At 62.7% G+C, this 56,916-nt stretch carries 52 protein-coding genes (1 of these 52 only partly in view); 37 read left to right on the top strand and 15 right to left on the bottom strand.

All coding sequences use genetic code 11. The annotated features are described in order from the left end of the window. The 5 genes in view from GO615_RS10180 to moaE are tightly spaced (at most 38 nt apart) and all read left to right on the top strand, a layout consistent with a single transcriptional unit that may run on beyond the window. Nucleotides 1-975: the 3' portion of a hypothetical protein gene (locus GO615_RS10180; RefSeq protein WP_169127567.1), read on the top strand. The gene continues 360 nt to the left of window position 1, outside the view; the window shows 975 of its 1,335 coding nt (coding positions 361-1,335); its start codon lies beyond the left edge, outside the window; it ends in the stop codon at nt 973-975. Between the two features lie 38 nt (nt 976-1,013). Continuing rightward, complete coding sequence (gene mobB / locus GO615_RS10175) at nt 1,014-1,514, top strand: molybdopterin-guanine dinucleotide biosynthesis protein B (RefSeq protein WP_169127565.1); 501 nt, start codon at nt 1,014-1,016, stop codon at nt 1,512-1,514. After that, a complete protein-coding gene (locus tag GO615_RS10170; RefSeq protein WP_169127563.1) occupies nt 1,504-2,709 on the top strand; it encodes a molybdopterin molybdotransferase MoeA in 1,206 nt (401 codons plus the stop codon). Before mobB ends, GO615_RS10170 begins: the two co-directional genes overlap by 11 nt. A 4-nt stretch (nt 2,710-2,713) precedes the next feature. After that, the gene (moaD, locus tag GO615_RS10165) at nt 2,714-2,968 is read left to right on the top strand and encodes a molybdopterin converting factor subunit 1 (RefSeq protein ID WP_169127561.1); all 255 of its coding nucleotides are present in this window, start codon (nt 2,714-2,716) and stop codon (nt 2,966-2,968) included. Between the two features lie 3 nt (nt 2,969-2,971). Further along, nucleotides 2,972-3,433, top strand: coding sequence for a molybdopterin synthase catalytic subunit MoaE (gene moaE / locus GO615_RS10160; protein ID WP_169127559.1), 462 nt, complete (start codon nt 2,972-2,974; stop codon nt 3,431-3,433). Between the two features lie 69 nt (nt 3,434-3,502). On the opposite strand, the gene GO615_RS10155 is transcribed toward moaE, so the two are convergent. Continuing rightward, the gene (locus GO615_RS10155) at nt 3,503-4,006 is read right to left on the bottom strand and encodes a phasin family protein (protein ID WP_169127557.1); all 504 of its coding nucleotides are present in this window, start codon (nt 4,004-4,006) and stop codon (nt 3,503-3,505) included. 279 nt (nt 4,007-4,285) lie between these two features. Here GO615_RS10155 and clpB point away from each other — a divergent pair, with 279 nt between their 5' ends. Continuing rightward, on the top strand, nt 4,286-6,865 hold the full coding sequence (clpB, locus tag GO615_RS10150) for an ATP-dependent chaperone ClpB (RefSeq protein WP_169127555.1): 2,580 nt from the start codon (nt 4,286-4,288) through the stop codon (nt 6,863-6,865). 64 nt (nt 6,866-6,929) lie between these two features. Here the strand turns inward: clpB and GO615_RS10145 are convergent, their stop codons facing one another. Beyond that, the gene (locus GO615_RS10145) at nt 6,930-8,411 is read right to left on the bottom strand and encodes an undecaprenyl-phosphate glucose phosphotransferase (protein ID WP_246262219.1); all 1,482 of its coding nucleotides are present in this window, start codon (nt 8,409-8,411) and stop codon (nt 6,930-6,932) included. A gap of 74 nt (nt 8,412-8,485) precedes the next feature. On the opposite strand from GO615_RS10145, the gene epsL reads away from it, so the two are divergent. The 18 genes from epsL to GO615_RS10055 all read left to right on the top strand — a co-directional run bounded on the left by epsL (nt 8,486) and on the right by GO615_RS10055 (nt 29,997). Next, nucleotides 8,486-9,664 carry an XrtB/PEP-CTERM-associated polysaccharide biosynthesis outer membrane protein EpsL gene (epsL, locus tag GO615_RS10140; protein WP_169127553.1) on the top strand — a complete coding sequence of 393 codons (1,179 nt, stop codon included), beginning with the start codon at nt 8,486-8,488 and terminating at the stop codon, nt 9,662-9,664. A 189-nt stretch (nt 9,665-9,853) separates the two neighbouring features. Continuing rightward, on the top strand, nt 9,854-10,537 hold the full coding sequence (locus GO615_RS10135; RefSeq protein WP_169127551.1) for a PEP-CTERM sorting domain-containing protein: 684 nt from the start codon (nt 9,854-9,856) through the stop codon (nt 10,535-10,537). A 239-nt stretch (nt 10,538-10,776) separates the two neighbouring features. After that, nucleotides 10,777-11,124 (top strand): PEP-CTERM sorting domain-containing protein, encoded by a 348-nt coding sequence (locus tag GO615_RS10130; protein ID WP_169127549.1) that lies wholly within the window; start codon nt 10,777-10,779, stop codon nt 11,122-11,124. A 179-nt stretch (nt 11,125-11,303) separates the two neighbouring features. Then, nucleotides 11,304-12,236, top strand: coding sequence for an EpsD family peptidyl-prolyl cis-trans isomerase (locus GO615_RS10125; protein ID WP_169127547.1), 933 nt, complete (start codon nt 11,304-11,306; stop codon nt 12,234-12,236). Between the two features lie 56 nt (nt 12,237-12,292). Next, complete coding sequence (gene epsE / locus GO615_RS10120; RefSeq protein ID WP_169127545.1) at nt 12,293-13,129, top strand: polysaccharide export protein EpsE; 837 nt, start codon at nt 12,293-12,295, stop codon at nt 13,127-13,129. Nucleotides 13,130-13,192: 63 nt separating this feature from the next. After that, nucleotides 13,193-14,536, top strand: coding sequence for a chain length determinant protein EpsF (gene epsF, locus GO615_RS10115; protein WP_169127543.1), 1,344 nt, complete (start codon nt 13,193-13,195; stop codon nt 14,534-14,536). Between the two features lie 11 nt (nt 14,537-14,547). Next, on the top strand, nt 14,548-15,420 hold the full coding sequence (gene epsG, locus GO615_RS10110; RefSeq protein WP_169127541.1) for a chain length determinant protein tyrosine kinase EpsG: 873 nt from the start codon (nt 14,548-14,550) through the stop codon (nt 15,418-15,420). A 10-nt stretch (nt 15,421-15,430) separates the two neighbouring features. After that, complete coding sequence (gene xrtB / locus GO615_RS10105; RefSeq protein ID WP_211167030.1) at nt 15,431-16,336, top strand: exosortase B; 906 nt, start codon at nt 15,431-15,433, stop codon at nt 16,334-16,336. Then, the gene (gene epsI, locus GO615_RS10100) at nt 16,333-17,067 is read left to right on the top strand and encodes an exosortase-associated protein EpsI, B-type (RefSeq protein WP_169127539.1); all 735 of its coding nucleotides are present in this window, start codon (nt 16,333-16,335) and stop codon (nt 17,065-17,067) included. Before xrtB ends, epsI begins: the two co-directional genes overlap by 4 nt. Continuing rightward, on the top strand, nt 17,064-18,065 hold the full coding sequence (locus tag GO615_RS10095) for a glycosyltransferase family 2 protein (RefSeq protein WP_169127537.1): 1,002 nt from the start codon (nt 17,064-17,066) through the stop codon (nt 18,063-18,065). Before epsI ends, GO615_RS10095 begins: the two co-directional genes overlap by 4 nt. 15 nt (nt 18,066-18,080) lie before the next feature. Then, on the top strand, nt 18,081-19,352 hold the full coding sequence (locus GO615_RS10090) for an O-antigen ligase family protein (RefSeq protein WP_169127535.1): 1,272 nt from the start codon (nt 18,081-18,083) through the stop codon (nt 19,350-19,352). Next, nucleotides 19,349-20,554, top strand: coding sequence for a glycosyltransferase (locus tag GO615_RS10085; RefSeq protein ID WP_169127533.1), 1,206 nt, complete (start codon nt 19,349-19,351; stop codon nt 20,552-20,554). Before GO615_RS10090 ends, GO615_RS10085 begins: the two co-directional genes overlap by 4 nt. Continuing rightward, complete coding sequence (locus GO615_RS10080; RefSeq protein ID WP_169127531.1) at nt 20,541-23,279, top strand: oligosaccharide flippase family protein; 2,739 nt, start codon at nt 20,541-20,543, stop codon at nt 23,277-23,279. Before GO615_RS10085 ends, GO615_RS10080 begins: the two co-directional genes overlap by 14 nt. After that, complete coding sequence (locus GO615_RS10075) at nt 23,276-24,370, top strand: glycoside hydrolase family 99-like domain-containing protein (protein WP_169127529.1); 1,095 nt, start codon at nt 23,276-23,278, stop codon at nt 24,368-24,370. Before GO615_RS10080 ends, GO615_RS10075 begins: the two co-directional genes overlap by 4 nt. Continuing rightward, complete coding sequence (locus tag GO615_RS10070) at nt 24,370-25,563, top strand: glycosyltransferase family 4 protein (RefSeq protein WP_169127527.1); 1,194 nt, start codon at nt 24,370-24,372, stop codon at nt 25,561-25,563. Before GO615_RS10075 ends, GO615_RS10070 begins: the two co-directional genes overlap by 1 nt. Further along, nucleotides 25,560-26,672, top strand: coding sequence for a glycosyltransferase (locus GO615_RS10065; RefSeq protein WP_169127525.1), 1,113 nt, complete (start codon nt 25,560-25,562; stop codon nt 26,670-26,672). Before GO615_RS10070 ends, GO615_RS10065 begins: the two co-directional genes overlap by 4 nt. A gap of 48 nt (nt 26,673-26,720) precedes the next feature. Next, nucleotides 26,721-27,917 carry a DUF1972 domain-containing protein gene (locus tag GO615_RS10060; RefSeq protein ID WP_246262218.1) on the top strand — a complete coding sequence of 399 codons (1,197 nt, stop codon included), beginning with the start codon at nt 26,721-26,723 and terminating at the stop codon, nt 27,915-27,917. Nucleotides 27,918-28,098: 181 nt separating this feature from the next. Then, nucleotides 28,099-29,997 (top strand): SurA N-terminal domain-containing protein, encoded by a 1,899-nt coding sequence (locus tag GO615_RS10055; RefSeq protein WP_169127523.1) that lies wholly within the window; start codon nt 28,099-28,101, stop codon nt 29,995-29,997. Between the two features lie 140 nt (nt 29,998-30,137). Here GO615_RS10055 and fabI read toward each other — a convergent pair whose 3' ends face one another. Next, entirely contained in the window at nt 30,138-30,929 is a 792-nt protein-coding gene (fabI, locus tag GO615_RS10050; protein WP_169127521.1) for an enoyl-ACP reductase FabI, read from the bottom strand. 128 nt (nt 30,930-31,057) lie between these two features. Between fabI and GO615_RS10045 the strand changes: the two genes are divergently transcribed. The 4 genes from GO615_RS10045 to GO615_RS10030 all read left to right on the top strand — a co-directional run bounded on the left by GO615_RS10045 (nt 31,058) and on the right by GO615_RS10030 (nt 37,267). Beyond that, entirely contained in the window at nt 31,058-33,229 is a 2,172-nt protein-coding gene (locus GO615_RS10045) for an ABC transporter substrate-binding protein (RefSeq protein ID WP_169127519.1), read from the top strand. Then, the gene (locus GO615_RS10040) at nt 33,229-34,206 is read left to right on the top strand and encodes an ABC transporter permease (protein WP_169127517.1); all 978 of its coding nucleotides are present in this window, start codon (nt 33,229-33,231) and stop codon (nt 34,204-34,206) included. Before GO615_RS10045 ends, GO615_RS10040 begins: the two co-directional genes overlap by 1 nt. A 3-nt stretch (nt 34,207-34,209) precedes the next feature. Next, nucleotides 34,210-35,625 (top strand): ABC transporter permease, encoded by a 1,416-nt coding sequence (locus GO615_RS10035; protein WP_169127515.1) that lies wholly within the window; start codon nt 34,210-34,212, stop codon nt 35,623-35,625. Nucleotides 35,626-35,707: 82 nt separating this feature from the next. Further along, nucleotides 35,708-37,267, top strand: coding sequence for a protein adenylyltransferase SelO (locus tag GO615_RS10030; RefSeq protein ID WP_169127513.1), 1,560 nt, complete (start codon nt 35,708-35,710; stop codon nt 37,265-37,267). 16 nt (nt 37,268-37,283) lie between these two features. On the opposite strand, the gene smpB is transcribed toward GO615_RS10030, so the two are convergent. Continuing rightward, nucleotides 37,284-37,730, bottom strand: coding sequence for an SsrA-binding protein SmpB (smpB, locus tag GO615_RS10025; RefSeq protein WP_169127511.1), 447 nt, complete (start codon nt 37,728-37,730; stop codon nt 37,284-37,286). Between the two features lie 114 nt (nt 37,731-37,844). Between smpB and GO615_RS10020 the strand changes: the two genes are divergently transcribed. Then, nucleotides 37,845-38,282 (top strand): type II toxin-antitoxin system RatA family toxin, encoded by a 438-nt coding sequence (locus tag GO615_RS10020; RefSeq protein ID WP_169127502.1) that lies wholly within the window; start codon nt 37,845-37,847, stop codon nt 38,280-38,282. Nucleotides 38,283-38,284: 2 nt separating this feature from the next. Further along, on the top strand, nt 38,285-38,605 hold the full coding sequence (locus GO615_RS10015; protein WP_169127500.1) for an RnfH family protein: 321 nt from the start codon (nt 38,285-38,287) through the stop codon (nt 38,603-38,605). Between the two features lie 39 nt (nt 38,606-38,644). Here the strand turns inward: GO615_RS10015 and GO615_RS10010 are convergent, their stop codons facing one another. Further along, complete coding sequence (locus GO615_RS10010; protein ID WP_169127498.1) at nt 38,645-39,193, bottom strand: DUF4124 domain-containing protein; 549 nt, start codon at nt 39,191-39,193, stop codon at nt 38,645-38,647. A gap of 83 nt (nt 39,194-39,276) precedes the next feature. On the opposite strand from GO615_RS10010, the gene guaB reads away from it, so the two are divergent. The 3 genes from guaB to GO615_RS09995 all read left to right on the top strand — a co-directional run bounded on the left by guaB (nt 39,277) and on the right by GO615_RS09995 (nt 43,815). Beyond that, nucleotides 39,277-40,737, top strand: a complete 1,461-nt coding sequence (gene guaB / locus GO615_RS10005) for an IMP dehydrogenase (RefSeq protein WP_169127496.1) — start codon at nt 39,277-39,279, stop codon at nt 40,735-40,737. 69 nt (nt 40,738-40,806) lie between these two features. After that, nucleotides 40,807-42,372, top strand: a complete 1,566-nt coding sequence (gene guaA / locus GO615_RS10000; protein ID WP_169127494.1) for a glutamine-hydrolyzing GMP synthase — start codon at nt 40,807-40,809, stop codon at nt 42,370-42,372. Nucleotides 42,373-42,714: 342 nt separating this feature from the next. Continuing rightward, nucleotides 42,715-43,815, top strand: a complete 1,101-nt coding sequence (locus GO615_RS09995) for an acyltransferase family protein (RefSeq protein WP_169127492.1) — start codon at nt 42,715-42,717, stop codon at nt 43,813-43,815. A 224-nt stretch (nt 43,816-44,039) separates the two neighbouring features. Here the strand turns inward: GO615_RS09995 and GO615_RS09990 are convergent, their stop codons facing one another. The 6 genes from GO615_RS09990 to GO615_RS09965 all read right to left on the bottom strand — a co-directional run bounded on the left by GO615_RS09990 (nt 44,040) and on the right by GO615_RS09965 (nt 51,581). After that, nucleotides 44,040-44,672, bottom strand: coding sequence for a LysE family translocator (locus tag GO615_RS09990; RefSeq protein WP_169127490.1), 633 nt, complete (start codon nt 44,670-44,672; stop codon nt 44,040-44,042). 139 nt (nt 44,673-44,811) lie between these two features. Then, nucleotides 44,812-47,604 (bottom strand): AAA family ATPase, encoded by a 2,793-nt coding sequence (locus GO615_RS09985; protein ID WP_169127488.1) that lies wholly within the window; start codon nt 47,602-47,604, stop codon nt 44,812-44,814. Continuing rightward, nucleotides 47,604-48,320 carry a hypothetical protein gene (locus GO615_RS09980; protein ID WP_169127486.1) on the bottom strand — a complete coding sequence of 239 codons (717 nt, stop codon included), beginning with the start codon at nt 48,318-48,320 and terminating at the stop codon, nt 47,604-47,606. The genes GO615_RS09985 and GO615_RS09980 overlap by 1 nt, the downstream gene beginning before the upstream one ends. Beyond that, nucleotides 48,320-49,627: a replication factor C small subunit gene (locus tag GO615_RS09975; RefSeq protein ID WP_169127484.1), complete on the bottom strand. Its 1,308-nt coding sequence runs from the start codon at nt 49,625-49,627 to the stop codon at nt 48,320-48,322. The genes GO615_RS09980 and GO615_RS09975 overlap by 1 nt, the downstream gene beginning before the upstream one ends. Nucleotides 49,628-49,648: 21 nt before the next feature. Next, nucleotides 49,649-50,753, bottom strand: a protein-coding gene (gene prfB, locus GO615_RS09970) for a peptide chain release factor 2 (protein ID WP_169127482.1) whose coding sequence is annotated in 2 segments (ribosomal slippage) — nt 49,649-50,671 and nt 50,673-50,753 — 1,104 coding nt in all. Because the reading frame shifts where the segments join, the coding sequence is not laid out codon by codon here. A gap of 150 nt (nt 50,754-50,903) precedes the next feature. Next, nucleotides 50,904-51,581: an OmpW/AlkL family protein gene (locus tag GO615_RS09965; protein WP_169127480.1), complete on the bottom strand. Its 678-nt coding sequence runs from the start codon at nt 51,579-51,581 to the stop codon at nt 50,904-50,906. Nucleotides 51,582-51,962: 381 nt separating this feature from the next. Here GO615_RS09965 and GO615_RS09960 point away from each other — a divergent pair, with 381 nt between their 5' ends. Continuing rightward, nucleotides 51,963-52,469, top strand: coding sequence for a GNAT family N-acetyltransferase (locus tag GO615_RS09960; protein ID WP_339379997.1), 507 nt, complete (start codon nt 51,963-51,965; stop codon nt 52,467-52,469). Between the two features lie 28 nt (nt 52,470-52,497). Here the strand turns inward: GO615_RS09960 and GO615_RS09955 are convergent, their stop codons facing one another. Next, entirely contained in the window at nt 52,498-53,193 is a 696-nt protein-coding gene (locus tag GO615_RS09955) for a phosphatase PAP2 family protein (RefSeq protein ID WP_246262217.1), read from the bottom strand. 93 nt (nt 53,194-53,286) lie between these two features. Between GO615_RS09955 and GO615_RS09950 the strand changes: the two genes are divergently transcribed. The 3 genes from GO615_RS09950 to GO615_RS09940 are packed head-to-tail and all read left to right on the top strand — an operon-like array spanning nt 53,287 to nt 55,365. Then, complete coding sequence (locus GO615_RS09950) at nt 53,287-53,529, top strand: acyl carrier protein (RefSeq protein ID WP_169127478.1); 243 nt, start codon at nt 53,287-53,289, stop codon at nt 53,527-53,529. 3 nt (nt 53,530-53,532) lie between these two features. Continuing rightward, complete coding sequence (locus tag GO615_RS09945) at nt 53,533-54,786, top strand: beta-ketoacyl-[acyl-carrier-protein] synthase family protein (protein ID WP_169127476.1); 1,254 nt, start codon at nt 53,533-53,535, stop codon at nt 54,784-54,786. 33 nt (nt 54,787-54,819) lie between these two features. Beyond that, the gene (locus GO615_RS09940; RefSeq protein WP_169127474.1) at nt 54,820-55,365 is read left to right on the top strand and encodes a methyltransferase family protein; all 546 of its coding nucleotides are present in this window, start codon (nt 54,820-54,822) and stop codon (nt 55,363-55,365) included. Nucleotides 55,366-55,407: 42 nt separating this feature from the next. Here the strand turns inward: GO615_RS09940 and map are convergent, their stop codons facing one another. The 3 genes from map to GO615_RS09925 all read right to left on the bottom strand — a co-directional run. Then, entirely contained in the window at nt 55,408-56,235 is an 828-nt protein-coding gene (map, locus tag GO615_RS09935; RefSeq protein ID WP_169127472.1) for a type I methionyl aminopeptidase, read from the bottom strand. Then, on the bottom strand, nt 56,235-56,468 hold the full coding sequence (locus GO615_RS09930) for a TA system antitoxin ParD family protein (protein WP_169127470.1): 234 nt from the start codon (nt 56,466-56,468) through the stop codon (nt 56,235-56,237). Before GO615_RS09930 ends, map begins: the two co-directional genes overlap by 1 nt. 81 nt (nt 56,469-56,549) lie before the next feature. Next, on the bottom strand, nt 56,550-56,916 hold a 367-nt coding region (locus tag GO615_RS09925; RefSeq protein WP_169127468.1), incomplete at its 5' end, for a hypothetical protein.

Raw genomic sequence — 56,916 nt, 5'->3', positions numbered from 1 at the left:
CTCGGCTTCGATTTCCACCTCGGCACAGACGGCCCGCGCCTCATCGAAATCAACACCAATGCCGGCGGCGGATTGCTCAACGTCGCGCTCGCGCGCGCCCAGCGCGCGTGCTGCGCGGAAGTAGCGCCCCTCGCGGTGCGCAGCCCGGGGGATCCCGAACGAGCCTTTTTCGAGATGTTCGTCTCCGAGTGGAGGTCCGTCCGCGGCGACGCGCCCCTGCGAACCGTCGCGATCGTCGATCGCGAGCCGCAGAGCCAGTATCTCCTGCCCGAGTTCCTGCTCTTCCAGCGATTGTTCGAGCGCCATGGATTGAAGGCGTGGATCTGCGATCCAGCCGCACTACAGTTCGTCGACGGGCGACTCCTGCTCGACGGCGAAGAAGTGGACCTCGTGTACAACCGACTCACCGACTTCAGCCTCGACGAACCCGAGTCGGCCGCCCTCGCAGCGGCCTGGAAGTCGCAGGCAGCGTTGATCACGCCGCACCCGCGTGCGCACGCCCTGTATGCCGACAAGGGCAATCTGGCGCTGCTGTGCGACGACCAGTTCCTGCAGACGCTGGGTGTCGACGCCGCCACGCGTGGCGTCCTCGTGCAAGGAATCCCGCGCACCGTGCGGGTACGGGCGGAGGATGGCGACTCCTTGTGGAAGAACCGGCGTGACCTGTTCTTCAAGCCGGCAACGGGATACGGGAGCAGGGCCGCATACCGCGGCGACAAGCTGACCCGCAGCGTTTTCGCGAACATCCTCGCAGGCGATTACATCGCCCAGGCGCTGGTTCCCCCGAGCGCACGTCGCCTCTCCGTCGAGGGCGTGGCCACTGACCTCAAGATGGACCTTCGGGTCTATGCCTATCGTGGCGCGGTCCAGTTGGCCGCAGCACGCCTGTACCGGGGGCAGACCACCAACTTCCGTACGCCCGGGGGCGGTTTTGCAACGGTCGTTGCCTTGCCGTGCGTTCAGCGCGACGCTTGAGTTATTCTTCCCGTTCCCCCATCGAAGACACCAACACGATGATCGTATTCGGTATCGCCGGCTGGTCCGGCTCCGGCAAGACCACCCTGATCGAAAAGCTGATTCCCGGCTTCAACGCACGGGGGCTGTCCGTGTCGGTGATCAAGCACGCCCATCACGGGTTCGATCTCGACAAGCCCGGCAAGGACTCGTATCGTCACCGGGAGGCAGGGGCGAGCCAGGTCCTGATGCTGTCGAACGACCGTTGGGTGTTGATGCATGAGCTCAGAGGGGCGCCAGAGCCGACGCTGGAAGAGCAGCTGCGCGTCTTGTCGCCGTGCGACGTAGTCCTGATAGAGGGCTTCAAGGCTGCGCCGGTGCCGAAGGTCGAGGTCCATCGTCCGGCGCATGGCAAGCCCCCCCTGTGGCAAGAGAATCCACACGTCGTCGCGGTCGCGGCAGACGTCCCGCTGGTTAGCCCCTTGCCCCTCCTGCCGCTCAACGAGCCGGACAAGATCGTCCAATTCATCCTCGACTACTCGTCCCGTCATGAATCCTGACATGCTGCCGTTCGACGAAGCGCGTTCGAGCCTGCTGGCCAAAGCCCGGCCAATCCGCGACCTGGAGATGGTCGACACGTTGGTGGCCCACGGGCGCGTGCTTGCGGCCGACGTTCGTTCACCGATCGCGGTGCCCGCGCTCGACACTTCGATGATGGACGGCTACGCGATGCGCACCTGCGACGTGACCGCCGCGGGAACGCGCCTTCCGATATCTCAACGCATACCCGCGGGCAGCGTAGGCACCACGCTGCAGCCCGGCACCGCCGCACGCATCTTTACCGGCGCGCCCTTGCCGCCCGGCGCGGACGCCGTGGTGATGCAGGAGCTGTGCGAGCATGCCGGCGACGAGGTGATCATCAACCATGTCCCGCGCGCCGCAGAGGCCATGCGCGCCGCGGGCAGCGAAATCGCGGCGGGTGACGTGGTCCTGCCTGCGGCGACCCGCATGCGCGCCCAGGAGATCGGACTTGCCGCATCGGTCGGCATCGCCCAGCTGGCCGTCTTGCGCCGGATGCGGGTTGCGCTGTTTTCCACCGGCGACGAGCTCGTCATGCCCGGCGAAGCCTTGCCCCCCGGCGGCGTTTACAACTCAAACCGCTTTCAGCTGCGGGTGCTGCTCGAACAGCTGGGTTGCGCCGTGACCGATTTCGGCATCGTTCCCGACCAGCTGGATGCAACGCGTGCCGTGCTGCGCCAGGCTGCGCAAGGGCACGACCTGATCCTCACCAGCGGCGGCGTATCGGTCGGCGAGGAGGATCACGTAAAACCTGCAGTCCAGGCCGAGGGGGCGCTGGAGCTTTGGAAGATTGCGATGAAGCCGGGCAAGCCGCTTGCCTACGGCCACGTGGGCGCCGCGGCCTTCATCGGCCTGCCGGGCAATCCCGTGTCCAGCTTCGTCACCTTCCTGTTGATGGTGCGCCCCTTCGTCCTCGCGACGCAGGGGGCTGCGTCGGTACTTCCCAAGGCACTCACACTGCGCGCCGACTTCGATTGGCCGCGCCCCGACCGGAGACGCGAATTCCTGCGCGCGCGCATCAACGATTCGGGTGGCGTGGAGATCCACGGCAACCAGGGCGCAGCAGCCTTGTCATCCATCGTGTGGGCCGAGGGGCTCGCAGACGTGCCTGCCGAAACGCCCGTCCGAAAAGGTGAGATGATCCGCTTCCTGCCCTACGGCGAACTCCTTTGCTGACACCATGACCGTCAAGATCCTGTATTTCGCATCGCTCAAGGAAGCACTCGGCTGCACCGAGGAGAGCTTCGTCCTCCCGTCCGGCGTATCGACCGTCGGCGAACTGCGCTCCTTTCTCGCCGAGCGCGGCGAAAAGTGGAAGGCCCTGGGCGAAGGGCGCAACGTCCGCGCCGCGCGCAATCAGCGCATGGCGGCACCGGCCGATCCCGTCTTGCCGGGCGACGAGATCGCCTTCTTTCCCCCGGTCACCGGAGGCTGAGTCATGACGGTGAGCGTGCAAGCGGAAGACTTCGACGTCGCGGCGGAGATCGCGGCCCTGTCGGCGGGGCGCAACGAGGTCGGTGCGGTAGCGACCTTCCTTGGCCTGGTGCGTGACGTGAGCGGTGGTTCCAACGTCGCCGCGATGACGCTCGAGCATTATCCGGGAATGACCGAGAAATCCCTGGAGGAGATCGTCGAGCAGGCGTCTGCGCGCTGGTCGCTGTATGGTGTCAGGGTGATCCATCGTTTCGGGCGACTGGAACCCGGCGACCGCATCGTCTTCGTCGGCGTCGCCGGCGCCCACCGCGGCGAGGCCTTCGCAGCATGCGAATTCATCATGGACTACCTGAAGACGCGCGCGCCGTTCTGGAAACTCGAAGAGACTCCAGAAGGGGCGCGCTGGGTCGACGCCCGTGACAGCGACGACTCCGCCGCCGCGCGCTGGGAGCAGGGCGGCCGCTAGGCGGTCGGCCTCGCCACCCTGAAATGAAAACGGCGCCCTCGGGCGCCGTTCTGCATCAAGCAGGCCGGATTACTTCTTGCCCTTGCCTTGCTGGGTGAACATCTGGAAGGCCTCGGCCGAGGCGCGGCTCATCTGTTCGAAGGCAGCGCGCGTCGTGTCCATCGCATTCTGGATCGCGGACATGGCGTTCTGGTCGGTGATCGGCATGCCCGTGAACATCTTCTGCATCGATTCGAACACATCCTTGCTGCCGGTCGACAGCTGCTCGCCCACCAGTTTGCCGACCTCGGCCTGGGTACGGCTGGCCAGTTCCGCCATTTCGCGGGCGCAGGCGAGCATCTTCTCGGTGGCGCTCTGGGTGTAGTGCGAACGCAGCTCCAGAACTTCCTTGGGATCCTTGGCGGAGGAGAGCGCCTTCGCGTTCTGCACGCCCTCTTCGAAGAGGCTCTTGGCGGTCGCAACCTGCAGCTCCATGATGCGCTGCGAGTTCTCGATCGACATCTGCGCGAGGCGCATGGCCGCTTCGAAGTTCTTCTTTTGGATTTCGTTGAACTGATCCTGCTTGGTCGCCATGTTCTTCCTCCACGTGCGCTGAAAAATTTTCGAGGCTTCGATGCCCCTCATGAATTCTTTCAACATAGCACGTTGGCGAAAGGCCGCAGTACCAGTGAAAGTTTATCGAAGCTATTTGAACATGGATGCTGCAATGCAGCAAGTGCAAGGTGCCGAATTTGGGTTCAGGCTCAGCGCCATCGCCCATAATGGGAACGTATCCCGATGGCTTGAAGGTTGAATTGCGTGGTGCGACCCCCATATCACAGGTCAACCCCAATCGGACAAAGGATGGTCGACATGCGCTTCGAAAAGCTCACCACAAAATTCCAGCAGGCCCTCTCCGACGCCCAGAGTATCGCGGTCGGAGGTGACCAGCAGTTCATCGAGCCCGTGCACCTGCTCCTCGCAATGCTGGGGCAGGACGATGGAAGCACCATTTCGCTCCTGCAGCGTGCAGGGGTGAATGTCCCGCCGCTCAAGACGGCGCTGGACAAGTTGCTGAGCCGCCTTCCGAAGGTCGAAGGACATGGAGGCGAGGTACAGATCGGCCGCGATCTTTCCAACCTGCTGAACGTCGCCGACCGCGAGGCGCAGAAGCGCGGCGATCAGTTCATCGCGAGCGAGATGTTCCTCCTCGCCCTGACCGAGGACAAGGGTGAAACGGGGCGCCTGCTCAAGGAGCACGGACTTTCGCGCAAGCCGCTGGAAGCTGCGATCGAGGCGGTACGCGGCGGCGCGTCCGTGGGCAGCCAGGATGCCGAAGGCCAGCGCGAGTCGCTGAAAAAATATTGCCTCGACCTTACCGAACGCGCGCGCGCCGGCAAGCTGGACCCGGTCATCGGCCGCGACGACGAGATCCGGCGCGCGATACAGATCCTGCAGCGGCGCACCAAGAACAACCCCGTGCTGATCGGCGAGCCGGGCGTGGGCAAGACTGCGATCGTCGAGGGGCTCGCCCAGCGCATCGTCAACGATGAGGTGCCGGAAACGCTCAAAGGCAAGCGCGTGCTCTCACTCGACATGGCCGCACTGCTCGCGGGAGCGAAGTACCGGGGCGAATTCGAAGAGCGCCTCAAGGCGGTACTCAAGGAGATCGCCCAGGAAGAGGGGCGCATCATCGTCTTCATCGACGAAATCCACACCATGGTGGGCGCGGGGAAGGCCGAGGGCGCCATCGATGCGGGCAATATGCTGAAACCGGCCCTCGCACGCGGCGAGCTGCACTGCATCGGCGCCACCACACTCGACGAGTACCGCAAGTACATCGAGAAGGATGCCGCACTCGAGCGCCGCTTCCAGAAGGTGCTCGTCGACGAACCTTCGGTCGAATCCACGATCGCCATCCTGCGCGGACTCCAGGAGAAGTACGAGCTCCACCACGGCGTCGACATCACCGACCCCGCGATCGTCGCGGCGGCCGAACTGTCGCATCGCTACATCACCGACCGCTTCCTGCCCGACAAGGCAATCGACCTTATCGACGAGGCTGCAGCGCGGATCAAGATGGAGATCGACTCCAAGCCGGAAGCGATGGACAAGCTCGAACGCCGTCTCATCCAGCTCAAGATCGAACAGGAGGCGGTCAAGAAAGAAACCGACGAGGCCTCGCAGAAGCGCCTCCTTCTCATCCGCGACGAGATCGAGAAACTCGAGCGCGAATTCGTCAGCCTCGACGAGATCTGGCGCGCGGAGAAGGCCAGCGTGCAGGGTAGCCAGCACATCAAGGAAGAGATCGAGAAGCTGCGTGCCCAGATGGCCGAGATGCAGCGCAAGGGCCAGTACGACAAGCTCGCCGAACTGCAGTACGGCAAACTGCCGCAACTGGAGGCACAGCTCAAGGCCGCAGAGACAGCGGGCAGCGGAGAGCGCAAGTTCAAGCTGCTGAGGACTCAGGTTGGATCCGAAGAGATCGCCGAGGTCGTATCGCGCGCAACCGGCATTCCGGTGAGCAAGATGATGCAGGGGGAACGCGAGAAGCTGCTGCAAATGGAATCGCGCCTGCACTCGCGGGTGGTCGGCCAGGACGAGGCCGTGCGGCTCGTGTCGGACGCGATCCGCCGTTCGCGTGCCGGCCTGTCGGACGAGAACCGCCCGTACGGCTCCTTCCTCTTCCTCGGCCCCACGGGCGTCGGCAAGACCGAACTCTGCAAAACGCTTGCCGAATTCCTGTTCGACTCGGAGGAGCACCTGATCCGCATCGACATGAGCGAATTCATGGAGAAGCACTCGGTTGCCCGCCTGATCGGCGCGCCTCCGGGCTACGTGGGTTACGAAGAAGGCGGCTACCTGACCGAGCAGGTGCGTCGCAAGCCCTACAGCGTCATTCTCTTCGACGAGGTCGAGAAGGCCCATCCGGACGTCTTCAACGTACTGCTGCAGGTGCTCGATGACGGGCGGATGACAGACGGTCAGGGACGCACGGTCGACTTCAAGAACACCGTGATCGTGATGACCTCCAACCTCGGCAGCCAGATGATCCAGCAGATGTCGGGGGATGACTACCAGGTCATCAAGCTCGCCGTTATGGCCGAGGTCAAGACCTTCTTCCGCCCCGAGTTCGTCAATCGCATTGACGAGGTGGTCGTCTTCCACGCGCTCGACGAAAAGCACATCGCGAGCATCGCCCGCATCCAGCTGCAGTACCTCGAGAAGCGCCTCGCGCGCCTGGATATGGCACTCGAGGTCAGCGACGACGCCCTCGAGGAACTGGCAACGGCCGGGTTCGATCCGATATTCGGAGCGCGACCGCTCAAGCGCGCCATTCAGGAGCAGATCGAGAACCCGCTGGCGCGAGCGATACTGGAAGGGCAGTTTGCCGCGAAGGACAAGATCAAGGTCGAGGGGTACGGCGGGAGCATCACTTTCGCGAAGGCCTGACTCCCTTCTGCATCATCGCTGCGGAAGGGGGGCCTCCTTCCGCAGCAACCCCGAACGCACGGCCTCAATACGCGTTGCGGTCACGCACCACCAGCAGCACCGTCTTCACGATGATCCACAGGTCGAGCGACAGCGACCAGGTGCGCAAGTACTCGAGATCGTACTCGATGCGTCCTTCCATCTTTTCGATCGTGTCCGTCTCGCCGCGGTAGCCGCACACCTGCGCCCACCCGGTGATCCCGGGCTTCACCTTGTGCCGCACCATGTAGCCCTTGATCAGCTTGCGGTAAGTCTCGTTGTGCGCCACTGCATGGGGCCGCGGCCCGACGATGCTCATCCGTCCCTGCAGCACATTGATGAATTGCGGCAGTTCATCGAGCGACGTCTTGCGAAGGATCGCGCCAACGCGCGTGATCCGCTGGTCACCGCGCGTGGCCTGCTTCACCTCACTGCCGTCGTCGCAGCTCGTCATCGAGCGAAACTTGTAAACGACAATCTCCTTGCCATCGAGTCCGTAACGCCGTTGCCTGAAGATGATCGGCCCGGGCGAGCTCAGTTTCACCGCGATGGCGACGGCTATCATCACCGGAGCGATCAACGCGAGGATCAGTAGTGACAGGAAAATGTCGGACACGCGCTTCGCGAAGCCGTCGAATCCCGTGAAAGGCGTCTCGCATACGGCCACCACCGGCATGCCGCCAACGTGATCGACACGCCCTTGGATCAGATCCGTCAGGAAGATGTCAGGCGCAAAGTAGATGGACGCTGTGGTGTCCTTCAGGTCATCCAGCAACCGCAGGATGCGCGGCTGGCTCGCCATCGGCAGTGCCACGTAGATATGGTCTACCGCATGCTGCTTCACGAACTGGGCCAGCTCACCGATCCGGCCAAGCAGCGGGCTATCGCCGATTCCATCGAGGCGTTCGCGGCCCCGGTCATCGAAGAAGCCCGCAAATGAAATTCCGTTGAACGGATCGTGCGCAAGCTCCCCTGCCAGACGTAAGCCCGTTTCGTTGCAACCGACAACCACCGCGCGCCGTTGGCGGAGCTCGCTCGACATCATCTGCGACAGCAACAGGCGTGCAGCGCAGCGAGTCACCAGCCACGCCAGCGGGAGGCTGGCCAGCCACACAAAGACGACCTCCTCGGCGAAGTAATGCACGTATCCGCTCGCGTGGCCGAATGCCAACAATACGGCAGCGATCAACAGCCATGAAGTCAAGGTTTTTCGGACCATCCTCCGCGTGGTATCGCGAAGGCAGAAATCGCCTGGGAAGGTCAGCGAGAAGGAAATAAGTCCCACGATCACGTAGGGGGGGCCGAATCGCTCTCCACACACGGTCGCGACGGCAAACAGCAGGGCTGTTGCTGCAACCGGATCGAGAAAGGACTCGATGGCGCGTGCAGCCGATAAACTGCCCCGCCAGAAGGTGCCCTGTTTGTAGCTTGATGCAAACATGATAAAAGGAGCGGCTAAAATTTTCGATAAGCATACCGCATTGACATTCACAAACCATGCATAACACATCGCGTAGCAGACGTACATGTCGCAACATACCGTCACAAACATGTCTTCAGCATGTTTACGCATCGGCGCAAGCGAATGCTTATGCGAGGATTTTGTTCAGCTTTCTGGTGATCGCGGGAACAGGAACACTTCCCGTTGCTGCGTCTGAAAATGACCCGCTAACGATCTCCGTCAGCCAGGATCTCGTCTGGGAGGACAACCTCTTCCGCGTGGCTGATGGTGCGCGCCCGGAGATCGAAGGATCGCGTCGTCCACGGGACGACCGGCTCAGCGTCACCACACTCGCGGCACAGCTGGGTCGCACCTACAGCCGGCAACGGCTGACAGCAGACTTTGCCCTGACCCGGAGCGACTATCTCGAGTTCGACCACCTCGATTTCACTGCACACAATTTCGGCGCCGCCTGGCAGTGGATTCTCGGCAACCAGTGGAGCGGCACAATTTCCGCCCGGCAGGACGAACGCTTGCGCAGCTTCTCCGATCGCATCGGCACCGTACGTAGCATCAACACCTTCCGCCAGTACCGCGCCGATGCGCGCTACCTGATGCATCCACAGTGGTCGTTCGGAGCCGGGTGGGCTCGGATGGACAGCCGATTCGACGACCGGGAATCCGCCGGATCCGAGTACATCGAAGATGCCGTCGAAGCCCTCGTGCAGTATCGATCCTTGGCCGGTAGCACGCTGGCGCTGGTAGGCCGCGATGCGGAGGGCCGCTATCCCGAACGCAATGAAACACTCACAACGGTCACAGGCTACACGCAGCGCGACCTGCTCCTGCGCGCCGACTGGGGCGTGACCGGCCATAGTCGGGTGAGCGGTCAAGTCGGCTACACCGCGCGCCAATACCCTCATGCGGGCGACAAGGACTTCAACGGCTTGACCGGTCGCGTCACTTTCGACTGGAACCCGACGGGAAAGCTCGCGCTGGGCATGACCGCGCGCCGCGAGATGGGCGCACGCGAGGATGTGGCCGACAACTTCGTCATCACGCGTGCGGTATCGGTCGACCCCGTATGGCAGATCGGTAACAAGCTACGTCTGCGTGGGCGGCTCGAATGGCTCAAGCGCGATTACGGCGGTGATCCCTTCGGTATTGTCGCGCCGGATCGCGATGACCGCACGCAGGCACGCGCCCTCGCACTGGAATGGTCGCCGGCCAGGAACCTCTCGCTCCAGCTGGGGGCGCGCAACGAACGTCGTTCGTCATCCGATGCGTATCCCGGATACCGTGCTGCCAGTCTATTCATGTCGGCGAAGCTCGCATTCTGAAAACCTATCACTTATGCCAGATGGCCGTTTGTATGCAATATGCAAAAATGCCGAATGGGATGCTGAAGCGTGCGGAACGGTCGCAACAAGCGGGCTCAATCAGTGCCCGCCGGTGCGAGCGCCGCTAGCACCGTCTTCCCATGGATGGGGCTTCACCACGATCAATTCACGCTCATCGAGGCACTCTGCATGACATTGAAACTCAAACTGCTCGCCGCGGCCATCGCGGGAGCCGTTGTATCAGCCAGCGCCGGCGCAGCCACAGTCAGTCTCGTCGGAAACGGCTTTTCTGTTTCGTACGACGACACACTCAACTCGCTCTTCGGCACGCCGACTCTTATCGGCAACCTGTTGTCCTTCAGCCCTTCGGGGTTCTCCGTTGGATCGGGCGGAGGCCGGCCAGCCTTGCTTGACGCTGTCCTGGATTTTCAGGTCGTCGCCGCTGACGGCTACCGGCTCGACTCGGTAAGCCTTTTCGAAGGCGGCAGCTACACCATCGCTGGTTCCGACGCATCCTTTGGCATCGCATCGGTGTTGAACGTTGCCGCGCTCGACAACGGAGGCCTCACAACCCTTGGCGGGGCAGGGAGCTTTGCCGGATCGCCGTTTCTTTCGGCCGGATCCTGGCGCTCCAGCGGCGACGGATTCACTGCCGCGGGCCTGTCGAGCAGTCTCCTTGACATCACCCTGGACTCAACCCTGTTCGCCAACGCGGCGGGCTCCTCGTTCGTGAAGGCCAGTCTCGACACGGCACAGATCACATTCGGCGTCGCGCAAGTCCCGCCGGTACCTGAACCGGAAGCCTATCTCATGCTTCTGACGGGCCTTGGCATGGTAGGGATGGCGGCACGTCGCCGTGCCGCATCCCGCTGATCATGTTCCGCAAGGTCAGGGTCGGACAGGGCGTAGTCCGCTTCGTCCCAGCTGCGTCGAAACTCGCGCGTTTGATCTATGTCATTTCAAAGCATGAAAGTTGCGTAGCGTAAATACATACGCCTAACAAATATGTAAAATCATGTTATCCGGACGGCATCCTTTACGGTGCTGTCCGGATAGCGACGTGGGGGCTTGTTGCATCTCTCGGATGTACGTGATCAGAATGGGGGGCATGAATGAAGTTGAAATTCCTGGGAACAGGTCTCGTCGGAATTTGTATGGCCGGAGCGGCCCTGGCGGGGCAGAGCGGAAATCCCAGTGATGCGGGCACATCGTTCAATGCCGTCCTGAATCAAAATGGCGGAGGCATCGTTTCCACCTTTCGTGCTGGCGATGTGGAAGCCCGCGGAGTAGGCGGTCTTGTGAGCGAGCTCGCGCTCGCGAGTGGCGGACAGTTCGTCGCGATAGCGGCCGGCGGAAACCCTCAGTTCGTACCTAGCGTCCCCGAACCCGATGCCGCACTGATGCTTCTAGTCGGCCTTGGCATGGTCGGCGTGGTTGCGCGGCGACGCCTGCGCCGCTAGGCGACCCCGAACGCACCCCTGCGATGTTCCTCGGCGCCTGCCCCCGGTCTCGGGTTGCAGGCGTGTCTTGCTGTTTGTGGAGAGAGTCGGATGCATCGCAAAGACGTGCTGCTGCCGGCCATGCAAGTAACACATTGGCATTGTAGATTTGACTTGTAGTCCTGCAGGATGGATTTTTCATGATGAAACAATTTCGTACATCGCTTGGCATGCCGCTACTCGCCCTCGCTCTGGCAGGCTGCGGCGCCAAGTCCGACACTCCGATCGCGTCACAGGTCGCTGCCCGGGTCGGTTCGTATGAAATCACCGTGCATCAGGTCAACGCGGAGCTCGCACGGCTCGGGGGGATAGCTGGCGAGCAAGTGAAGCAAGCCAGCGGCGCGATCCTCGAACGGCTCATAGATCAGGAACTGCTCGTCGCTCAAGCCGAAGAGCAGAAAATCGATCGTGATCCCACGGTGATGGCCGCACTCGATGCCGCGCGGCGCGAAGTCGTTGCGCGCGCCTACGTCGAGCGCATCGCTGCACAGGTCGCCGAACCGCAGACCAGCGAGGTCGAAGCCTTCTATCGGGACAATCCGGAGCTATTCAGCAAACGTCGCATCTATGCGCTGCGCGAGTTGCGTGTCGCAGTGCCCGCCGGACGCGAAGCGGACCTGCGCGCCGCGGCCGACAAGGCGGCGAGCCTGGACGATATCGTTGCCTGGCTTCGGCGCGAGAATCTGAGCTTCAAGGCCGACTCCGCACTCAAACCGGCCGAGGAACTGCCGCTCGATCTGGTCAAGCAGCTGGCAAAGATGAAAGACGGTGAGATCGGGCTGCTGGCCTCAGCCGGCGTCGTGGCAGTCATCCAGATCGCCGCCTCCCGCGAACAGCCGATCGACGCGGTTGGTGCTGCGCCGTTCATCGAGCGTTACCTCACCAATCTCAAAAAGCAGGCGCTTGCGCGGGAGGAACTCGGTCGTCTGCGGGACCGCACCAGCATCCAGTACGTAGGCGATTTCGCCTCCCCGCTAGCCAATGGCGCAACGGCCGTGGCTGGGCCCGCGATTGCATCGGGCGCCGCCCTCAGCCAGGCCACGCTCGACAAAGGGGCCGGCGGCCTGAAGTGATCCAGCACGCCACATACGCTTTCCCTGCCACACTGAACCGGAATATCCGCAAACGCATGAGCCACCGTTCCTTTACAGCCATTCTCCTGATCATCCTGTCGCTGCTGTTCGCGTTCGGCATTGTTTCGCCGGCGCGGGCCGATGTTGCCGACATCAGCCGCCCGGGGACGGCGGATTATGTTCTGGGGCCGGGGGATGTGGTCCGCATCACCGTCTATCAGAATCCGGATCTCACGACCGAAGCGCGAATTTCGGAAGGCGGACAAATTACTTTCCCGCTGCTCGGCGGTGTCCCCGTCGGCAGCCAGACCGCGGGCACTGCCGAACGGCTCATCGAACGCCTCCTGCGCGATGGGGGCTTCGTACTGCAACCCCAGGTCAGCATCCTGCCCGTCCAGATGCGCGGCAACCAGGTCTCCGTAATCGGCCTCGTCGGGCGCCCCGGCCGCTATCCGTTGGAAACCTCCAACCTGCGCCTCTCCGACATGCTCGCAAGCGCCGGTGGGATCGCCCCCAACGGCGCGGACACCGTTGTGCTCATCGGCCTACGCGACGGCAAGTCGATACGTCGCGAAATCGATATTCCCGCGCTGTTCCTGAAGGGCACCGAGAACGATATCCCGTTGGCCGGCGGCGACATCCTCTATGTGCATCGTGCGCCCACGTTCTACATCTACGGCGAAGTGCAGCGTCCCGGAGCATTCCGGCTGGAGCGGAACATGAGTGTCATGCAGGCGCTCGCCACCGGCGGCGGCATCAATCAGCGCGGCACCGTTCGCGGCCTCCAGATTCAACGGCGCGACACCGAAGGACGGCTGTCCGTCATCGAGCCGGCACTGGAAGATCTCCTTCGCGCCGACGACGTGATTTTTGTGCGCGAAAGCCTTTTCTGACGGGACATCGTCGCTCCCCTGACCCCGTTTGTATCACCCCCGCAATTTCCGGAACGCGCCGTAATGACCTTCCACCAGTTTCTCCTCATCCTGCGCGCCCGCTGGCTGGTCGTGGCCTGCGTGCTTGGCACGGTGGTCGCAACCACGCTGCTGGTCAGCGTGCTGCTTCCGCGCCAATACACCGCCGAGACAGTCCTGGTCATCGATGCCAAGTCGGCCGACCCTATTGCCGGCGCCATCCTGCCCCCGCAGATGATGGCGGGCTATATGGCCACCCAGGTCGACATCATCAATTCCAACCGGGTCGCCGAGCGTGTCGTTGCGATGCTCAAGCTCGATGAAGTGCCCGCCGTGCGCGAGCAATGGCAGGCCGAAGCTGACGGAAACGGCGAGTTGCGCGTCTGGCTGGCCGAGGCGCTGCAAAAGAAGCTCGGCGTCAAGCCCTCACGCGAGAGCAATGTCATCACCATCGCCTTCACGGGCTCCGACCCCCAGTTCGCCGCAGCGGTCGCCAACGCCTTTGCGCAGGCCTACATCGAAGTGAACCTCGAACTCAAGGTCGAACCGGCTCGCCAGTACGCACGCTGGTTCGACGAACAAAGCGTGCCCCTGCGCGAGAAGGTCGAAGCGGCCCAGAAACGTCTTTCCGACTACCAGCTCCAGCACGGCATCGTCCCGAGCGACGGTCGCCTCGACGTGGAAACCACCCGCCTGGCCGAACTCTCCACTCAGCTCGTCGCAGCCGAGGGTCAGCGCATGGAAACGCGCTCCCGCCAGGGGCAGGCCGGTGCGGCCGACACCATGCCGGAAGTCCTACAAAGCGGGCTCATCCAGGGCCTGAAAGCCGAACTCGCGCGCCAGGAAGCCACGCGTGAGCAACTCGCCTCGCGCGTCGGCAAGAACCACCCCGACTACACCCGCATCGAGGCCGAAATCCGCTCCCTGCGGGAGAGGATCGGCGCCGAAACGCAACGCATCGCCAGCTCGATCGGCAGTGCCACCCGCTCCAACCTCGCGCGCGAAGCCGATCTGCGCGCAGCGCTCGATGCCCAAAAGAAACGCGTACTGCAACTGCGCGAACGGCGTGACCAGATCGCCGTTCTCCAGCGCGACGTCGAATCCGCGCAGCGCGCATACGACCTCGTCGCCCAGCGCCTGACGCAGACCAGCCTGGAGAGCCGCACCCAGCAGACCAACATCGCCGTGCTCGCCCCGGCGACGTCGCCCCTGCAGCACTCCAGCCCGCGCACAGCACTCAACCTTGCTCTCGCCGTCTTCCTTGGCACATTGCTCGGCCTCGGCTCGGCGCTGCTGCTCGAACTCGTCGACCAGCGCGTACGCGGCGTCGAAGACATCGAACAATGCTCCGCCGCGCCGCTGCTGGGCATCATCCCCTCCCGCGCCTGAGATCTCCGTCCATGAACGCCCCCATCAGCACCAAGGAACTCGCCCACGGCGAACGCTCCATCGGCGCCATTCTCATCGACGCCGGCCGCCTGAAACCCGAAGACGCCGAGAAGATCCTGCGCCTGCAACGCGAAGGCGGCCTGCGTTTCGGCGACGCCGCGCGCCAGCTCGGCCTCGTCAATGAGGGTGACATACAGTACGCGCTCTCGCGGCAGTTCGACTACCCGTACCTGCAGCGCGGCGAAAGTGGCGTAGCCGAAGAGGTCGTCGCCGCCTACGATCCCTTCGATCCGCAGGTCGAGGCGCTGCGTGCGCTGCGCAGCCAGCTCATGCTGCGCTGGTTCGATCCCGAAGCCGGTCGGCGCTGCCTCGCGGTGGCGAGCCCCGCACGCGGGGAAGGGCGTTCGTGGGTCGTCGCCAATCTTGGCGTGGTGTTCTCCCAGCTCGGAGAGCGCACCCTCATCATTGACGCCAACATGCGCAACCCGCGCCAGCACGTGCTCTTCGGCGTCGATAACCGCATGGGCCTCTCGGCGGCGCTCTCCGGCCGTGGCGATGCGGAGATCGTACGTCGCGTGTCGGCACTCGTCGATCTGTCTGTGCTGCCCGCCGGCGCCACGCCGCCCAACCCGCAGGAACTGATCTCCCGCCCGGCCTTCGCGGCGCTCCTCAAGCAATACGCCGAGGACTACGACGTCATCCTCATCGACACCCCTGCCGCCAGCAGCAGCGCGGACACCTTCACCGTCGGCGCACGTGTGGGCGGCACGCTGCTCGTCGCGCGCCCGCACCTCACGCGAACGGCCGCACTGCGCAAGCTCGCGGGCGAGTTCCACCAGGCCGGCATCACGGTGGTCGGCAGCGTCCTCAACGACGCGGGCTGAGGGCACGCCGATGACACCGCCGGCGCGCGCCGCAACCATGGAACAACTCGCGCCGGCACCGCCGGGCGGGCTGGAGGCGGAACCGCTCGCGCCGTGGCTCATCGTGCTGGCGGGCCTGTGCTTCCTCTACGTTCCCAGCTTCATCGACCTCTTCCGCACCATCTGGAGCACACCCGAACAGGCGCACGGGCCCATCGTGCTCGGCCTGTCGCTGTGGTTGCTGTACCGCCAGTGGCCCGCCATGCTAGCTCGCAGCTCCGGCGGGCCATCCTCCGTCGCCGGCTGGCCCATCCTCATCGTCGGCCTGCTGCTCTTAGTACTCGGCCGCTCGCAAGACATCCTCATCTTCGAGATCGGCTCGCTGGTGTGGGTGCTCATCGCCGTGCTCCTCATCCAGCGGGGGGGGCAGGCGGTCAAGGCGCAGTGGTTCGCGCTGTTCTTCATGCTCTTCATGATCCCGCTGCCCGGTGCGGTGGTGGACGCCATCACCATGCCCATGAAGATCGCCGTCTCTGTGGTCGCGGAAAACGTGCTCTATTCACTCGGCTACCCCATTGCCCGCAGCGGCGTCATCCTCCAGATCGGGCAATACAAGCTCCTCGTCGCCGATGCCTGCGCCGGCCTGCAAACCCTGTTTACGCTCGAAGCGCTCGGGCTGCTGTACCTCAAGCTCACGCAATCCGCGTCTGCGTTGCGCAACACGATTCTCGCCATCCTGATCGTGCCGATTTCGTTTGCGGCGAACGTGATTCGCGTGATCGTGCTGACGCTGGTGACGTACTACTACGGTGATGCGGCGGGGCAGGGCTTCATGCATGGGTTTGCGGGGATGGTGCTGTTTGCGAGTGCTCTATTACTCATTATCGGTATGGATACCATCTTGCGCGCTGCACAGTCGGGGCGGAGGCGCGTATGACCAGCAATTCTGGCAAAGGGGCAAAAATGCGTCGCAGCAGCATCGTGGCATGCACGCTAATGTTCTGTGCATCGCTGTCGGCGTGGGCGTTGGCACCGCGGAACCCGATGGCAGCCTTGAACAAGAATCTCAGGCTGGAAAGCGCAATTCCAGTCTCATTCGGCGACTGGCATTTGGATAGCGGGGGTATGCAAAGTGTCGTCGCTCCGCAGCAGAAAGGCTTGCTGGATGCACTCTATTCTCAGACCCTGACCCGCACCTACGTCAATGCGCAGGGGCAGCGCGTCATGTTATCGATTGCTTATGGGGAAATGCAGAGTGGTGATGTCGAATTACATAGGCCGGAAGTTTGCTATTTCGCTCAAGGGTTTTCACTTGAAACCGTCGGCAAGTCATCAATAAAGCTAGCAGAACGCGAGAGCCAATTTCCCATTCAGCGTTTGATCGCTCAGACAAATAGCCGACACGAACCGATCTCCTACTGGATGCGAGTCGGTGACTACATCGTGGCATCCGGTAACGATCAACGTCTTGCCAGGCTAATGCACGGCTTCAAGGGCTGGATACCCGATGGCATCCTGTTTCGGGTTTCGTCAATATCTGGTGACAACGAAGCTGCATACCACCTCCAGGAGCGCTTTGTCGTAGACCTGCTCACAACCGTAGACACGAATACACGTGGGTTCCTGATCGGCCCGGTCAGTCCCGAAGAAGTTGGAAGCATACGATGATGAATCCGGTCGGGCCAAGCGAGAAAAAAAATCCTGATGTTTCTGTGCTGATCGTCAATTACAACGGTCTCCGTTTTCTTGACGAATGCCTTGAATCCATCAGGACCGCATTCAGCCGTTATTCGTACGAAGTCGTAGTAGTGGATAATGCCTCGAGCGATGGTAGTCAAGCCTTCCTGCAGGCGCGCTCGGACATTCGCTACATCGAGTCGTTGGAAAACACAGGTTTTACCGGGGGCAACAACCTCGCAGCGCGCAGCGCTCGCGGAAAAGTATTGCTGCTGCTCAATAACGACACGCGCATCGAAAGACAACTCGATTCCCTCATCGATCAAGCGCTGGCTGAGCAAGTAGGCGCCGCAGGTTCCCGGCTCGTCTACAGTGACGGGCGAACCCAGTTCTCCGTGGGCTTTCACCATCGCCCGATTCGTCTTGTCCTGTCGTGGTTGGGATTGGAAAAGAAACACCGCTTGCCATCGATCTTCCGGCGAATGGAAACCGATCCCGCGTATTACGAACAATCGCATACCTCAGTCGACTGGGTTTCCGGAGCCTGCCTCGCCACTCGCCGCGAAATATGGGAGCGCCTTGGCGGCTTCGACGAAGCGTTCTTCATGTACTGCGAGGACGTCGACTACTGTCTGCGTATTCGTAACGCCGGATTTGGAATTGCCTTTGTTGCAGAGACATTGGTTATCCACTATGAAGGTGCAGGTCGGCCGTGGATCGGAAAAGCTGCATTGCAACGAACCGGTCGCTCCTACTCGATCTACCTAGCAAAACATCACAATGCATTAGTAGCCAGGGCTGCATCACTTGGTCTGGCAGCCGTGTTCTATATGCGGGCTGCAGCCCTTTGTGCGGTCTCCCTGAGCACATCTGCGAATCAGCAGAAGAGGCAAGTGATAAATGACAAAGTCAAAGCCTTTCTGGTAGTTGGTTGGCAGTTTGCTAGACAGACCCTGCTCGGTGTTTCAGCTGCCTCGGATAAGATCTAAAGGAGTATCTTAGCATTGAATTACCGTCCGCCGATGCGCACAGAGCCGCCAGACTGGCCGCTGTATTCGCTATTTTTCCTGCTGCTCGGCGGATCGTATCTCCCGATCTCCTTGGTCAGTGGGATGAACGCCTATTTTCTGGTTCTCGCGTTAGTCGTCTGGGGTACGAGGAATAATCGCTTTCCGAAATCTCTATGGGTACTGCTAATCTGTTTTAGCGGAATAATTGCCCTTGGTATGGCATTTGGGTACGACAATGAACCCTATCCCTATCTAAAAGATGCTTGGTATTTCATCAATCCGGTTGGCGTTATACTCGTCGGGTATTCATTTGGCGCTCTAACACCAAGGCTATCGCATGCTTTGCGCCTTTTAGTAATAGCCGGCCTCATTCTTGCTAGCTTGCATCTAGCCAAGTTTGCTATTAACCCGAATCTGCTTAGCTTGCCGGCCACCGAAGTACGAGCCTTGGCAGGAAACGGGAATTTCGTTGTTGGCCTTACGTGCGCATTTCTTATCGCCTCTATTGGGCGTTGGCGTGAAATGTTGGCCATACGCCCGATTTTCGGGTGGATTGTCCTCTTGCTGTGCGGGGTGTCTATAACCTTGGCATATTCGCGTACTCTGGTACTTGTTGTCTTGGTCTTCTGGACTGCACTTAGAGGCCTGATGCTTGGTTCACGTTTCGTCAAACTCGGAGCTGCGGTAATCGTTGGCCTCGCATTGCTCGGCGCGCTGGCTGCTTCGCTGCCACCTGCCAGCGAAGCAGAGAAAAAAACATTCACCGGCAAAATGCTCCGTTCGGCCCAGGAACTAACCATTGCAGACTACCGTGACCAACAGAGCATCAATGATAATTTTCGTGGCTTCGAGACGGCCAGAGCCTACAAAGACTATGTTGATGGCGGAGTGCTACGTTGGTTAGGAGGGCGAGGGTTCGGTCACTTTGTTGACCTCGGGGTATACCTATTTCTCGGTGATGGCCCCATGCGTTACATACCTGTTCTGCATAACGGCATGTTGTATGTTCTGGTAAAGACGGGAGCTTTGGGTTTGATCCTTTACCTCGTCTCGTTCGGCTGGTTGTTTCGTAGGGGGGCGGTCGCCGCGCGCTCGGTTGATCCAGACGAACGATTTGCCGGTCTAATTGTGCAGGGCGCAGTTGCAGTCAGTTTGCTCACGTCGTGGTTGATTGCCGGGCCCTTCAACAAGACTGCGCTGGTATCCGTGCTGCTGCTCCTGGGGTTTTGCCTCTCCATAGTTGAACGCAAAGAATGGAAGCGATGAAGATTCTGGTTGTCGCACCATTCCTCTCCGGTCTTGATTCAGGCAATGGTGGTGGTGTCGTCACCTTCCGTCAGATTGCCGCTTTGGCGAGTCAGCACGCGGTTTCATTTCTCTCCTTTTCGGGCGTCATGGCCCGCGATATCGAAGAGAAATGTACACAAGCGCTGGCTCAGGTATGCGAAGGGGTCGAGACAGTTCCGCTCATCATCGATCGCATCCGGGTCGCAAAAGCGGCTTTCGGTTCGCTCTCGTTGTCCAAGCCTCACCTCGCGGCATTGTGCTGGCAAGCGTCAATGCAGAACGCCTTGCGTGAGCATCTTGCCCGCTTGAAACCGGATGTTGTCTGGATCCAGTTTCCCCAGATGGCGCAATACGTGACGCTGTGCGGCGATACCCCGTGCATCATGGACGTGCAGGACGCCTACACCCTATCCGGATTTCGCCACGCGCAACGCGTGCGGGGGATCGGTGGCGTACGGGCTTGGCTCGACTGGGTCTGCTGGGCACGCTATGAAGCAAGGCATTACGCCGGGTTTTCCGCTGTCCTGACCTTATCCGAACAGGATGCGAATGTATTGTCCGCCATGAATCCGGCTAGTGTGACCCTGTCCATGGGCTTGCCACTGACCGAAGGCGTTCCGCCAGCCAGCGCACCCGTTCCAATGCGTGTTGGCTTTGCCGGTGCATTTGGGCACCGCCCGAATCGAGAAGGGTTGCAATGGTTTCTCGATCAGGTGTGGCCTCGGGTGTTGGCCCGGGTTCCACATGCCAGCTTTGTCGTTGCAGGGCGCAATCCGCCGCCGGAGTTCGTTGCCCGAGTCGGCGAGGGCGTCTCATTTTCCGGCTTTGTGCCGGACATTTTCACGTTCTATGCCAACAACAGCGTTACGGTTGTGCCGCTGGTCAGTGGCGGTGGCGTAAAAATCAAGACGGTTGAAGCCATGCTGGCCGGTTCGGCTGTCGTGGCGACACGGATCGGAGCCGAGGGCACCGGGGCAAGGCACAGGCAGGAGGTGCTGGTGGAGGATGAGCCTGCCGCCTTTGCCGATGCGATCGTGAGCGTCCTGCAGGATGCCGGCCTGCGTGGGCGCTTGGCCGACGCGGCGCGCAGTCACGCCGGCAGCCAGTTCGCAACTGAAGCCTGGCGTGCGCGCATCGCCGACATTTTTTCCCGGATGGTGAAATCGCATGGCGAACACTGATTCCGGAAAACGGATTTCCGATACCGCCGCAACGGTATGGGCCTATGTCCAGAACTGGGCCGCGCGGGGCATCACCCTCATCGTATTTTTTGGTCTGGCGCGCCTGCTTACGCCCGCGGAGTTTGGCGCCTTTGCCGTCGCCATGATCTTTCTGACGCTCGGTGAAATCTTCGTCGAGCAACTCTTCGGGCACGCCATCGTTCAGCGCGACACCCTGACGGAGGCGCACCGCAGCAGCGCCTTCTGGGTCACCTTGATGATCGGTGCGACGCTGGCGTTGACCACCCTGCTTGCAGCCCCCGCCTTTGCCGCGGCGTTCGACAGCCCGGGCGTCGAGCCAATCATCATGACCCTGACGCCGGCCTTTGGCTTCATGGCAGTGTCCAGTGTGCCGTCGGCGCTGCTTCGTCGTGCGCTGGATTATCGCACCCTCGCGCGGCGCACAGCCCTGTCCAACCTGCTTAGCGGCATTGTCGCCATCGTTGCCGCCGCAAGCGGGCTTGGCGTTTGGACCTTCGTCGTGCAGCAACTGGTCTTTCAGGCGGTCAGCACCGCCGTATTGTGGCGCCACGAAGCATGGCGACCCCAGCTTGTCTTTGACCGCAAGGCGCTCGGCGAACTGTTCGGCTTTGCATCGCGCATCACGCTGGTCAAGGTGCTTGATCTGGTCGAAACGCGGGTACTCGAACTGGTTATCGCCCGCTATCTTGGTGTTGTTGCACTTGGCCACTACGCCCTGGCGTCAAGGGCGCAACAATCAGCCACCCAACTGCTGGCAGCACCGCTCTGGGAGTCATCGATATCCGTTTTTGCACGCCGCCAGAATGACCGCAAGTCCCTTGCGGCAGCATTCGAGGATCGGGTATTGCTGGCTGCTCTACTCATCATGCCCGCCTTCCTGTTGGCTGCCGCCAGTGCCGAGGCGCTGGTTCCCGCCGTGTTTGGGGAGCAATGGCATGAGGCGGTCGCGCCGTTTCAGATTCTTTGCGTGTTGGGGGCGCTGCGTTCGATTGCTTTTTTGTTTGGCGGAATTCTGCAGGCGGTTGGGGAGGCGGATGCGGCGTTGAGTATCGGTTTTGCCCGTACCGCTGTCACGCTCTGCGCCATTCCTCCATTACTGTCCTTCGGCTCTGCGGGGGTGGGTGCGAGTCTGCTGATCGGCCAATTGATCGTGTTGGCGTTCATGTTAAGAGTTGTCTTTTTTAAGCTAGGTATTGGTTCAATGAAAGTGTTTCGTATTGTGGCCAAGCCTGTTGTGGCGGCTTGCATAGCAGCGTTAGTAAGTCTCGTTCTGCTTGAATCTCTGGAAGGATATTTACCCGAGTTGGCACTTGCGGCGCTAGGTCTAGGGGTTAGCGTTCTGTTATTCGCCGCATCCATTATCGTATTAATGCCCGGAGTCCTCCTGAAGCATTGCGCCCGGCTGCCGGCAAGCATAGCTGCTCGTTTTGGCCCTGTACTCAGAGCGCTCATTCGTTTCGAGGACGGTCTGCGTGCGAAAGCCTACCTCGTGATTTTTGCCTCGGGGTCGGGTAGTGATTTCCATAGCTCGCATCGTAGAAGCGGGGATGTTCTTCTCGTGTTCGGCGACGCGTATTCCATCGTTGGCTCAGTAGGGGACCAAGCTCTTTTTGGTGGATTGATTACGCTATTGCGACAATCCGGAATTACACGTGCGCGTGTTTTGTGTCGCCCAGCTGTTACTTTGCCGAAAGTAGACGGGATTGAACTACTCCCGCATTCTGTGTGGGGTAGTTTTGCCCAAGCACGGGCACTCGCCCGAGAGGTAGCCAATGCCCGCGGATTCGTGGTTGTGGGCGCAGATGTGCTCGATGGATTTTACTCTCGCTTCGAGTCGGTGTTGCGTCTGGGGATTGCTGCCTTTGCAGCGAACCGTGGGGTGCCAACGGTATTGTGCAGCTTCAGTTTTAACGAACAGCCTGACCCGGCCACGGCTGCGGCGTTCAAGAAACTACCGAGCAGTGTGAAGTTGCTATGTCGCGATAGCGTCTCGCGCGACCGCTTGGTCAAACTTGTCGGTGAGCATGTCCAGTTGATGGCTGACTTGGCGTACTTGCTGGAACCGGCGAAGAGTAGCGAGCTTGAGGTAAATGTAAAAAATTGGCTGGTTCAAGGACACCGCGGCACCGGTCCCGTGATTGGCTGGAATCTCTCGCCCCATTCGCTGAAATTGCTTACGCACGATCAGCGAAACAAGGCGGCCGAAGCCTCTGCTGTGGTTATTGGGCGTTTAGTGTCTGAACGCGATGTCAGCGTCGTCCTGATACCTCATGACTTTCGGCCACACGCCAGTGATCCCGCCATGCTTGCCGATATTTTTTCCCGAATTCCTAGCCATGCCCGCGAGCGAGTCCTGTTGGCGACTGGACCTTATACCGCAGTAGATGTGAAGCAGGTATGCGCACTTTTCGACCTCGTTCTCACCGGGCGGATGCATTTGATGATTGCGGCACTTGGGCGAGATGTTCCCGTCGTGGCGATTGAGTATCAAGGAAAGTTTGCGGGTGCACTTGCACATTTTTGTCTGGGTTCGTCGCACCTGTTGGAACCGGCGGAGGTCTGCTCCGATGAGGTTTTGTATAGGAAGGTTTGCGCACATCTGGACGATATCGCCTCGACACGCGCGCAGATCGAATCGCGCCGGCCGTTGGTTGAGGCGCTGGCTTCCAAAGCCATGATGGAATGTCTTCGAGGCGCGACTTGAAATACGCTTTTTGCAATCTGGCCAAACGCCTTGCGCTGGCATTTCTTCTCGTAATCGGCAGCCAGACTTCATATGCCGCTGACTACACAATCGGCGTTTATTACTACCCGGGTTGGTCGCCTTACACCAAGGGATCGCATGAGCCCGATCCGTGGCTTGCGATCAAGGCCTACCCCGAACGCGAGCCGCTGCTCGGCTGGTATAACGATGCGCAGCGCCAGGTTCTTGATACCCAACTCGGCTGGATGGCTGATTACGGCATCGATTTCGTCACCTTCGACTGGTATTGGGAAAAAGGGCGTCCGGCGCCGGAAACTTCTGTTCGCGCTTATCTTCAGTCACCCGAGCGGGCGCGTGTGCGATATTCGCTGCTGTGGGCAAACCATACCAAGGAGCCGCGTACCCTCCAGGAGTGGGATGCACTGGTGGATTACTGGATCGGCCGCCATCTGCAGAACCCGGAGTACGTGAAGATTCAGGGCAAGCCGGTATTGTTTGTTTTTTCGGCGGACGTTATTCGCGACCAGGCGAAAATTATCGGGCTGAAGGTTGCGGAGATGCTTGATCGCGCTCGTGAGAAGGCGAAGGCGGCGGGGCTGCCGGGTATCTATTTTGTGTTGAGTGTGCCGGCCACCGATTATTGGGTCCAAAAGTTTGCGCCCGAGTCGGGGTTTGATGCATTGAGTGCATACAACTACCACTTCGGGCTGGCCGGAAATTCAGACCAGCGTACTCCCGATTCCCATAGCTTCGAGGAACTCGATAGCGCGTATCAGATGCAGTGGAACTGGATTATCAAAAACAGCAATTTGCCATATTTCATCCCGATGACTTCAGGCTGGGATAAGCGGCCTTGGGGTGGGAGTAAGAAGGATCCTCGTCATGATGACTCGATATCCACACCGGATAGCTTTGAGCGCCATTTGCTGAAGGCGCGGGTGCTATTGAAGGCTAATCCGTCAAAAACTCAGGGGGTCGGTATGGTCTGCTGCTGGAACGAATATGGCGAAGGATCTTATGTGGAGCCTACAAAGCTATACGGCTTTGAGTATTTGAAGCGCATTAACATGGTATTCGGAGGTGGCAAGTGATGGCAGCCTTCGCTTATTCACGATTGCGGGAAGGTTGGTGTCGGCCGCAGGTTGGGGTTGATTTTCATACTTTTGACGGGATCTTTCAGGGCAGCCGCAGCCATGTTCTGGGTATCTTCCGGGAGGCGATACGGCTGGCTCCGGAGATGGACTTCATCCTGTTTCTTGATAATCCTGAGCAGTTGAAGTCGGCCCATCCTGAATTCGGGGCGCCCAATGTGCGCCTGGTTCGCATGCCGCACCGGCCGGGACCCATTCGTCTTGGACTGCAATTGCCGTGGTTGCAAGTTCGTGAAAAGCTGGATTTGCTGCATACCCAGTACCGCTTGCCGTTTTTTCCGCTCGGACCTTGTGCGTGCACTATTCATGATGTTTTATTTGAAAGTCATCCTGAATATTTTCCGCATTTCTTTACGCTGCAGTCGAAGCTGACTTTCCGGCTGGCAGCTCGGGTTGCGCGTTTGCTGTTTAGCGTCAGCGAGTTTTCGCGCAAGGAGATTGCGACGCGCTTTGGCATTGAAGCTGAGCGCATTCGCGTGTTGTACAACGGCGTCGACAGGGCGAGGTTTTTCCCAGGACGGGAAGGGGTGGAAAAGCTTGCGCCGCTTGGCCTGGATGCGGGTGGCTATTTGTTAACGGTAGGCCGTCTTGAGCCACGAAAGAACCATGCACGGTTGATTGAGGCTTTTGGCCGCCTTGGTGAGGGCGCGCCGCCTCTGGTTTGCGTCGGTCAGCGTGATTTTGGCTATGCAGCGGCGCTTGACGCGGCAACGCGCTTTGGCGTTCAGGGGCGAGTTCATTTTTTGGAAAATGTTGGGGATGACATGTTGCCGGTGTTGATGCGAAACGCCCGCGCCTTTGTCTTTCCCGCGATTGCGGAGGGGTTCGGCATGCCAGTTGCGGAAGCCCTCGCGAGTGGGGTGCCGGTGGTGACCAGCAACACGACGTCGATGCCGGAAGTGGCTGGCAGCGCTGCGGTGCTGGTTGATCCGCTGGATGTGACGAGTATCGCTCAGGGGCTCGAAAAAGTGCTGGGCGATCCGGAGTTGGCCGCCACGATGGTGACCGAGGGGGCCGAGCAGATTAAAAAATTTGACTGGGCGGAGTCCGCGAGAGCACTGGTTGCTTCCTACCGCGGGTTCTTTGCCGATCGTTATGCCATGCAGGGTGCGCCATCGGAGCGGGGCGCGTGAGTTCACTGCGCGTTTTCGTATTGCTTCCGCGGGCGCTCGATGCGGCGCGCTGGCAGGAGCGATTTGCTCGTGGCGAGGCGCCGGACGTGACCCCGTATGGTTATCACTTCGCGGAGGAGGCGGGAGCCCTGGTCTCCTTCTCGCGGCCGACCGTCACGTCAGGTGGGCTTTTGGGGGTGGCGGACAAGGTTGTCAAACGTTTGCTGGGGTTTGATATTCGGCATGCCTGGAATAATCGCCGGGCCTTGCTGGGCGCCGATTACGATGTAATCTGGACGCACACGGAATATGAGCATCTGGGAATTGCTGCGCTTCGCGCATTGCTCAGAAAGGATGGACCGCCGGTTATCGCGCAGTCGGTTTGGTTGATTGATGTGTGGCCGCGTTTGTCGGATCTGAAGAAATCGCTCTATCGGTATTTGCTGGGGCGATCGGCCGTGGCGACTTTTCACTCACCCGATAACAAGGCGGTTGCGGACGAATTGGGATTCCAACTGCCTTGCGAAGTGGTTCTATTCGGCATTTCGCTTGATAGTTTCCCGCTACGGGCACCAAATTTGAAATTTGATGCTTCCCGGCCAGTTCGTGTTCTGGCGCTTGGAAATGATCGCCATCGTGACTGGTCTACCTTGTTCGAGGCAATTGGCGGGCGGCCTGACTTTGAGTTGCGTGTAGGTTCCTCGGTTTGGCCCCGTAGATTCTCCGCAGACAACGTGCATGTTGGAGCCATGACTCAGGATGAGGTGAGGGCGGCCTATGCATGGGCAGACTGCGCGGTAGTGCCCTTGAAGGAAAATCTTCACGCTTCGGGAATTACCGCGATTCTTGAAGCGGTTGCCTTGGGAGTCCCCGTCGTTGCTACCTTGACGGGTGGTTTGCTGGCCTATTTCGCCGCGGATGCTGTGACCTATGTTGATCCGGGAGATGCCCAGTCGCTGCGAGATGCGATCAAGGCGTCGGCAAAAGATCCATCAGGTGCATTGGGGCGCGCGGTTTGCGCGCAGCGACAAATGGCTGATCGTGATCTGACAACGCGCGGATTCGCAATGCGCCATGTGCGATTGTCAGAGCGACTGCGCGCAAATTCCGGTGGCAATTGCGGCAATTGAGTATGAATCGGGTTTCGCATCTATTAATGCAGCGGAATGCCGCATTAATTGTTTGAAGGTGGTTTCCAGCATGTGCAGGGTGTAATACAAATGAATCATCGCTGCTTGAGAATTCTTGGGGTCAGAGGGGTTCCCGCTGCTCATGGCGGATTTGAAACCTTCGCCGAATATCTGGCGCTCTTTCTCGTCGACCGTGGATGGCGCGTGGTGGTGTATTGCCAAGAAGATGGCTCCGGCCCGGTATTCAACGATACGTGGCGTGGTGTCGAGCGGGTGCGTATTCCGGTTGCCCAGAGTGGCCCCAAGGGCACGATTGTGTTCGATTGGAAGGCAACGGCCCATGCGGCGCAGTATGGCGATCTATGTTTGACGCTGGGGTACAACACTGCGGTCTTCGGCGCGGTGTTGCGGGTGAAGGGGATTCGAAATGTGATCAACATGGACGGAATCGAGTGGTCGCGCGCCAAGTGGGGCAAGGTCGCCAAGACATGGTTCTGGTTGAACGATTGGGCGGGTTGCTGGCTGGGGGACCACCTGATCGCAGACCATCCGCAGATCAAGGCGCATCTCGCCACGCGTGTGGCAGCGGACAAGATCACGACGATTGCGTATGGTGCGGAGGAAGTTTCTGCGGCGCCGGTGGAGCCGGTCGTTGCACTTGGCCTTACGCCGGGGCGGTTCCTCACGGTGATTGCGCGGCCGGAGCCGGAGAACTCGCTTCTGGAGATTGTGCGGGGCTTTTCTGCGCGTCCGCGCGGGGTGGATCTCGTGGTGTTGGGTAATTACGACGCGGCGGGCAATGCCTACCATCGGGCAGTGCGCGAGGCGGCGAGCGAGGAAGTGAAGTTTGTTGGGGCGATTTACGAGAAACCCGTTGTACGTGCCTTGCGCTTCCATAGTCTCGCTTACGTTCATGGTCACCAGGTTGGGGGGACGAACCCGTCGCTCGTTGAGGCGCTGGGCGCAGGTAACGCGGTGATTGCGCACGACAACCGTTTCAACCGCTGGGTGGCCGGGGAAGGTGCAGCTTATTTCGCTGGGGCGGACGAATTCGGCGAGCGCCTTGACGCGTTGTTGGGCGCCGAGGAGCGGCTTGGCGCGATGCGGGCGGCGAGTCGTGCTCGTTTCGCGGAAGCGTTCACCTGGGACCGTATTCTTGGGGAATACGAGCGCTTGCTGGAGGGGTGGCTGGATACGGCGCCCTTGGCAGGGCGCCTTGCGGAAGAGGCGCGCTCGCTGCGATAGACGGCGGGCGTCCCGTGCGTGGATTGGCGGGACGCGCAGCGCGTCTCCCGCCCTGCGGGGGGGCTTGGGCTCGTTGGCCGCGAAGGTTTGGCCAGCCGGGCGATGCAATGCGATAATCCCGCCCTTATGTCCGCGGCTTTTGCTGCCTGACCCTTCTTCTGGGATTTCACGGAACTAGACGATGCTCGAATCAGTTCGCAACAACAAACGCGTGGCGCAGATCATCCTTGCGCTGCTGATCGTCCCCTTCGCTTTCTTCGGGCTGGATTCGTATTTCCAGGATGGCCCGGGCGGGACCGACGTTGCTACGGTCGGCAAGTCGAAGATTTCGAGCGCCGAGTTCGATCAGGCGCTGCGCGAGCAGCAGGACCGGCTGCGCGAGTCGATGGGGGGCGAGGTCGATCGGGCGTTGCTCGATTCGGAGCCGATCCGTCGTTCGGTCGTGGAAAACCTCGTGAACCAGCGTCTGCTGGCGCTGCACGCGGCGGAAAACCGGCTCATCGTGGCGCCGCAGCAGTTGCAGCAGGTGATCGCAGGCGTCGATGCGTTCCAGCAGGACGGACGTTTTTCGATCGAGCGTTACGAGGCGGCGGTGCGGGCTCAGGGCATGACGCCGGCGATGTTCGAGTCGCGGCTCGCACAGGACTTGCGGATGCAGCAGGTGGCGCAGGCCGTCGGCGATTCGGCCTTCACTTCGCGCGAATCGATCAGGCGCTTCCTGATGGCACAGCTCGAGGAGCGTAAGGTCAGCGAACTCCAGTTCCCCGTCAGCCGCTTCGCCGCCGAGGTGAAGCTCGCCGATGACGCTGCCCGGCAATACTACGATGCGAACGGGTCGCGCTTCGAGCGGCCTGCGCGGTTGCGGGCCGAGTATGTCGTCTTCAACCAGGATGCGGTGCTCGGCCAAGTCAGCGTGTCGGACGAAGCGGCGCGCAAGTTTTATGAGGCGAACGCGGAGCGTTTCAGCCAGCCGGAAGAACGCAGTGCGCGCCATATTCTGATTTCGGCGGCTGCAGACGCTTCTGCCGATGAAGTGGCGAAGGCGAAGGAAAGGGCTGACGGGATCCTGAAGCAGTTGCGTGCGGATCCGAAGCGCTTTGCCGAGATTGCCAAGGCGGAGTCGCAGGATCCGGGGTCCGCGTCGCGTGGCGGCGACCTCGGTTTCTTCGGGCGCGGGGCAATGGTGAAGCCGTTCGAGGATGCAGTCTACGGCCTCGGCAAGGGCCAAGTCAGCGAGGTGGTGCGCTCGGATTTCGGTTTCCACATCATTGAGGTCACTGACATCAAGGCGGCACACGCGCGCCCGTTCGACGAGGTGAAGGGCGAGATCGTCGAAGAGCTCAAGCGTCAGGAGGCGAGCAAGAAGTTCGCCGAGCAGGCGGAAGTGTTTTCGAACACCGTGTATGAGCAGTCGGACAGCCTGAAGCCGGTCGCGGATGCGCTCAAACTGCAGATTCGCACCACCGACTGGATCGAGCGCGTGGGCGGCGCGGTGGGCGATTATACGAACGAGAAACTGCTGAACAGCCTGTTCGCGGACGAGGCTGTGACCAAGGGGCGTAACGTCGAGGCCGTCGAGGTGTCGCGCGGTACGCTGGTGTCGGCCCGCGTTGTCGAGCACCAGCCGGCTCAACGGACGCCGTTCGAGCAGGTCAAGGACGCGATCGAACAGCAGCTGAAGACGGAGCAGGCGACGAAGCTTGCAGCAGAGCGCGGCGAAGCTGCGCTTGCCGCGTTGCAGAAGGGGGAGTCGGTGGCGGGTGAATGGAGCGCCGTGCGCACCGTTCAACGGGCCAAGCCCGAGCTGCCTCAGGCGGCGATTTCGGCGGTATTCGGCGCGCCGAGCACGAAGCTGCCGGCCTATGCGGGGGCGCCGACGCAAGGCGGCGGATACTCGGTCTTCCGTATCGAAAGCGTGAATCGTATCGATATCGCGAAGGACGATCCTCGCCTGAAGGCGCTGGAAGGTCAGTACCGGCGTCTGGTCGCCGAACGCGATTTCAACGCCTTCCTCGAGTCCCTGCGCGGGCGTTATGAGGTGCAGATCAATACGGCTGCGGTGCGGCCACAGCAGCAGTAAGCAGTAAGCGGGTCGAGCGAGGGCACGCTGTTGCGTGCCCATTGATGCACGTACAAGAAAAGAACGCCCGATGCGCAAGCATCGGGCGTTCTTTTTTGACTGACGGCCGCGCGTTGCGCGGTCCGTCACGAGGGATTAGCTCAGGGCTGTTCCGAGTTGCCGAGCGCGGTCGTGTTGAAACCGCCATCGACATACATGATCTCGCCGGTCATGCCGCTTGCAAGGTCGGAACAGAGGAAGGCTGCGGCGTTGCCTACTTCCTCGATGGTGACGTTGCGGCGCAGAGGGGCGTTGTGCTCGTTGAACGACAACAGCTTGCTGAAGCTGCCGATGCCGGACGCGGCCAGCGTCTTGATCGGGCCAGCCGAGATCGCGTTCACACGGGTGCCTTCCGGGCCGAGGCAGACGGCGAGATAGCGCACTGCGCTCTCGAGGCTCGCCTTGGCCAGGCCCATGATGTTGTAGTTGGGCATGGTGCGCACCGCTCCGAGGTAGGACATCGTGAGCAGCGCGCCGCGGCGACCCTTCATCATCGGACGTGCGGCCTTGGCGAGCAGCGGGAAGCTGCCGGCGCTGATTTCCTGGGAAATGCGGAACGCTTCGCGCGAGAAGCCCTCGAGGAAGTCGCCTTCCAGGGCGTCGCCAGGCGCAAAGGCGATTGAATGGACTAGGCCGTCAAGGCCATCCCATTTCTGCGCCAGTTGATCGAACAGCGCCGTGATTTCCTCGTCGTTCTGAACGTCGCACGGGAAGATGAGGTCCGAACCGAACTCGGCAGCCATCTTGGCTACACGGTCCTGGAAGCGTTCGTTCTGGTACGTGAAGGCGAGTTCAGCGCCTTCACGGTGCATGGCTTTGGCGATGCCGTACGAAATCGAGCGATTGCTGAGCAGTCCGGTGATCAGAATGCGTTTTCCGGCGAGAAAGCCCATTTTCGGTAATGCTCCTTCTTGATGGTCGGCGGATTATAGCTGATGGGCGCCGATGGTCGACGTGCGCAATTTCGATCGCATCGCTTTGTGGCACGAAGCGCGCTGGCTTGCAGGTAGAATCGCTCGCCATGTTGCGCCGTTTCCCGCTCCTGCTGGTGTTTTTCGCCTTGCTCGCTGCTTGCGGGCCGGTGTGGAACGACCCCTATCCGGCGTCGGAGCAGGGACGCAATATCATGTACTCGGCATTCACGGACCGTCCCAAGCACCTCGATCCGGTGCAGTCGTACAGTGAAGATGAGGCGACCTTCCTGTATCAGATCTATGAGCCGCCGCTCCAGTATCACTACCTGAAGCGGCCGTACACGCTGGTTCCGGGCAGCGCGGCGACCATGCCGCTCGTGCGGCGCTACGACGAGTCGGGGCGCGAGCTGCCGGAGAACGCCCCTGCGTCGCAGGTTGCCAGGAGCGTGTATGAGATCCGGATCCGGCCGGGCATCCTGTATCAGCCGCACCCGGCGCTTGCCCGGGAGGCAGACGGCTCTCTGCGCTATGCGAGCCTGTCCGCAGCCGATCTGCAGAGCGTACGCAGCCTTGCCGACTTTGCCGAGGCCGGCACGCGCGAGCTGGAGGCGGGCGATTTCGTCCACCAGATCAAGCGGCTCGCACATCCGCGCCTGCACTCGCCGATTTTCGAGCTGATCGCGGAGTATCTTCCGGGCCTCAAGACCTTGCAGAAGACGCTGGCCGAAGAGGTATCGCGAAGTTCGGATGCGCTCGATCTGGAACGTCACGCCATCCCCGGCATCGAGATCGTCGATCGCTACACCTACCGGATCACGCTGAAGGGCGCCTATCCGCAGTTTCTGTATTGGCTGTCGATGCCGTTTTTCGCGCCGGTTCCGCCCGAGGCGGATCGTTTCTACGGACAGCCGGGCATGGCGGAACGCAACCTGACACTTGATTGGTGGCCGATCGGGACCGGGCCGTACATGCTGTCGGAAAACAATCCGAACGCGCGCATGGTGCTCGCTCGGAATCCGAATTTCCGCGGCGAGAGCTTCCCGTGCGAGGGCGAACCGGGCGACCAGGAAGCCGGACTGCTTGCGGATTGCGGCAAGTCGATGCCTTTCATCGACAAGGTCGTGTTCACCCGCGAGCGGGAAGGTATTCCGTACTGGAACAAGTTCCTGCAGGGCTATTACGACGCTTCCGGCGTCTCGTCGGACAATTTTGATCAGGCCGTGACGATGACGAGCCAGGGGGAGGTGTCGCTGTCGGACGAGATGCGCGCGCAAGGGATCGAGTTGCTGACGTCGGTGTCGCCTTCGATCTTCTACCTCGGTTTCAACATGCTCGACAGCGTGGTCGGAGGCGGCGCCGATGCGGAGGGACAGGCGCGGGCACGCAAGTTGCGCCAGGCGATCTCCGTCGCGCTGGACATGGACGAGTTCGTGTCGATCTTCCTGAATGGGCGCGGCGTGACGGCGATGCATCCGATTCCTCCGGGTATCTTCGGCGCACGCGACGGCGAGGCGGGCATCAATCCGGTGGTGTACGAATGGCGTGACGGGCGGGCGGTACGGCGCAGCAAGGAGGTGGCGCGCCGCCTGCTGGCCGAGGCGGGCTATCCCGACGGGCGCGATGCGAAGACCGGGGAGCCGCTGATCCTGAATCTGGACACGACGCCGGGCGGCCTGGGCGACAAGTCGCGCTCCGACTGGCTGGCCAAGCAGTTCCGCGAGCTCGGTGTGCAGTTCGTGGTGCGCGCGACCGACTATAACCGCTTCCAGGACAAGATCCGCGAGGGCAACGCGCAGCTGTTCTTCTTCGGCTGGAACGCCGACTATCCGGATCCGGAGAACATGCTCTTCCTGTTGCACGGTGCGCAGGCAAAGGTGAAGGAGTCGGGCCAGAACTCGGCCAACTATGTGAATCCCGAGTACGACCGTTTGTTCGAGAGGATGAAGAGCATGCCGGACGGTGCCGAGCGGCAGGTGGTCATCGATCGCATGGTTGCGATTCTGCAGCACGATGCGCCGTGGATTTTCGGTTTCCACCCGAAGGCGTACTCGCTGCAGCACGGCTGGGTGATGAATCGCAAGACGGGGAGCATGGTGCGCAATACGCTCAAGTACCAGCGCATCGACCTCGAGCGGCGCTCGGCCGCACGTGCCGAATGGAATCGGCCGGTGGTGTGGCCCTTGGTGGTGGTCGGCCTGCTCGCGCTTGCCGCGATCGCGCCGGCCTTCGTCCATTACCGACGGCGCGAACGTGCGACGGCATTGGGAGGCGGCCGCTGATGTTCGCTTACGTGCTGCGCCGGCTGCTGTACGCGCTGCCCATCCTGATCGGCGTCAATCTCGTCACCTTCGGTCTGTTCTTCGTCGTCAATTCGCCCGACGACATGGCGCGCATGCAGCTCGGCGTGAAGCGCGTGACGCCCGAGGCCATCGAACGCTGGAAAGCCGAGCGGGGATACGATCGGCCGCTGTTCTTCAATGGCGCGGTGCACGGGAGTGCTCAGGTCATGGACACGATCTTCTTTCAGAAGTCGCTGAAGATGTTCAGCTTCGACTTCGGACGCGCGGACGACGGACGAGACATCGCGCAGGAGATCCGCGACCGCATGGGGCCCTCGCTCGCACTGGCCTTGCCGACCTTCGTGCTGGGCCTGGTCGCGTCGGTCTCGCTGGCGCTGATCCTGGTGTTCTTCCGCGCGAGCTATCTGGATTTCTGGGGCGTCGTGCTATGTGTGGCGATGATGTCGATCTCGAGCCTTTTTTACATCATCGGCGGACAGTGGCTCGTTTCCAAACTGTGGGCACTGGTACCGATCTCGGGCTACGCCCCGGGTCTCGACGCCACGCGCTTCCTGGTGCTGCCGGTGGCGATCAGCGTGATCGCCGGGGTGGGGTCGAGTGCGCGCTGGTACCGGACGATCTTCCTCGAGGAGATCTCGCGCGACTACGTGCGGACGGCGCGGGCGAAGGGCTTGTCGGAGCGCGTAGTACTTTTCCGGCATGTGCTGAAGAACGCGATGATCCCGATCCTTACCGGCGTCGTCGTGGTGATACCGCTGCTGTTCATGGGCAGCCTGCTGGTGGAGTCGTTTTTCGGCATCCCGGGGCTGGGCAGCTACACCATCGACGCGATCAACGCGCAGGATTTCGCCGTGGTCCGGGCGATGGTGTTCATCGGTTCGGTGCTATACATCGTGGGCCTGATCCTGACCGACATTTCCTATACGCTGGTCGATCCGCGCGTGAGGCTGGAGTAGGCGATGGGATTCCTGCCTGTTCTGCTGTGGACCGATGCGCTGTTCTTCCTGCTGCTCGGGATAGGGGTCGTCACGATCGTCCATGTTCGCAGGGAGGCGCCGCTGCGTGCCGCGTGGCGCAGGGTCGGGAGTCGGCCGAGCGGCATGGCTGCTGCGGTGATACTGCTTGCTTTCCTGGTGATCGGGCTGGTCGACAGCCTCCATTTCCGGCAGCAACTGCCGACGACCGAGGGCGCGCCTGCGAATGCGCCGATCGCCTATTCGTCGGAGGTGCTGAGTGCGCTGGACATGCTGCTCGCCCCCTTGCGCACGCGCGTCGAGAAGACCTATTCGGCGCCGTTCGCGACCGAGCTGTATGCGCGCGAGACGGTCGAGCTTCCAGGAGGCGGGCAGGCGCGTATCTATCCGCGACTGGCATGGGGTGGGGCTCATCTCGGTGAGGACATCGGCGAGCGCGATGCGGATCTCGCAACACGGCTCGCGACCGGGCTTGCGGGGGCATTGGAGCTCTGGGTCGCGGTCGCGGCGATCCTTGTCGTGATCCTGGCGCGGCGGCGCGGAAACGGGATGCGCGAGGCGGCGCGCGCCGTGTGGCGAGGCGAAACGGTTCTGGCGTGGCGATCCGCACTGGTGACGCTTGGCGGCGTCCTGGTCGTATCGATTCTCGCGATCAAGCTCGCGCCGTATTACCACGTGTTCGGCACCGACAAGGTCGGGCAGGATGTGCTGTACCTGTCGCTCAAGAGCGTGCGCACCGCACTGATCATCGGGACGCTGACGACCCTCGTGATGCTGCCGTTTGCCGTCGCGCTGGGCATCATCGCGGGGTATCTCGGCGGCTGGGTGGACGATGTGATCCAGTACGTCTACACGGTCCTGAACGCGATTCCCGGCGTACTGCTGATCGCCGCGGCGGTGCTGATGATGCAGGTGGTGATCGACACCCACCCGCAATGGTTTTCGACCGCCGCCGAGCGAGCCGATGCGCGACTCCTGGCCTTGTGCCTGATCCTCGGCATCACGAGCTGGACGGGCTTGTGCCGGCTGCTGCGCGGTGAGACGCTGAAGCTGCGCGAGCTCGAATACGTCCAGGCGGCCCGGGCCTTCGGGGTCGGCACACCCGCCATCCTGCGACGCCACGTGCTGCCCAACGTGATGCACATCGTGCTGATCGCCCTGGTGATGGATTTTTCCGGTCTCGTGCTGGCCGAAGCAGTTCTTTCCTATGTCGGGATCGGCGTGGATCCGACCACGATCAGCTTCGGCACGATGATCAACATGGCACGCGCGGAGCTCGCGCGCGAACCCATGGTGTGGTGGTCGCTGATGGCCGCCTTCGCCTTCATGTTCGTGCTTGTGCTGTCGGCTAACCTGTTCGCCGATGTCGTGCGCGATGCCTTCGACCCCCGCCGGTCCTGAACGCGGGGGAGGGCGCCCGCGAACCAAAGCGCCGTGACGGCCGTCTCAGATGGGCAGCCCCAACCCCAATCATCACCGCACAATGAAAAAACTCGTTTTCGACAATCGCTTCGTGCGCGAACTGCCGGGCGATCCCGAAGAGTCGCTACATGTCCGTCAGGTGCATGGCGCCTGCTATTCGCGCGTGATGCCGACGCCGGTCACCGCCCCGCGCCTGGTTGCGTGGTCACCCGAGGTTGCGCGGCTGGTCGGATTCGACGAGGCAGACATTCGCTCGCCGGAGTTTGCCCAGGTCTTCGCCGGGAACGCCCTCCTTCCCGGAATGGAGCCCTACGCCGCATGCTACGGCGGCCACCAGTTCGGCAACTGGGCGGGGCAGCTGGGTGACGGGCGTGCGATCACGCTCGGAGAAACCGTCAATCCGGACGGGGAGCGATGGGAGCTCCAGCTGAAGGGAGCCGGGCCGACGCCATACTCGCGCCGCGCGGACGGACGTGCGGTGCTGCGTTCATCGATCCGCGAGTTCCTGTGCAGCGAGGCGATGCACCACCTGGGCATCCCCACCACGCGTGCCCTGAGCATCGTTGCCACGGGCGAGGCCGTGATCCGTGACATGTTCTACGACGGACGTCCACAGGCGGAGCCGGGAGCGGTCGTCTGCCGCGTGGCTCCCTCGTTCATCCGCTTCGGGAATTTCGAGATATTTACCGCACGCGGCGATCAGGACGTGCTGCAACAATTGATCGACTTCACGATTGCACGCGATCTTCCCGAGATCACGGGCAACACGGCGGCGCGCCGGGTGGCATGGTTCCACTCGGTGTGCGAGCGCACTGCGCGGCTCGTCGCCCACTGGATGCGAGTGGGGTTCGTGCATGGCGTGATGAACACCGACAACATGTCGATCCTCGGGCTGACGATCGACTACGGTCCCTACGGGTGGATCGACAATTTCGACCCGGCATGGACGCCGAACACGACCGATGCACAGGGGCGCCGATACCGCTTCGGCAACCAGCCCCACGTCGCGCAATGGAACCTGCTCCAGCTGGCAAACGCGCTGTATCCCGCCTTCGGTGCCGTCGAGCCGCTGCAGGACGCCCTGTCACGCTACGCGACCGTGTACGAAACGGAAAGCCGTCGCATGTTGGCCGCGAAGCTGGGCTTCGAGGCGCTGCGTGACGAGGACGACGAGCTCGTCGAAACCCTGCACGAGCTCATGACCGCGGCCGAAGTCGACATGACGATACTGTTCCGCGAACTCGCCCGCATCGACCCGGAGGCGCCGACGATGGATCCGCTGGTTGAAGCCTTCTATTCGGATGACAAGCGCCGCGAACACGAGGCGGCGTTCGCAGCGTGGCTGGGGCGCTACAGTGCGCGGCTGCGCGCCGAGGGATTGCCCGCCGAGCTGCGGCAAGCACGCATGAACGCGGTCAACCCGCGCTTCGTGCTGCGCAATTACCTGGCACAGGAAGCGATCGACGCGGCGGAGCAGGGCGACGATTCCCTCGTGTCCGAGTTGCTCGACGTGATGCGCCGCCCCTACGACGAACAGCCCGGTCGCGAGCGTTTCGCGGCGCGCCGCCCGGACTGGGCGCGCAACCGCGCGGGCTGCTCGATGCTGTCATGCAGCTCGTAGGCCGTTGGCCGTCGCGTCAGACTTTGACCTTCATCAGGCGCGCCTTGTCGCGCTCCCAGTCGCGCTGCTTGGCGTCCTCGCGCTTGTCGTACTGCTTCTTGCCCTTCGCCAGGCCGATGAGCGCCTTGATGCGGCCCTTGGTGTAGTGCAGGTCGAGCGGCACGAGCGCGTAGCCCGCGCGTTCGACCTTGCCGATGAGCTTGGAGATCTCGTTGCCGTGGAGAAGCAGCTTGCGCGTGCGCACCGGGTCCGGTTTGATGTGCGATGACGCAGCGGGGAGCGCCGTGATGTGCATGCCGAGGATGAAGATCTCCCCGTTGCGGATGATCACGTAGGCTTCCTTGATGTTCGCGCGGCCTGCCCGGATCGCCTTGACTTCCCAGCCTTCGAGCACGAGCCCGGCCTCGTACTTCTCTTCGATGAAGTAGTCATGATAGGCCTTGCGATTGTCGATGATGCTCATGGGGTTCCGGGATCCTGTGCCGCGCGGTCGCTTCTCGGGAAGCGGCCGTTGGCGGTGCGTTGCGGTAGAATCGCGCATTTTAGCAGTTCGGCTAAGCGCCGGTCCCACACGCACATGGCAGAAGTCAGAAAGCAGGTTCTGATCGAGTTCACTCCCGCGCAGATGTTCGAGCTCGTCGACCGCTGCGAAGACTATCCGCAATTCCTCCCGTGGTGCGGAGGCGCGGAGGTGCAGGAACGCACCGACAGCAGGACGGTTGCGACGCTGCACATCAGCTATCACGGCATCAAGGCGAATTTCACGACCGAGAACGCGAAGGAATATCCACGGGAGATGAAGATCGGGCTGCGCGAAGGCCCGTTCACGCATCTGGACGGCCTGTGGCGCTTCACCGCCCTCGGCGATACCGCGTGCAAGGTCGAATTCAACCTGCACTACCAGTTTTCCAGCAAGCTGCTCGAGAAGGTGCTCGGCCCGGTGTTCAGCCACATCGCGAACACCTTCGTGGAATCGTTCATCAAGCGCGCGCAGCAGGTGCACCCGAAGGGATGACAATGGCCGCATTCATCGACGTCGAAGTTTCCTACGCACTGCCTTCCAAGCAGGAGCTGATCAAGGTCCGCGTCGCCGAAGGGGCGACGGTGCGCGATGCGATCGAAGCGTCCGGAATCCTCGTGAAGCACCCCGACATCGAGCTCGACGGCCGCAACAAGGTCGGCGTGTTCGCCAAACTCACGCGCCTGGATACGGCGCTGCGCGACCGCGATCGGGTGGAAATCTACCGGCCGCTCATCGCGGATCCGAAAGCGGTGCGAAAGAAGCGCGCCGAGGAAGGCAAGGTAATGAAAAAGGGTGGCGGCCCGGCCGAGGAGTAAGGGCCATGGGCGCCTCCCGGACGCATCCGGGCGCGGCGCTTACTTGCAGTTCTCGTCGATGTAGCGCTGCGAACGCTCGATCTCGGCCGTGCGTGCCGTATCGTCCATCAGCTCGCGCTGGCCTTCGCTGTTGAAGCGCGAGACGCGGCGGCTGTTCTTCAGTCCGGCGATCTGGCTGCGCGCCTGGTCGCAGTAGCGCGCGACTTCCGCAGCCCTCTGGCGATCCTTTTCCGCCTTCGCTTCGGCCTCGGCCGCGGCCACCTTGCGCTGACGGAACTCGGCTTCCTTTTCTGCCATGGTCTTGGGTTTGGACGGATCGGCCTTTTCCTTGGCCTGCTTGCCCGCTTCGCCCGCAGCGCCGTCCGCCGCCGGATTCTGCGACACCCCCTCGCCGGATTCATCCGGCACGGACTCATCGGCCGCAGCCGCTTTGGGGCGGCTGCTCGGCTTGACCGTCTTCGCCGCGCCGGTCGGGGGTGGCGTATCCGAATAGTTGATGCGCCCCTGCGCGTCGCGCCACTGATACACCTGTGCGGTAGCGGGCAGAGCGAGGGTCAGGCTCAGTACGAGCAGGCTAAGACGACGCATCGAAAGGGCTCCATTGAAAAGCGCCGCTTACCATGAGTGCGCGGCGTCTGTATAATACGGATTTGGCCGAAAGGATAGAAGCCATGCGAGTGATTCAGAAGGCGCTGACGTTCGATGACGTCCTTCTCATCCCCGCCCACTCAACGGTTCTCCCCCGCGATGTCAGCCTGCGGGCACAGCTGACGCGCAACATCAACATCAATATTCCGCTGGTATCCGCCGCGATGGATACGGTGACCGAGTCCCGCCTGGCCATCGCGCTGGCGCAGGAAGGCGGCATCGGCATCATCCACAAGAACCTCCCGGTCAAGCAGCAGGCCAGCATGGTCGCGAAGGTCAAGCGGTTCGAATCGGGCGTCCTCAAGGATCCGATCACGATTCCGCCGACGATGAGCGTGCGCGATGTCGTCGCACTGACGCGTCAGCACAAGTTCTCCGGCCTCCCTGTCGTCGAGGGCAAGCGCGTGGTCGGCATCGTCACCAACCGCGACGTGCGCTTCGAGACGAATCTCGATCAGCCTGTTTCGGCGATCATGACGCCGTCCGATCGCCTGGTCACGGTGAAGGAAGGCGACAGCCTCGAGGACGCCCGCCGCCTGATGCACAAGCACCGCCTGGAGCGTGTGCTGGTGCTGAACGACGCCGGCGAACTGCGTGGTCTGATCACGGTAAAGGACATGATGAAGTCCACGGAACACCCGCTGGCCGCCAAGGACGACCTCGGTCGACTGCGTGTCGGTGCAGCGCTCGGCGTCGGTGCCGGTACGGAAGAACGTGCCGAGGCGCTGGTCGAGGCGGGTGTGGACGTCGTCGTCGTCGATACGGCACACGGTCACTCGCAAGGCGTGCTGGACCGCGTGAGCTGGGTAAAGAAGAATTTCCCGCATGTCGAGGTGATCGGCGGCAACATCGCCACCGGTGCGGCGGCTCGCGCCCTGGCCGATGCCGGCGCCGACGCGGTCAAGGTCGGCATCGGACCGGGCTCGATCTGCACGACGCGTATCGTCGCGGGCGTGGGCGTGCCGCAGGTGACGGCCATCGACAATGTGGCGACGGCCCTCGCAGGCACCGGAATCCCGCTGATCGCGGACGGCGGCATCCGTTTTTCGGGCGACATCTCCAAGGCGATCGCCGCAGGCGCGAACGTCGTGATGCTGGGCGGCCTGTTCGCCGGCACCGAGGAAGCTCCCGGCGAAACAGTGCTGTATCAGGGCCGTTCGTACAAGTCCTACCGCGGCATGGGCTCGCTCGGCGCGATGCAGCAGGGCGCAGCGGACCGCTACTTCCAGGAATCCGACGGCAATGCCGACAAGCTCGTGCCCGAGGGCATCGAGGGCCGTGTCCCCTACAAGGGAGCCGTCACGGCGGTGATCCATCAGCTGGTGGGCGGCCTGCGCGCGTCGATGGGCTACCTTGGCTGCGCCACGATCGAAGAGATGCACCGCAAGGCCGAGTTCGTGGAGATCACCTCGGCGGGCGTGCGCGAATCGCATGTCCATGACGTGCAGATCACGAAGGAAGCGCCCAACTACCACGTGGATTGATCCGATCCCGACCCCGAAGGCGGCCCATCCGGGCCGCCTTTCCTTTTTTCGTAGCCCGAGACCGTTGCCATGGCTCACCAGAAAATCCTCATCCTCGATTTCGGTTCCCAGGTCACCCAGCTCATCGCCCGTCGCGTGCGCGAACAGCAGGTGTATTGCGAACTCCATCCCTTCGACGTTTCCGATGATTTCGTGCGCGAGTTCGCACCGGCCGGCGTCATTCTCTCGGGCGGACCGAACTCGGTGTATGAGGCGCTGGAATGGAAGGCGCCGCAAGCCGTGTTCGAACTCGGCGTGCCCGTGCTGGGGATCTGTTACGGCATGCAGACCATGGCGCAGCAGCTCGGCGGCAAGGTCGAGAGCTCCGGTAAGCGCGAATTCGGCTACGCCGAGATCCGAGCACGCGGCCATTCCGAGCTGTTCCGCGGCATTCAGGACAGTACCAACGACGAAGGGCACGGGCTCCTGGACGTGTGGATGAGCCATGGGGACAAGGTCACCGAACTGCCGCCGGGCTTCAAGGTGATCGCCAGCACCGAGTCCTGCCCGGTCGCAGCGATGGCCGACGAAACGCGCAAGTTCTACGCGGTGCAGTTCCACCCCGAGGTCACGCACACGATCAAGGGCAAGGAGATGATCGCCCGCTTCGTGCACGAGATCTGCGGCTGCGGTCACGACTGGAACATGCCGGACTACGTCAACGAGGCGATCGAAAGGGTGCGCGCCCAGGTGGGCAACGAGGAGGTCATCCTCGGCCTGTCGGGCGGCGTCGATTCGTCCGTCGTCGCCGCGCTGCTGCATCGCGCGATCGGAGATCAGCTTACCTGCGTGTTCGTGGACAACGGCCTGCTGCGCCTGAACGAAGCAGAGCAGGTCATGCAGACTTTCGCCCGCAGCCTCGGCGTGAAAGTCATCCACGTCGATGCGACCGAGCAGTTCATGGGGCATCTCAAGGGCGTGTCCGATCCGGAAGCCAAGCGCAAGATCATCGGTCGCGAGTTCGTCGAGGTCTTCCAGGCCGAGGCGAAGAAGCTGCCCAACGCGAAATGGCTGGCACAGGGCACGATCTATCCCGACGTGATCGAATCTGCCGGCTCCAAGACGGGCAAGGCGCACACCATCAAGAGCCACCACAACGTCGGTGGGCTGCCCGAGACGCTCAAGCTGAAGCTGCTCGAGCCGCTGCGCGAACTGTTCAAGGACGAGGTGCGCGAACTCGGAATCGCCTTGGGGTTGCCGCACGACATGGTATATCGCCATCCTTTCCCCGGCCCGGGGCTCGGCGTGCGCATCCTGGGCGAGGTGAAAAAGGAGTTCGCCGACCTGCTGCGCCGCGCCGATGCGATCTTCATCGACGAGCTGCGTGCGGCGGACTGGTACGACAAGACCAGCCAGGCGTTCGCGGTCTTCCTGCCGGTGAAGAGCGTCGGCGTGATGGGCGATGGCCGGACCTACGAGTACGTGGTTGCGCTGCGCGCCGTGGAGACGCAGGATTTCATGACGGCGCACTGGGCGGAGCTGCCGCACAGCCTGCTCGGCAAGGTGTCGAACCGCATCATCAACGAAGTGCGGGGCATCAACCGCGTGGTCTACGACATCTCGGGGAAGCCGCCGGCAACGATCGAGTGGGAGTGAAGAGCCCCGGCGTTTGCAAAGCGCCAACAACTCTCAACGGTGGTCCGCGAAAAACCCTCTGCAAGTGCAGGGGGTTTTTCTTTTCAGATCCACGTTCCATGCCGCCTGATGCGAACCGAATTGTGAGTGGTTGATTCATCGCGACGAAATTGCCGATCGGGCATTGCGCGCGATCACTGACATCCCTGACCAGATTCCGACGAACGGCTGCAAAACCTTGCAACGCCCGACGGCCGGGGCTCCTTTCCTTTTCTGTTAGGTTCGGAACGAGGAAGGGCGTGAAGCGGTTGAATCCGGCGTGGTCCCGATCGCGAGTTCGCGCCCGCAGGCTGGAGCCAAGGGATGAAAAGACTGGAACTGCTCGACTATGGGCGCTTCGGCGGTGGACTGGCCGTCGTTGCCTACCACTACTTCTTCAACGGAATCAGTAACGGCAAGGTCACGTCGATCAGCCACATACCCGAACTGGTCGCCTTCGCGAAGTATGGATTTCTCGGTGTCGAGTTCTTCTTCATGATCAGCGGTTTCGTGATCTTCTTTTCGGCGAAGAACAAGACAGCCGGGCAATTCCTGAGCGTCCGGGCGGTACGCCTGTTCCCGGCCTTCTGGGTTGCTGTGCTCTTCACGACCGCTTTCGCGGCGCACTGGGGCGGCGAGAAGATGTCGGTGACGTGGCCGCAAGTCCTGGTAAATCTGACCATGCTTCCGAAGCTGTTCGGGCAGCCTTTCGTCGACGGCGTGTATTGGACCTTGCAGTACGAATGGGGCTTCTATTTTGCCGTGTTCCTGATGCTGGCCGCGGGCGTTCAGTCGAAGCTCCACCATGCTCTGGTGCTGTGGCCCTTCTATATCCTGCTCATGCGTGCCATTGGCATGGAGAGCTTGCCGTATGCGTCGGCCTATTACGCCTATTTTGCCGCCGGGGCTTTGTTCGCACTGCGGATGGAGGAGAAGGGCCGATTTTCGCTCGCAGCCTTGCTGGTCAGTCTGGTGCTGTGTGTCTCCTTTTCGGCTGGCAAGGCAGCAGGGTTGACCGCTAACAAAGGCGTCGAATTCTCGGCGCTGACGATCGCTGCGGTCGTGCTCGGCCAGTTTCTCTTCTTCGTGTTCCTGACCTCGAGGAAGGGGCTCGCGCTCAGGCTTCCCGCGTCGAGGCTCGCAGGTGGCCTCACCTACCCGATATACCTGATTCACGCGCATTTCGGCTACATGCTGCTATCGCGCTTCGCGAACGACGGGAACCGTGCGATCGCGTATTCACTGATCGCAATGGCGGTGTTGCTTGTGGCGTATGCGATCCACGTGCTGGTCGAGCGCCGGCTGGCGAGTTTCTGGAATGCGTTCTTCGCGCGCTCGGTCGGGAGCTGCGGCGATGCGGTGCAGTACTGGTTGTCCGCCCGGCTGCGATCCGTGTACGCGGCGTCGGTCGGGCGCAGCCAGTAAAAGGTGACCGGGTCGGGCGGTGAGGGTGCTTCGTCAGTTACGCACCTAGTGAATGTAAAGCGTGGTATCACGGCGCGAGGGGACGACTCCGTGTCCCGCGCCGCGCTGGACGGCAAAGTCTTGTCCCGTGAGCGACTTCACCAGGCGCGCCAGTTGGCGGGCCACCTGCTGTGAGGACGCCGCTTAGATCGCCGCGGGCACCGCGCAAGGCGGCTGGCGTTGTTTCAGTTCTGCGTCGCCGCGAGTTTGGCCCCGAATCCCAGGAGGAGCATCCCGGTGACGCCATCCATGATCCGGCTTACGCGAGGGCGCTCGAGGAGGCTGCGGGCACGGTTTACCGTCAGGGCCAGCAGTCCCTGCCAGAGCATTGCGATCGTGAAGTGGATCGCGGCCATCGCGAGCGACTGGATGAGCGCCGAGTGGGCGGGATCGATGAACTGCGGCAGGAAGGCCATGTAAAAGATGATCGGTTTCGGGTTCAGCACATTCGACAAAAGCCCCTCGCGCAGGGAGGTTGTCGCCGGAACGACCCTCGCACCTTGCACCGTGATCCGCATGCCCTGCGCGTGCCACGCGGAGCGCAGGCTCTGGATTCCCAACCAGACAAGGTAGGCCGCGCCGGCGATCTTCATTGCCGCAAACAGCGTCGCCGAGCCGAGCAGAATGACGGACAGTCCGAGGGCGGAGACGGTGGCGTGGGCGAACAGTCCGAGGCAGATGCCGAAGCTGGTGAGCAGTCCGTCGCGCATTCCGCCGCGGGCCGCATTACGCATGACCAGCAGTGAATCGAGCCCGGGTGACATGGTCAGAGCGGTGATGGCGAAGAGGAAGGGCAGCCAGTGGAAATGTTCGAACATGATCGGTGCGCGAGGGTATCAAGGTCGTAGAGGCGGCAAGTCTTGCGGTGCACCAAGATTTTTCCTGACGGTCGCCTGCTGCCGACGGTCATCGACGCAGCGGGCGACCCGGCCTCAGCTGTCAAGAATATCCCAGAATTTACGCGAGCGCGCGTGTCAGCACACCGATGGTCGGCGCCCAGTCCTCGCCAGGTTTCTTCTTGCGCGTGACCAGCGTCAGCTGGGCCGGCGCGAAGACGTTGGCGTTGTGGGTGACCGGCGTGGTGATCAGGTACTGGGCGCGCGTGGCGCGGAGGAAGGTGCCGACGCGGTCGATGTTGGCGACGTCGAGGTGGGCGAAAGGCTCGTCGATGAAGACGAAGCCGCCGGGGCGGGCGTCGTCCATCAGCAGCGCGATCAACAGGATCAGGGACTTCATGACCTGCTGGCCGCCCGAGGCTTCGCCGTCGTTGAGGCCGACCGCGCCCTTGCGGTCGAAGTCAAAGCGAACTTCAAGCCCGGCCTGCCCGAGCGAGAGGTCGTCGTCGCCCAAGGCTGGCGTGGGGCAGTCCACCCCGACGCCAGCAAGTTCGCCGAGCGCCTTGAGGTTCTTGCCGTACTGGCGCACGGTGGCACGCAGCTTGGCGATGTACGCGGAGCGTGCCTCTTCGGTGAGCCGGCGCGCAGTCGCGCAGTAGCCCTGGCGTTCGAGGTAGTCGCGTTCGCGCTGGGCGACGTCCGCCTTGAGCCGATCCGACAGGGTGATGACGGTCGGGTCCTTGACCCAGTCCCCCTCGTCGAGGCGCGCACGCAGGCGATCCCGCTCGCGCCTCGCGGCGGCGGCGTTTTCGTAGCGCTCGGCCAGCAGCGCGATCTCGGCGGGGTCGCGCCAGTGTGCCGGCATGCCGCGTCGCACGGATCGCAGGCGCTGGATGCGCTGCGCCTGGGTGTGGCGGCGCGGTGCAGCACCGGTTTCGAGTTCGGTGATGCGGCCGTCGATGGCGCGCAGTTCGCGGTTGCGGCGGTCGATTTCGATCACGACGCCGTTGATGCGACCGGCGAGTTCGTCCAGCGCCCCCTGCGTGTCGGCGCATCGCGCAATGGCGGCCGTTAACGCCGCGCGGGCGGACGGGAGCGCGGCTTCGGCCTCGGCGTAGCTTTCGGCCTTGGCGGCGAGCAGTTGTGCGGATTGCAGGCCGAGCAGGCGCTGGCGCAGGGTGGTGAGTTCGTCGGCGGCGCTGGCAACCCGGGGGCGCAGGTGCTGGAGTTGGCGATCGAGTCCGGCGATGTCGTCCGCGAGTTGTGCGATGCGCGCCTGGCGGGCGAGTTCGCCGAAATGGAACTCGGCGGGGCGGCCCAGGTGGCGGGCGCCGCGGCGTTCGCGGTGGTAGCCGTCGCGGGTGATCCATTCGATTTCGCGCGGCAGGTCGCGGGCGGCTTCGACGCTGTCGACGCGTCGAATGCGGTTGAGCAGATCCGCAAGCCAGCGCGGGACAGGGGCCGAGAAGCGCACGACTTCGGCGAGGCTGCGGGAAACCGCTGGCGGTGCCTCCTCGCGCTCCGGGACGACGAAATGGCGGAAGCGCTCGCGTTCGCCGAGCGCCCAGGCGGCATGGCGGTCGGACTCGCGCTCGAGCAGGATCACGTGGCGGTAGGGACGCAACACGGCTTCGAGCGCGGCCTGCCATGCGGCGTCGGTGACTTCGACGATCTCGGCCAGCCCGCTGTGGCGGATCCCTTCGGCGTCGAGCAGCGTGCGGAAACGGGCAACCTCGGGATCGGACGGCGGCCCCGAGCGGCTCCTGGCGTTACGCAGTGAAGTGGTCTTGTCCTCGAACTCCGCGACGAGGGTGCGTTCCCGTGCTTTCAGCTCGCGCAGCGCGGCTTCGGCTGCCTCGTGCTGCGCCTCGAGCGCAACGGCGTCCGCGCCGTGCTCCGCGGCGAGCTGGGCGCGCAGGTTGTCGCGCTCGGTGACGAGCTTCTCGAAGTCGCGCACCTTGTCGTGCGCCAGCAGGTGTGCCGCTGCCGCCGCGTCATGCTCGGCGCGAAGGCTGCTGCGGCGGCCCTCCGCCTCGGTCTTTTCGGCCTGGACCTCGTCCAGGCGCTGGCGCGCGGCGCGGCGCTCGGCTTGCTTGAGCGCGTATTCGCCACGCTGGCGAGCGAGTTCATTACGTTCCGCGGCGACCTCGCGCGCAAGCTCGGCCGCTTCCAGGCGCGGGACGATCTCCGCTTCGAGCGCGTGTGTCTCGTCCGCGAGCTGCTTCCACTGCAGGTAGTTGTCTGCCTCGAGGCGCCGCCCCTCGGCCTGGGCGCGCAGACGGTCGAGGTCCAGGCCGAGGTCGGCGAGCTCGCGCTCGGCGCTCTTCTGTTCCTCGCGTGCGGCCTGGTAGTTGTCGAGCACTTCCTTGTCGCCGAAGACGTCGAACACGAGTTCGAGCAGCGCGCGCGGGGAGTACTCGCACAGCTTGTCGGTGTCGCCCTGCTCGAGGGCGAGGACTTTGGCGATTGCAGGCGTGAGCCCGCCCCAGGCGAGGCGATTCTGGTAGTCGCGCAGTCCGACCCAGTCTTCGGTCTGCTCCAGGACCTCGATCGGCTGGTCGCCATCGATGATGGCGTAATCGCGTGTCCATTCGCCGCCGGCGCGACGGATGCGGCAGGCGAGGGTGACTTCGTCGTGCAGGCAGGGGAAGAACGGCCGGCGGCCGGTCGCGCCCGGCTTGTTGGCGACAACGGCGCGGATCCAGGCGAAGCTGCGTTCGGCACGGCGCACGTAGCGGCGGAAGTCGCGCTTGCCGGAACAGCGCAGCGCGAACAGGGTGCGCAGGGCGTCAAGCAGGGTGGTCTTGCCCGAGCCGTTGGGGCCGACAATGGTGATGATCTGTGCGTCGAGCGGCAGCGTGAATCGGCGCCAGTAGTCCCAGTGGACAAGTTCCAGTTGCTTGATGTGGAACATCAGGCGTTTTCCTCTTCTTCGTCGTCCTCGTCGATGTCGGGCAGGACTTCGGCCGCTTCGAAGGCGTTGGCTTCGGGGACCGGATGTCCTGCGTTCTTGAGCACATCGGCGAGCGTGCCGTGGATGATGCGGTCGGCAAGCACGCGATAGTCGAGCGCGACGTCGAGCAGGGGGCCTTCGTACAGGACGCCGTTGCGCCGCTCGATGAAGCCCAGGCGGGCGAGTTTGCCGAGCATGAAGTTCTTGACCTTGGTCTTGCCGCCGAGCAACTGGCCGAAGTCGGTGATGAGGGAGGCTTCCGAGAGTCCGCTGGAAACCGTTTCGCCGTGGACGACCGGCTTGTCGGCACCGAACATGTCGCCCTGGCCATCGTCGGCGAGCTCCCGCCGGGTCACCTGGCGCTCGCGCTTGGGCAGGATGATGAGCGACCAGATGACGACGAGCAGTGCGATCTCGTCGCGCGTGAGGCCCACGTTGCTTGCCGCGTACTCGCGCCGGGCGCCGAACACCGGTTCGAACATCTCCGGGGTCAGCACGGCGGCGACGTGCCCGGCGTAAGGGTTGTCCTGGAGCTGCAGGCCGACGGCCGCGAGGCGGTGGTCGAGTTCGACGCGGAAGGTCTCGTCGACCAGCGCGCGGCGCACCAGCCGGTCGTTGCGCGGCAGCCAGCGATGCGCGAGCAGGCGCGCGGTGAGGGTCTTGAGTTCGTGTTCCATCAGGCGTCCATGAGGGGGCGCGCGTTCGCGGGCTCCGCTGCTGCGGAGGCGGTCGGGCGTGGGATCACCCTGCCTTCGGAGATGGCGGCGATTTCGTCCTCGCCGACCGGAACGAGCGTATCGCCGAAGTGGATGTCCACGGGGAGGCGCATGAATTCGCCGATCGGGCCGTCGGCAGGCCCCGCGGACTCGCCGTCTGCGAGCAGGGCCAGCAGCGACAGGCGATAGGAGGCGGGCGCAAAGCCGCCGCCGGCCACCACGGAGTGCAATGGGGCGGAATCGGGCAGGGTGTCGAGGCGCCGGGCAAAATGCTCGAGCAGGGCGAGATCGTCCTGCTCGGGGGCAGTGTTCACCGCGGCGGCGTCAGGGGGCGGCAGTGCGGTGTCGGTTTCGCGGGCACGGATCTCGTCGGAGAGCACGCCTTCGGCGCGGTCGATCAGCTCGTGGCCGCCTGCGAGCAGGGGCAGCTCGGGTACGACGAGGAGCGCCCCCTCCGCGAAAGCCGCGAAGGCTGATGCGTCGAGCCCGCGCAGCCATGCAGCCACGTCGGACGAGGAAATCCCTGATGCGCCAAGCGTGACGCGCTGCGCCTCGATCTTGTTGAGCGCGCGCTGGAAGCTCGCGTCGGTGCGTGCGAGCCGGGACTGGGCAAGACCGATGCGCTGTGCGATGCGTGCGATCTCGAAATCGACTTCGGGGTCGGCCAGCAGGCCTTTGAGGATCTCCGTGCCGCGCGCGAGCCAGCGCTCGTTGGCGGAAAGTCGGCGGCGCGCACCGAGGATCTGGAATTCCGAACCGGAGGCGATCGCCTCCTCGAAGTGCCAGGTGAGATCGTTGAGCTTGGACAGCAGGTGGCCGAGCGCTTCGGGCGTAATGCTGCCCACGGCCTGCAGGCCGGCGAGCTGGGCGGTGAGGAAGCCCAACTCCGCGTCCTCTTCGGCCGAGAAGCGCAGCAGCATGGCGATGGCCGCCACGGCGTTGCGGCCGAGGTCCGAGAGGTGGTAATTGCCGTCGTCGGCGTAGGCGAGAAGCTGGTTGTCGCGCAGGCGCTTCAGGACGGTTTCGAGCTTTACCGGGTCGAGGTAGGTGAAGCGTGAGCGCAGGGCGTCGGGCGACCAGCGCGGCGATTCCGCTTCCTGGCCGATCTCGCGCAGCACCAGCAGGCGCAGCATGACCTCCGCCTCGGAGCCGCGGAACAGGGTGATGAACGCGTCGATCAGCGGTCGCGCCGCGGCGAGCGGCGCGAGTTCGGGCACGTCGTCCGCGGCAACGCCGGGGGCGAGGAAATCGGCGAGCTCGGGCGTCATGCGTGCGCGCGGGCGGGGCGCTCAGACACCCTGCTTGAGGCTCGCCGCGATGAAGTCGTCCAGGTCGCCGTCCAGCACGGCCTGGGTGTTGCCGACTTCGTAGTTGGTGCGCAGGTCCTTGATACGGGACTGATCGAGCACGTAGGAGCGAATCTGGTGGCCCCAGCCGATGTCGCTCTTGGAGTCCTCCAGCTTCTGCTGTTCCGACTGGCGCTTGCGCAGTTCCAGCTCGTACAGGCGGGCCTTCAGCATGGACATCGCTTCGGCCTTGTTTTTGTGCTGCGATCGGTCGTTCTGGCACTGCACGACGACGCCGGTCGGCTCGTGCGTGATGCGCACCGCGGAGTCGGTCTTGTTGATGTGCTGGCCACCGGCGCCGGACGCGCGGTAGGTGTCGATGCGCAGATCGGCCGGATTGATCTCGATCTCGATCGAGTCGTCGACCTCCGGATACACGAACACCGACGAGAAGCTGGTGTGGCGGCGCGCGTTGGAGTCGAACGGGCTCTTGCGCACGAGGCGGTGGATGCCCGTCTCGGTACGCAGGAAACCGTAGGCGTATTCACCGCTGACCTTGATCGTGGCGCCCTTGATGCCCGCGACTTCGCCTTCGGATTCCTCCATCAGCTCGACATTGAAGCCCTTGCGCTCGCAGTAGCGCAGGTACATGCGTTCGAGCATGCCCGCCCAGTCCTGGGCCTCGGTTCCGCCGGCGCCGGCCTGGATTTCAATGAAGCAGGGATTCGGGTCCATCGGATTGGAGAACATCCGGCGGAATTCGAGCGCATGCACCTTCCCCTCGAGCGGGGAGAGATCGGCTTCAACCGCGGTCAGGGTGTCCTCGTCGTCCTCGGCCTGAGCGAGTTCGAAAAGATCCTTGAGGTCGATGGAGGATTGTTCGATGTCGCGCAGATTGACGACAACATCCTCGAGTTGACGCTTTTCCTTGCCGAGCTCCTGAGCCTTCTCGGCATTATTCCAGACCGCCGGATCTTCCAGCGCACGGGTTACTTCTTCGAGCTTCGACGCCTTTTCGTCGTAGTCAAAGATACCTCCGAAGTTCGCGACCGCGGGCCTGCAGGTCGTCGAGTTTCTGGGAGATGGCGTTGATGCGTTCGGCTTCCATGGCGAGGCTCCGGGCGATTCTGGGAAACCGACAAGTATACCTCGATCGGATCGCGCCGCGCGCATGGCCGCGCGAGACAACGCCTGCGCGATCCCGAAATGCAAACGGCGGCCCGCAGGCCGCCGTTGTCGGCGCCGGGCGTTACCGGAATCAGAACTTGTAGCCGACGCCGACCATGTACACCCACGGATCGATCTCGACACTAACCTTGACCTTGCCGAGCACAGGATGCCGCGCGGTGGCATGGCTGTCGATACCGATACGCCAAACAGCCGCGTTCAACACGACTTTGTCCGTGAGCATGTAGTCGATGCCGGCTTGCAGGGCGAGACCCCAGGAATCCTCGCGATCGAGATGGGAAAATCCTTGAGCCTTGCGGGCATCCGTCAGATCTTCATTGAAGAAGGCCGTGTAATTGATGCCGGCACCCACGTACGGCTGCCATTTCGAGCTGGAGTCCATCGGAAAGTATTGCAGCGTAACGGTCGGCGGCAGTTGCTCGATGGTGGCGAGCTTGCCGTTGAGACCTGCGGGCAGCCCCTTGACGCTGACGCTGTGCTTGAAGGGCGTGGCAGCGAGCAGTTCAACGCCTACGTGGTCGGTCAGCATGTAACCGAACGTCAGGCCGAGCTGCGTGTTGTCGCTCACCGTGGCATTCGAGCCGGCGATCTTCCCGGTGGCACTCGATGAGACATCGGAGCCCCCCATTTCCGGACTTACTGTCGCCGCACCTGCACGGACAACGAAGTCGCCCGCCTTGTAGGCGTGCGCGAACGGACTTGCGGCGCCCAGGGCGAGCAGGGATGCGATGACGAGCGATTTTTTCATGAGCTACTCCTCTTGCATGACGCGAATGAACTGTGGGGCATAGTACCCACTCTTCAGTGCCGGTTATGTGCGTCGCACAAAAATTTCGCTTACATTTGACGAATGTCAAAAAAACCATACCTATAGCAAGGTTTATCCCCGCATATCGCCGTAAGCGGGCGGGCAAGCCAGTTTCAGAGGGAACTCGAAAACCGATATCAATCGCCAGGCATCCAGTCGGTTGTGTCCCCCTGAAATCGCATTGGGTACCCGCACCCGCATTTGCTGCACTGCTACATAGACCACTGGCGCGCAGACATCACCTCGGCGCCATTCGCAGGGCGAGGCTCGACGATCGAGGTATGATGTCGCTCCCTGACCCGAACGTCCCGGAATATCGACGTGCCCATCGAAGTCATTCGTGCCGACTATCACAACCCCGTCCATGCTCATGCGATCACTGAGTTGCTCGACGCCTACGCGCGAGACCCAATGGGCGGAGGCGAGGCATTGCCCGCAGAGGTCAAGGAAAGGGTCGTGGGGGCGCTTGCCCGCCAGCCACACGCGTTCAGCCTGATCGCCTTAGCGGACGGCGTCGCAGTGGGATTGGCGAATTGCTTCGAGACCCTCTCGACCTTCGCCGCCAGGCCGCTGATCAACATCCACGATTTCGTCGTCCTCGCGGAGTGCCGCGGACGCGGAGTGAGCCAGCTGCTGCTGGCGGCGGTCGAGGCGGCCGCGAGGGAGCGCGGATGCTGCAAGATCACCCTGGAGGTGCTCAGCGGCAACGACGCCGCACGGGCGGCGTATGCGAAATTCGGATTCAGCGATTACACGCTGGATGCGAGCGTCGGGACTGCGCTGTTCTGGCAGAAACCAATCGAAAATCCCCCGCCCGGCGCTGCCTGAGCGGAGCTTGCGCCGAACTGGCGCACGCTCAAAGCCCGTTCGGCGCCAGCCGTGAGATGTGCCGAAGCGATGGCAGCGCGAAGGCCAGCCCGACCGCGATGCCGGCAATGAGGTCGAGCACTACATGCTGGCGGGTGGCGATCGTCGACCACAGGATTGCCACGCAGAGCAGGGCATTTCCCCAGCGCAGCAGCGTCGGCGCGCCCACCGATCGCCCGATCCGTTCCAGCCATAGCGCGGTGAATACCGACGATGCGACATGCAGCGATGGACAGGCGTTGCCGGCTGCGTCCACATTCTTGATGAATGCGAGCTGCGGATAGTCGGACCAGTCGATTCCGGCCGGTGGCACCGCGGTGGGAAGCACCCAGTAAATACCGAGGCAGAACCCGCACAGGGCGGAGATCCACACGCCGAACCAGAGCAGCGGCCGCAGGCTGCCGATGAAGGCGGGCGGCAGCGACACGTACACCCACAGGCTTGCGTAAATCGGAAATGCGGCCGCGGAAAAGGGGATCCATGCATCCGCGGCAACGCGCGGCATCATCGTCGGTGCAGTGAGCGGATCGCGCAAAACCGTAAAATACCCCCAGAAGAACAACACCATGAAGATCATGGTTCCCGCTGCCTTGAGCGGCCAGAGTGTCGCGAAACGGCTAGCCAGCTGGCGAAACCAGGCGGAGCGGGGTGCCGCATCCAGCGGCGTGGCGGAGAGGGTCGTCATGGCCGGCGGATAGTACCAAACATCCGCCAGCGCGCCGGGATCGACCGTGCCATCTATGGTGAAACATTTGATTTCATATAGAATTCGCGCCCTATGAATTCAATTGCACTTATTCGCGAATTTCTCGACGAGCGCCTGGGCGTGGCGTCCGAGAAGGTCGTTCCGGATGCGCTGTTGGTGGACCTCGGTGTCGACTCGCTGATGATGCTCGAGCTGATGTTCGCCTTCGAAGACCGCTTCGGAATCAAGGTCCCGAGCGATCTCGAGAACCCGAAAAGCGTCGGCGACATGGTGACAGCCATGGACGGCCTGATCGCAGCCGGCGGCGTGCACTGAGCCATGGTCCGGCGTCGGGTTGCGATCACGGGACTGGGACTGGTCAGCCCGTACGGCGGCGATCTGGCGAATTTCTTCAAGCGGCTGTGCGCCGGGGAAACGGCGATCCGCCATCTTCTAACCGACGATCAGCCGCGCCCGCTTTCGATTCCCTTTGTCGCATGTCCGGCGTTCGATGCCGATGCCGTGCTCGGCAAGCCGCTGGCCGCGATGATGGACCGCTTCGCACAACTCGGCATGGCGGCAGCCTTCGACGCGTGGGACTCCGCCGGCCTGCCGCGCAGCGCCGGTGAGGAATCGCGCGACGACTGGGGCGTATCCTGGGGCACCGCGCTCGGCGGCACGCTCGCCTATGAAAAGGGCTATCGCGAGCTGTGGCAGCGGGGGCGCGAACGCCTGTCGCCGCTCTCCGTGCTGCTCGGCATGAACAACGCCGCCAATGCCCATATCTCGATCCAGCTCGGATTGGGGGGCGCAAGCACGAGCCACACCGTCGCCTGCGCATCGTCGGCCGTTGCCATCGGCGAAGCCTTCCGGCGCGTGCGCTCGGGAGAAGCGACGGTCATGGTCACCGGTGGCTCAGACGTGCCGCAAGCCTATGGCGTCGCGCGCGCATGGGAAGCCCTGCGTGTCATGGCGCCCGGCAACGCAGAAACCTCACCCTCCGCCTGCCGTCCCTTCGCCGGCGATCGCCGCGGCCTGGTTCTCGGCGAAGGCGGAGCGGCGCTGGTTCTCGAGGACTGGGATCACGCGCTGGACCGCGGTGCAAACATACACGGGGAAATCGTCGGCTACGGGGCAAGCTGCGACCACAGCCACCTCGTGCGTCCCGAAGTGGCCGGTCAGGTCCGTGCCATGCAGGCCGCGCTTGCCGATGCTCGTTTGGCCGCCGGCGATGTCGACTACGTCAATGCCCATGGCACGGCTACCGCCGAGGGCGATCCGGTCGAGATCGCTGCGCTCAAGTCCGTGTTCGGGAAGCGGGCGGAAACGCTGCCGGTGAGCGCGACCAAGTCCATGCACGGCCACCTGCTCGGCGCAGCGGGCGCCATCGAGGCGATCGCCTCGGTACTCGCGCTGCGCGACGACGCTCTGCCGCCCACCATCAACCTTGCCGGCAATCTCGACCCAGCCTGCACCGGAGTCGAACACCTGACGGCCGCCCGCCACGGAGCCGCGCCGCGAGCGGCACTCTCCAATTCATTCGCCTTCGGCGGCAGCAACGCCGTGCTCGTTTTCCGCGCCGTCCGCCAATAAGGCCGGAAGAGCCGTCGTCACGCGGAAACGCCGATGAGCCTGCCGATCTCCAATCTGCCGCTGCTGCTGACCGGCACCGCCGGCCTGCTGTGGCTGTCGCGCAAGCCGCTGCGCAATCCCGGCAGCCACGGCTTCTACCGCTTCTTCGCGTGGGAGACCATCCTCGCGCTGACGTTACTCAATCGCGAGCCGGCAGGTGATCAACTGCTGTCCGAAACCCTCCTGCAGTTAAGCCTGCTCCCGCTGGTCTTCGGCTTCATCGCGCTGCGTCGCGAGGGCAAGCGCGACCCGACCCAGCGCGACGACGGCTCGCTCTACAGCTGGGAAAAGACTTCCGAGCTCGTCACGCAGGGCATCTTCGGCCTCATCCGCCACCCGATGTACAGCGCGCTGCTCGCGCTGGACTGGGGCATGTTCTTCCGCGCCCCCAGTTGGCCCGCCTTCGCGCTCGCCCTTTTCGGTAGCGCCTGCGTGCTGCTGACCGCGCTGGCCGATGAAAGGGAATGCATCGCCTATTTCGGCCAGGCCTACATCGACTACATGCAGGGCACGCGCCGCTTCATTCCGTGGATCTTCTGATCGGCGGGAGCCGTGCGGAAGAGGGCGCGCGTGCCCTTGCGCTCAAAGCGCCTGTGCCGGCATCGCTGCGCCGGCCTGGATCGCCGGATAGTCCCCGCATCCATCCGGCCAAGGGGTAAGGATCTCGAATCCCTCAGCGGTGACCGCGACCATGTGTTCCCACTGTGCCGACAGCGAATGATCCTTGGTCACCACGGTCCACCCGTCACTCAGTTCGCGGGTTTCCGGGCGCCCCGCGTTGATCATCGGCTCGATTGTGAACACCATGCCGGGCTCCAGCGTGAGGCCGGCTCCGGGACGGCCGTAGTGGAGGACTTGCGGCTCGTCGTGATAGACGTCGCCGATGCCGTGCCCGCAATATTCGCGAACGACGGTAAAGCCTTCGCGATGGGCGACGCTCTGGATGGCGTATCCGATATCACCGAGCGTCGCGCCGGGACGGACGGCGAGGATGCCCGCGCGCATGGCTTCATAGGTGGTCCGCACGAGTCGCCGGGCGAGGACGCCGGGCTTGCCGACAAAGTACATGCGGCTGCTGTCACCGTACCAGCCGTCCTTCACCACGGCCACATCGATGTTGAGGATGTCTCCGCTGGTCAGGCGCTTCGCGGACGGGATGCCGTGGCACACGACATGATTCGCCGAGGCGCAGATCGTCTTCGGATAGCCGTGATAGCCGATATTCGCCGGGATGGCCCGTTGGACGTTGACGATGTAGTCGTGGCAGATGCGATCGAGCTCGTCGGTGGTCACGCCCGGCCGGACGTGCTCTCCGATCATGCGGAGGACGTCGGCGGCCAGTGCACCGGCTCGACGTGCCATTTCGATTTCCGCCTGCGAGCGGATCGGAACCTGCTGCGTCTTTGCCATCAAGCCGCCCTGCCAAGATTCGTCAGCGGGGAGGGTGCTCCGGACGCGTCGTGCGCCTCCTCTTCCCGGATCAGCAGCTGGCAGATTTCGCGGTAGCTCAGCGTGGGATTGAGCTCCGCGAGCATTCCGACGCGCAGCCAATGCTCCGCCTGGCTGTTGATGGAGCGACTGAGCGCGCCGCTGGTCCGGCGCAGGGCCTCATGCATCTGCTCGGAGATCTTGACGATTCCCACGGGGCGGCCTCATGTACGTTGTGTATATGGTCCGTATATTACCATTTATGGTGTTATCGGTCGTGGTTTACATAATACCAATTATGGCGGTTCTGGCTTGCGCGGCAGCTGCGCACGCTTGGCGAGAAAATCACGCGCCTGCTTGGCAGCAACGGAATACTCCGAACGTCGTAGGATCACGCACACCGCGTGAAGCTCGAAAAAATCGACGCCTGCATCCAGCAGGCGTTTTTTTTCGGCCGCGATCCGACGATGCCAGGTGCGCGGGCTGGGGCGCGACACGCCCCGCGCCATGCGCAGACGCCAGTACAGGAAGCGCAGCGGGCCGGACCAGTCGGGCAACATCGGAAAGGCATTTTCCGGGGTTTGTCCGGGGTTTTCCCGGAACTTTTCCGGGGGTTGGACGGGATTTTCCGGGGTTTTGACCGGGGTTTCCCGGGGGTTTCCC

The organism is Aromatoleum evansii, assembly GCF_012910805.1.
GTDB classification, from domain to species: Bacteria; Pseudomonadota; Gammaproteobacteria; order Burkholderiales; family Rhodocyclaceae; genus Aromatoleum; species Aromatoleum evansii.
The sequence above is the reverse complement of the archived record's forward strand: the minus strand, read 5'-3'. Positions and strand labels throughout refer to the sequence as shown.

What these genes read in the sequence shown, in the direction of transcription:
- mobB (WP_169127565.1), top strand. Translation starts at nt 1,014, where the DNA reads ATGATCGTATTCGGTATCGCCGGCTGGTCCGGCTCCGGCAAGACCACC.
- GO615_RS10170 (WP_169127563.1), top strand. Translation starts at nt 1,504, where the DNA reads ATGAATCCTGACATGCTGCCGTTCGACGAAGCGCGTTCGAGCCTGCTG.
- moaD (WP_169127561.1), top strand. Translation starts at nt 2,714, where the DNA reads ATGACCGTCAAGATCCTGTATTTCGCATCGCTCAAGGAAGCACTCGGC.
- moaE (WP_169127559.1), top strand. Translation starts at nt 2,972, where the DNA reads ATGACGGTGAGCGTGCAAGCGGAAGACTTCGACGTCGCGGCGGAGATC.
- GO615_RS10155 (WP_169127557.1), bottom strand. Translation starts at nt 4,006, where the DNA reads ATGGCGACCAAGCAGGATCAGTTCAACGAAATCCAAAAGAAGAACTTC.
- clpB (WP_169127555.1), top strand. Translation starts at nt 4,286, where the DNA reads ATGCGCTTCGAAAAGCTCACCACAAAATTCCAGCAGGCCCTCTCCGAC.
- GO615_RS10145 (WP_246262219.1), bottom strand. Translation starts at nt 8,411, where the DNA reads ATGTACGTCTGCTACGCGATGTGTTATGCATGGTTTGTGAATGTCAAT.
- GO615_RS10135 (WP_169127551.1), top strand. Translation starts at nt 9,854, where the DNA reads ATGACATTGAAACTCAAACTGCTCGCCGCGGCCATCGCGGGAGCCGTT.
- GO615_RS10130 (WP_169127549.1), top strand. Translation starts at nt 10,777, where the DNA reads ATGAAGTTGAAATTCCTGGGAACAGGTCTCGTCGGAATTTGTATGGCC.
- GO615_RS10125 (WP_169127547.1), top strand. Translation starts at nt 11,304, where the DNA reads ATGATGAAACAATTTCGTACATCGCTTGGCATGCCGCTACTCGCCCTC.
- epsE (WP_169127545.1), top strand. Translation starts at nt 12,293, where the DNA reads ATGAGCCACCGTTCCTTTACAGCCATTCTCCTGATCATCCTGTCGCTG.
- epsF (WP_169127543.1), top strand. Translation starts at nt 13,193, where the DNA reads ATGACCTTCCACCAGTTTCTCCTCATCCTGCGCGCCCGCTGGCTGGTC.
- epsG (WP_169127541.1), top strand. Translation starts at nt 14,548, where the DNA reads ATGAACGCCCCCATCAGCACCAAGGAACTCGCCCACGGCGAACGCTCC.
- xrtB (WP_211167030.1), top strand. Translation starts at nt 15,431, where the DNA reads ATGACACCGCCGGCGCGCGCCGCAACCATGGAACAACTCGCGCCGGCA.
- epsI (WP_169127539.1), top strand. Translation starts at nt 16,333, where the DNA reads ATGACCAGCAATTCTGGCAAAGGGGCAAAAATGCGTCGCAGCAGCATC.
- GO615_RS10095 (WP_169127537.1), top strand. Translation starts at nt 17,064, where the DNA reads ATGATGAATCCGGTCGGGCCAAGCGAGAAAAAAAATCCTGATGTTTCT.
- GO615_RS10085 (WP_169127533.1), top strand. Translation starts at nt 19,349, where the DNA reads ATGAAGATTCTGGTTGTCGCACCATTCCTCTCCGGTCTTGATTCAGGC.
- GO615_RS10080 (WP_169127531.1), top strand. Translation starts at nt 20,541, where the DNA reads ATGGCGAACACTGATTCCGGAAAACGGATTTCCGATACCGCCGCAACG.
- GO615_RS10070 (WP_169127527.1), top strand. Translation starts at nt 24,370, where the DNA reads ATGGCAGCCTTCGCTTATTCACGATTGCGGGAAGGTTGGTGTCGGCCG.
- GO615_RS10055 (WP_169127523.1), top strand. Translation starts at nt 28,099, where the DNA reads ATGCTCGAATCAGTTCGCAACAACAAACGCGTGGCGCAGATCATCCTT.
- fabI (WP_169127521.1), bottom strand. Translation starts at nt 30,929, where the DNA reads ATGGGCTTTCTCGCCGGAAAACGCATTCTGATCACCGGACTGCTCAGC.
- GO615_RS10045 (WP_169127519.1), top strand. Translation starts at nt 31,058, where the DNA reads ATGTTGCGCCGTTTCCCGCTCCTGCTGGTGTTTTTCGCCTTGCTCGCT.
- GO615_RS10040 (WP_169127517.1), top strand. Translation starts at nt 33,229, where the DNA reads ATGTTCGCTTACGTGCTGCGCCGGCTGCTGTACGCGCTGCCCATCCTG.
- GO615_RS10035 (WP_169127515.1), top strand. Translation starts at nt 34,210, where the DNA reads ATGGGATTCCTGCCTGTTCTGCTGTGGACCGATGCGCTGTTCTTCCTG.
- GO615_RS10030 (WP_169127513.1), top strand. Translation starts at nt 35,708, where the DNA reads ATGAAAAAACTCGTTTTCGACAATCGCTTCGTGCGCGAACTGCCGGGC.
- smpB (WP_169127511.1), bottom strand. Translation starts at nt 37,730, where the DNA reads ATGAGCATCATCGACAATCGCAAGGCCTATCATGACTACTTCATCGAA.
- GO615_RS10020 (WP_169127502.1), top strand. Translation starts at nt 37,845, where the DNA reads ATGGCAGAAGTCAGAAAGCAGGTTCTGATCGAGTTCACTCCCGCGCAG.
- GO615_RS10015 (WP_169127500.1), top strand. Translation starts at nt 38,285, where the DNA reads ATGGCCGCATTCATCGACGTCGAAGTTTCCTACGCACTGCCTTCCAAG.
- GO615_RS10010 (WP_169127498.1), bottom strand. Translation starts at nt 39,193, where the DNA reads ATGCGTCGTCTTAGCCTGCTCGTACTGAGCCTGACCCTCGCTCTGCCC.
- guaB (WP_169127496.1), top strand. Translation starts at nt 39,277, where the DNA reads ATGCGAGTGATTCAGAAGGCGCTGACGTTCGATGACGTCCTTCTCATC.
- guaA (WP_169127494.1), top strand. Translation starts at nt 40,807, where the DNA reads ATGGCTCACCAGAAAATCCTCATCCTCGATTTCGGTTCCCAGGTCACC.
- GO615_RS09995 (WP_169127492.1), top strand. Translation starts at nt 42,715, where the DNA reads ATGAAAAGACTGGAACTGCTCGACTATGGGCGCTTCGGCGGTGGACTG.
- GO615_RS09990 (WP_169127490.1), bottom strand. Translation starts at nt 44,672, where the DNA reads ATGTTCGAACATTTCCACTGGCTGCCCTTCCTCTTCGCCATCACCGCT.
- GO615_RS09985 (WP_169127488.1), bottom strand. Translation starts at nt 47,604, where the DNA reads ATGTTCCACATCAAGCAACTGGAACTTGTCCACTGGGACTACTGGCGC.
- GO615_RS09980 (WP_169127486.1), bottom strand. Translation starts at nt 48,320, where the DNA reads ATGGAACACGAACTCAAGACCCTCACCGCGCGCCTGCTCGCGCATCGC.
- GO615_RS09975 (WP_169127484.1), bottom strand. Translation starts at nt 49,627, where the DNA reads ATGACGCCCGAGCTCGCCGATTTCCTCGCCCCCGGCGTTGCCGCGGAC.
- GO615_RS09965 (WP_169127480.1), bottom strand. Translation starts at nt 51,581, where the DNA reads ATGAAAAAATCGCTCGTCATCGCATCCCTGCTCGCCCTGGGCGCCGCA.
- GO615_RS09955 (WP_246262217.1), bottom strand. Translation starts at nt 53,193, where the DNA reads ATGACGACCCTCTCCGCCACGCCGCTGGATGCGGCACCCCGCTCCGCC.
- GO615_RS09950 (WP_169127478.1), top strand. Translation starts at nt 53,287, where the DNA reads ATGAATTCAATTGCACTTATTCGCGAATTTCTCGACGAGCGCCTGGGC.
- GO615_RS09945 (WP_169127476.1), top strand. Translation starts at nt 53,533, where the DNA reads ATGGTCCGGCGTCGGGTTGCGATCACGGGACTGGGACTGGTCAGCCCG.
- GO615_RS09940 (WP_169127474.1), top strand. Translation starts at nt 54,820, where the DNA reads ATGAGCCTGCCGATCTCCAATCTGCCGCTGCTGCTGACCGGCACCGCC.
- map (WP_169127472.1), bottom strand. Translation starts at nt 56,235, where the DNA reads ATGGCAAAGACGCAGCAGGTTCCGATCCGCTCGCAGGCGGAAATCGAA.